At 43.2% G+C, this 57,671-nt stretch carries 33 protein-coding genes (2 of these 33 only partly in view); 11 read left to right on the forward strand and 22 right to left on the reverse strand.

From position 1 onward, the window contains the following. The 7 genes from J2X77_RS06035 to J2X77_RS06065 all read right to left on the reverse strand — a co-directional run. Nucleotides 1-1,504: the 5' portion of a glycoside hydrolase 43 family protein gene (locus J2X77_RS06035; RefSeq protein WP_310079647.1), read on the reverse strand. It extends 56 nt beyond the left edge of the window; only the first 1,504 of its 1,560 coding nucleotides appear in the window; the start codon lies at nt 1,502-1,504; its stop codon lies beyond the left edge, outside the window. A gap of 28 nt (nt 1,505-1,532) precedes the next feature. Next, nucleotides 1,533-3,989, reverse strand: coding sequence for a glycoside hydrolase family 95 protein (locus J2X77_RS06040; protein WP_293937805.1), 2,457 nt, complete (start codon nt 3,987-3,989; stop codon nt 1,533-1,535). Nucleotides 3,990-4,096: 107 nt separating this feature from the next. Then, nucleotides 4,097-4,930 (reverse strand): esterase family protein, encoded by an 834-nt coding sequence (locus J2X77_RS06045; RefSeq protein ID WP_293937803.1) that lies wholly within the window; start codon nt 4,928-4,930, stop codon nt 4,097-4,099. 12 nt (nt 4,931-4,942) lie between these two features. Then, nucleotides 4,943-5,902 carry a transketolase family protein gene (locus J2X77_RS06050; protein WP_209574970.1) on the reverse strand — a complete coding sequence of 320 codons (960 nt, stop codon included), beginning with the start codon at nt 5,900-5,902 and terminating at the stop codon, nt 4,943-4,945. Nucleotides 5,903-5,930: 28 nt separating this feature from the next. Further along, nucleotides 5,931-6,788 (reverse strand): transketolase, encoded by an 858-nt coding sequence (locus J2X77_RS06055; protein WP_293937800.1) that lies wholly within the window; start codon nt 6,786-6,788, stop codon nt 5,931-5,933. A 7-nt stretch (nt 6,789-6,795) separates the two neighbouring features. Further along, nucleotides 6,796-7,464, reverse strand: coding sequence for a fructose-6-phosphate aldolase (gene fsa, locus J2X77_RS06060; protein WP_209574973.1), 669 nt, complete (start codon nt 7,462-7,464; stop codon nt 6,796-6,798). Between the two features lie 183 nt (nt 7,465-7,647). Continuing rightward, nucleotides 7,648-11,724, reverse strand: a complete 4,077-nt coding sequence (locus J2X77_RS06065) for a two-component regulator propeller domain-containing protein (RefSeq protein WP_293937798.1) — start codon at nt 11,722-11,724, stop codon at nt 7,648-7,650. Nucleotides 11,725-12,165: 441 nt separating this feature from the next. Here J2X77_RS06065 and J2X77_RS06070 point away from each other — a divergent pair, with 441 nt between their 5' ends. From J2X77_RS06070 to J2X77_RS06105, 8 genes are all read left to right on the forward strand, one after another. Beyond that, nucleotides 12,166-15,348 (forward strand): SusC/RagA family TonB-linked outer membrane protein, encoded by a 3,183-nt coding sequence (locus tag J2X77_RS06070; RefSeq protein ID WP_293937796.1) that lies wholly within the window; start codon nt 12,166-12,168, stop codon nt 15,346-15,348. A gap of 13 nt (nt 15,349-15,361) precedes the next feature. Then, nucleotides 15,362-17,260: a RagB/SusD family nutrient uptake outer membrane protein gene (locus tag J2X77_RS06075; RefSeq protein ID WP_310079651.1), complete on the forward strand. Its 1,899-nt coding sequence runs from the start codon at nt 15,362-15,364 to the stop codon at nt 17,258-17,260. Between the two features lie 26 nt (nt 17,261-17,286). Beyond that, nucleotides 17,287-20,166 (forward strand): SusC/RagA family TonB-linked outer membrane protein, encoded by a 2,880-nt coding sequence (locus J2X77_RS06080; protein WP_310079653.1) that lies wholly within the window; start codon nt 17,287-17,289, stop codon nt 20,164-20,166. A gap of 24 nt (nt 20,167-20,190) precedes the next feature. Then, nucleotides 20,191-21,951 (forward strand): RagB/SusD family nutrient uptake outer membrane protein, encoded by a 1,761-nt coding sequence (locus tag J2X77_RS06085; protein WP_209574982.1) that lies wholly within the window; start codon nt 20,191-20,193, stop codon nt 21,949-21,951. Nucleotides 21,952-21,967: 16 nt separating this feature from the next. After that, complete coding sequence (locus tag J2X77_RS06090) at nt 21,968-22,993, forward strand: DUF5627 domain-containing protein (RefSeq protein ID WP_209574985.1); 1,026 nt, start codon at nt 21,968-21,970, stop codon at nt 22,991-22,993. A 23-nt stretch (nt 22,994-23,016) separates the two neighbouring features. After that, on the forward strand, nt 23,017-24,702 hold the full coding sequence (locus J2X77_RS06095; RefSeq protein WP_209574987.1) for an endo-1,4-beta-xylanase: 1,686 nt from the start codon (nt 23,017-23,019) through the stop codon (nt 24,700-24,702). A gap of 30 nt (nt 24,703-24,732) precedes the next feature. Then, nucleotides 24,733-26,463: an RICIN domain-containing protein gene (locus tag J2X77_RS06100; protein ID WP_310079655.1), complete on the forward strand. Its 1,731-nt coding sequence runs from the start codon at nt 24,733-24,735 to the stop codon at nt 26,461-26,463. A 71-nt stretch (nt 26,464-26,534) separates the two neighbouring features. Beyond that, a complete protein-coding gene (locus J2X77_RS06105; protein WP_209574991.1) occupies nt 26,535-27,386 on the forward strand; it encodes a sialate O-acetylesterase in 852 nt (283 codons plus the stop codon). Between the two features lie 131 nt (nt 27,387-27,517). Here the strand turns inward: J2X77_RS06105 and J2X77_RS06110 are convergent, their stop codons facing one another. From J2X77_RS06110 to J2X77_RS06140, 7 genes are all read right to left on the reverse strand, one after another. Then, entirely contained in the window at nt 27,518-28,660 is a 1,143-nt protein-coding gene (locus J2X77_RS06110; RefSeq protein WP_310079657.1) for a TlpA disulfide reductase family protein, read from the reverse strand. A gap of 42 nt (nt 28,661-28,702) precedes the next feature. Further along, nucleotides 28,703-30,151: a PKD-like family lipoprotein gene (locus J2X77_RS06115; RefSeq protein ID WP_310079659.1), complete on the reverse strand. Its 1,449-nt coding sequence runs from the start codon at nt 30,149-30,151 to the stop codon at nt 28,703-28,705. Between the two features lies 1 nt (nt 30,152). Continuing rightward, nucleotides 30,153-30,959: a DUF4843 domain-containing protein gene (locus J2X77_RS06120; RefSeq protein ID WP_310079661.1), complete on the reverse strand. Its 807-nt coding sequence runs from the start codon at nt 30,957-30,959 to the stop codon at nt 30,153-30,155. An 11-nt stretch (nt 30,960-30,970) separates the two neighbouring features. Next, nucleotides 30,971-32,464: a RagB/SusD family nutrient uptake outer membrane protein gene (locus J2X77_RS06125; protein ID WP_209574999.1), complete on the reverse strand. Its 1,494-nt coding sequence runs from the start codon at nt 32,462-32,464 to the stop codon at nt 30,971-30,973. Between the two features lie 23 nt (nt 32,465-32,487). After that, nucleotides 32,488-35,859: a SusC/RagA family TonB-linked outer membrane protein gene (locus J2X77_RS06130; RefSeq protein WP_310079663.1), complete on the reverse strand. Its 3,372-nt coding sequence runs from the start codon at nt 35,857-35,859 to the stop codon at nt 32,488-32,490. A gap of 112 nt (nt 35,860-35,971) precedes the next feature. Further along, nucleotides 35,972-37,168, reverse strand: a complete 1,197-nt coding sequence (locus J2X77_RS06135; protein WP_310079665.1) for a FecR domain-containing protein — start codon at nt 37,166-37,168, stop codon at nt 35,972-35,974. Nucleotides 37,169-37,234: 66 nt separating this feature from the next. Then, nucleotides 37,235-37,822 (reverse strand): sigma-70 family RNA polymerase sigma factor, encoded by a 588-nt coding sequence (locus J2X77_RS06140; RefSeq protein WP_310079667.1) that lies wholly within the window; start codon nt 37,820-37,822, stop codon nt 37,235-37,237. A 234-nt stretch (nt 37,823-38,056) separates the two neighbouring features. Between J2X77_RS06140 and J2X77_RS06145 the strand changes: the two genes are divergently transcribed. Further along, nucleotides 38,057-39,748, forward strand: a complete 1,692-nt coding sequence (locus J2X77_RS06145; protein WP_310079669.1) for a trypsin-like peptidase domain-containing protein — start codon at nt 38,057-38,059, stop codon at nt 39,746-39,748. A 20-nt stretch (nt 39,749-39,768) separates the two neighbouring features. Here the strand turns inward: J2X77_RS06145 and J2X77_RS06150 are convergent, their stop codons facing one another. The 3 genes from J2X77_RS06150 to J2X77_RS06160 all read right to left on the reverse strand — a co-directional run bounded on the left by J2X77_RS06150 (nt 39,769) and on the right by J2X77_RS06160 (nt 46,381). Further along, entirely contained in the window at nt 39,769-41,403 is a 1,635-nt protein-coding gene (locus J2X77_RS06150; protein ID WP_310079671.1) for an alpha-L-fucosidase, read from the reverse strand. 249 nt (nt 41,404-41,652) lie between these two features. After that, nucleotides 41,653-43,266: a RagB/SusD family nutrient uptake outer membrane protein gene (locus J2X77_RS06155; protein ID WP_293884960.1), complete on the reverse strand. Its 1,614-nt coding sequence runs from the start codon at nt 43,264-43,266 to the stop codon at nt 41,653-41,655. A gap of 7 nt (nt 43,267-43,273) precedes the next feature. Continuing rightward, nucleotides 43,274-46,381, reverse strand: coding sequence for a TonB-dependent receptor (locus J2X77_RS06160; protein WP_310079677.1), 3,108 nt, complete (start codon nt 46,379-46,381; stop codon nt 43,274-43,276). Nucleotides 46,382-46,964: 583 nt separating this feature from the next. Here J2X77_RS06160 and J2X77_RS06165 point away from each other — a divergent pair. Further along, nucleotides 46,965-47,180, forward strand: coding sequence for a hypothetical protein (locus J2X77_RS06165; RefSeq protein ID WP_209575016.1), 216 nt, complete (start codon nt 46,965-46,967; stop codon nt 47,178-47,180). Between the two features lie 79 nt (nt 47,181-47,259). On the opposite strand, the gene J2X77_RS06170 is transcribed toward J2X77_RS06165, so the two are convergent. Continuing rightward, a complete protein-coding gene (locus J2X77_RS06170) occupies nt 47,260-50,667 on the reverse strand; it encodes a family 43 glycosylhydrolase (RefSeq protein WP_310079680.1) in 3,408 nt (1,135 codons plus the stop codon). Between the two features lie 248 nt (nt 50,668-50,915). Between J2X77_RS06170 and J2X77_RS06175 the strand changes: the two genes are divergently transcribed. Next, nucleotides 50,916-53,645, forward strand: coding sequence for a DUF5695 domain-containing protein (locus J2X77_RS06175; protein ID WP_209575020.1), 2,730 nt, complete (start codon nt 50,916-50,918; stop codon nt 53,643-53,645). Nucleotides 53,646-53,787: 142 nt separating this feature from the next. Here the strand turns inward: J2X77_RS06175 and J2X77_RS06180 are convergent, their stop codons facing one another. From J2X77_RS06180 to J2X77_RS06195, 4 genes are all read right to left on the reverse strand, one after another. Continuing rightward, the gene (locus J2X77_RS06180) at nt 53,788-54,444 is read right to left on the reverse strand and encodes a response regulator transcription factor (protein ID WP_209575022.1); all 657 of its coding nucleotides are present in this window, start codon (nt 54,442-54,444) and stop codon (nt 53,788-53,790) included. An 83-nt stretch (nt 54,445-54,527) separates the two neighbouring features. Then, on the reverse strand, nt 54,528-55,355 hold the full coding sequence (locus tag J2X77_RS06185; protein ID WP_209575024.1) for a protein-glutamate O-methyltransferase CheR: 828 nt from the start codon (nt 55,353-55,355) through the stop codon (nt 54,528-54,530). After that, a complete protein-coding gene (locus J2X77_RS06190) occupies nt 55,352-55,726 on the reverse strand; it encodes a response regulator (RefSeq protein WP_209575026.1) in 375 nt (124 codons plus the stop codon). The genes J2X77_RS06185 and J2X77_RS06190 overlap by 4 nt, the downstream gene beginning before the upstream one ends. Nucleotides 55,727-55,763: 37 nt before the next feature. Beyond that, nucleotides 55,764-57,671 carry the 3' portion of a response regulator gene (locus J2X77_RS06195; protein ID WP_310079682.1) on the reverse strand. It continues 1,713 nt past the right edge of the window, so only the last 1,908 of its 3,621 coding nucleotides appear in the window; the start codon falls outside the window, past its right edge; its stop codon occupies nt 55,764-55,766.

The following is a 57,671-nucleotide window of genomic DNA, read 5'->3' on the forward strand; positions in this document are numbered from 1 at the left end:
TTGCATAATTGAAAAGTCCGAATCGATAGCCCATAAAATGAGGAATGGTATAACTCATTTTTAAATCATTACCTATCCTGCTCCAATTGCGCCCATCTGTACTATAAAAAAATTGAGCGAGATCTCTTTTGTTTGTAAAGTCACAGCTTGCTTTAAGATATATACGCTGCTGTTTGAGGCCGATCTTGGCCAACTCTTGTGGTACGCCTGTCGTCGCATTGATCATCACCAATGATTTCGTATTTCCTTCCATACGCACACCAACTAAACCATAATTTTTTTGCAATAGCGATAGGCCCGCAAAATCACCATCTTTCATGTTAGAAACCTCGATAGCAATAGCTGCACTGCAAGTCGGCCCGATGGTACGCTGGGTGAGGGTGTTTTTGGCCGAAAGAAAATCATCGGTGCGATCGCCTGTATGCATTCTCAAAAAGCCCGTTCGCGCTGTTACAGACCATAGATTATTGTCTGGATTATGGTTCCACTGCCACACCAGTGGAAGAGCCGCATCTCCAGGTTTCCGGTCAAAATCATCGGAGTTAACGATTCCGGGAATTAAACTTTTATTTGCAGGAAGATTTAAGGTAGACGGCACTTTTCCGCCGATACCGAGCACTGGCCATCCATCTTCCCATATGACAGGGACCAAAAATGGAATACGTCCTACAGCACCATAATCCTGAAAAAGATACGCATACCATTTTCCGTCGGGCATATCAATCAGCCCCCCTTGGGCCACACCTTGATCCTGCAAAACCACTTTCCCTTCATACGGACCTTCCAGTTGACTTGCCCGATGGACAATCACCGTGCGCATTCCTCCAGCTGGCCATGAAATATTAAAAAGGTAATAAAAGCCATTGATCTTAAACATTTGGGACCCCTCAGCCGGCAACCCCACTTTACCTTCTTTAGGCTTAGCAGGTAAAGAAGCATCATCTAATAACACGCGTTCTGTCCCAGCTTTAATACCTGAAAAGTCGGGCGACAATTCGGCAATATGGATCTGTCCGCTACCCCAGATCATATAAATTTTTCCTTGGTCAAAGAATAAACTATGATCGTGCATCATCGGTCTAAACTCGGTAGAAACCCAAGGTCCCCCTTCAATATCTGCCGTGCGATAGACATGTGTTTTACCTGTATTGGAAGAAAATGTACTTACATAGTACTGTCCATCATGAAAGCGTAAACTGCTTGCCCAGGAACCGTGCCCATAGGCATTCTTCTGATTCGACAAATTGAGCTCATCCTGATCTCCAAGACGATCATACACATAATTAACCAAGGTCCAATTGACTAGATCTTTGGATTTCATTATCGGAACCCCGGGGTTCATGTGCATGGTGGTGCTACTCATGTAATAGGTATCACCAACGCGTATCATGGACATATCGGGTACATCGGCAAAGATGATTGGATTACGGGCTTGCTGCGCTAATGAATCCAAAAACAGGATCATAAAGCAGAAGACAAAAGCACTAATTTTCATTCTTAACATAGTAAAATGATTAAATGGCCACATTAATTCAGTCAGCCGTTAAAGTGTAGTATTTTCCTGGCATGGTCAGCACATCGTATTCGTAATAGTGAGGTAATTTAATTCCTTTCAGATGTGATTCTGCTGACTGGATAGGTTTTGGTATTCGCATTGGAGCGAGAAGCGCATTGCGCTGATGACCTTTTGCGATCTGAATTCCACGCCCTTCCAACGCCGAAGCTGCACGAAGCCGCAAATTGCCCCCTAAGGTAGAAAATACCCTCACTTCCTTTATCTTTCCTTCTTTCCACTGCATTTCAATTTCAAATCCGCCACGCGCCTTTATGCCTTTTACCCATCCCTCGCCCCACCGATCGGGAATTGCTGGCAGGAGATGCACAGCACCATCGTGACTTTGGACCAGCATTTCTGCCACACCTGCTGTTAGCCCAAAATTACCATCTATCTGAAATGGAGGATGTGCTGTAAAAAGATTAGGATAGGTACGTCCCTCTGGATGCTTTTCATCAGAAAGGGTTAGCATATTTTTTATAATTTCGTACGCATGGTTTCCATCCAAAAGGCGGGCCCATAAGTTTATTTTCCAGCCAATCGACCATCCTGTTGCGAAATCCCCGCGATAAATCAATGAATTACGGGCTGCTTCAAACAATTCAGGTGTGCCAAAAGGTGAAATTTGGCTCCCTGGAAATAATCCATATAGGTGTGATATATGCCGATGTTGATTTTGCGGATCATCCACATCTTCCATCCATTCTTGTAACTGGTTATATCGACCGATATGCATCGGTGGAATACGGCGAGCCGTAGTTAGCAATGTATCCCTGTAGCTAGAATCGATACCCAAAACTTCTGCAGCCAAAGCGGTACGAGTGAGCATGTCATAACAGAGCTGGTTATCCATCGTCACTCCGGCAGCGAGTGGACCTTGTTCGGGCGAAATTGAAGGACTCAAAACAAGCCACTGCTGATCTGGATATCCACGATGTACTACAAGTGTAGACAAAAGAAAATCACAAGCGCCCTTCATAGCGGGGTAATATTGCTTTAAAAAAAAACGATCTCCCGTAAAAAGGTAATGCTCCCATACATGTTGCGACAACCACAGCCCCCCACTGGGCCACATTCCAGCTGCCGCAAAATCAATAGGACTCGTCACACGCCAAATATCTGTATTATGATGAGCTACCCAACCGGATGCATTATACAATGTTTTTGCCGTTTCTTTTCCACTTTCACTGAGTTCTTTAATCATGGAAAATAATGGCTGAAGGGTTCCTGACAGGTTAGTTACATTCGCAGGCCAATAGTTCATTTCCGTATTGATATTGATCGTATATTTACTGTCCCAAGCGGGCTGCATGGAGCGGTTCCAGATGCCTTGTAGGTTAGCAGGTTGGCCACCTGGCTGCGAAGAACAGATAAGCAAATATCGGCCGAATTGAGCCAATAGGGTAACTAGCGCTGGATCCTGCGTATGGGCGAAATTTGCAATTCGTGTTGAAATAGGCTGTTGCTGTTCATTGTTGACGCTGCCCAAATGCAATTGAAAACGGTTGAACTGCTTATTGTAAGCGGTTTTATGCTGCTGAAAAGCAAGCTCATAATCCTTACGCATTGCTTTTTGCAACCTTTCCGTGGCCTCCTTGGAGGGATCCGATCCCAACTGTTTATAATTTTTGAAATTACTCGCAATTGAAATATAAAGACGAATGGAAGTGGCATCCTTTATATTAATCGATTCGTCATCCACAACTAGCTCTCCATCCGTAAGGTTTACTCCGGTATGAATCTGATAAACAACCTCCCCTTTAACACCTTCATGATCAGTACCTCGCCCTTCTAAAACAAGTTGATCACCGCTCTTAAAAATAGTATGCTTCGACTCATTCTCATACGCCAAGGTGCAGTTGAGCTTCCCTTTCTTGCTCGATCGGATCTGCATTACGATCACATCATCAGCAAAGGAAGTGAAAACCTCCCTAGTAAATGTTACCCCATCTACTGCATAATGAGAACGCGCTACAGCGTGCTCGATATCCAATTCACGATGATAGTCCTGATAGTTATCATGCCCCGGAAATCGCAGCAGAATATTGCCGGCAGTTTGATAAGGCATACCATGGGTCTTTGTAAAGAAAGTTTCATTTGCAAGCTTTTCAGCTTCAGCTGATTTCCCATCAAATATATAATCCTGAATAGTTTTTAATGCCCCACTGCCTTTCGGGTTATCGTTCCGATAAGGGCCACCCGCCCAAATAGTTTCCTCATTGAGCTGCAGGCGTTCACACGATGGAATTCCATAAAACATAGTACCCAACCGACCATTTCCTAACGGTAAGGCTTGCTCCCATATCTTTTCGTCTGCCGGCCGATCATACCATAGGGTTAAAGCCGACTGCTTTTGCGCAAACAAAAGTGTAGTATGCAATGTTACGATTCCAATGAATGTGATGATATGTTTCCAAATAAGGTTTTCAATCATTTCTCTTAATCCTAATTTTTACCGTTTCGGACCTAAACCTCAGTCTTATCCACGTTAACCCCAGACAGGCAAAATGCGTACTAGTTTATTCCTACTTAAAAGGGGATTTATTTTTTATTTTTAAATAGCAATTGCGAAACATTATAAAGGTCATTTTTCCACACATTGAAATCATGTCCTCCAGGCTCCAAATAATAAATATGAGGCACCCCATTTTGCGAAAGGTATTCGTGCGTACGTTTACTAATATGAAGCAAGCCATCCTGATCACCACAGGATATCCACAGTAGTTTTAGTTTGTCTTTAGCTTCTTGTGGATTAGGGAGTAAATCTTGTGGCATCTTCGTATTGGGTGCAGAAGAAAAGCCTCCTACCCAAGCGAACGTGTCCATATGAGCCAGTCCAAAATTCAGCGACTGGCCGCCCCCCATCGATAATCCAAAAATCGCTCGGTGTTCGCGATCTTTGATAACGGGAAACTGATGTTCAACATAGGGAATAAGGTCATTGAGAAGATCTTGTTCAAAAGTCGAAAACGCTGCAACCCGATCAGGTGCCATCACATTACCACCAGCTCGATCATCCTGCATAGCGCGGCCATTCGGCATAATCACCAGCATGGGTTCCATTTTTCCCTCGGCATATAGATTATCGAAAATAACCTGCGGGGTTCCATGTCTGAACCATTCCCTTTCATCCCCACCTATTCCATGCAGCAAGTACATTACAGGATATTTTTTTGCAGCATTATATCCAGGCGGCGTATAGATTAAGGCTTTTCTCATTACTCCAACAGTTTTTGAAGGATAAACTATGGAATCTATTTTTCCAGTTGAGCCCAATGCTCGCTCAAGATCAAATCCTTGTGGAGCAGCCTGCTGCGCTTGAGCGATTAAGCTGACGGAGAAAACACACAATAGTGTGCAAATTATCTTTTTCATATTATAATTGATTTACATCTCTTTCCTTTTAAGTACCCGCAGCGCAGCTGCTACGATTGCGTCTGCATTCAAGCCATATTTATCCATCAATGCACTCGGTGGCCCCGATTCACCGAAGCTATCATCCACAGCCACATATTCCTGGGGCCTCGGCATTTTCTTTGTCAGCAATTGTGCGACACTATCGCCAAGTCCACCGATACGGTTATGTTCTTCAGCGGTAACGACACATCCGGTTTTAGCAATAGAATTCAGTATCGCATGTTCATCCAAAGGTTTGATGGTATGGATATTAATGATCTCGGCGTCAATACCCAAAGTTTCCAACTCTTCGCCCGCACGGATGGCTTCCCACACAAGATGCCCTGTCGCCAATATAGTCACTGCAGTGCCTGGATTCAGCATCACGGCTTCACCAATCACAAATTCCTGATCTTCGGGCGTAAAAACCGGCACCACGGGACGACCAAATCGCAGGTAAACTGGCCCCTTATGTTTAGCAGCAGCTAGTGTCGCGGCCTTCGTCTGGTTATAATCGCAAGGATTGATAACAGTCATTCCAGGAAGCATTTTCATCAATCCGATATCTTCCAATATCTGATGGGTTGCTCCATCTTCACCCAACGTCAGACCAGCATGCGAAGCTGCTATTTTTACATTTTTATCCGAATAAGCAATTGATTGCCGAATTTGGTCGTATACTCGCCCAGTTGAAAAATTAGCAAACGTTCCTGTGAAAGGTATTTTTCCACCGATGGTAAGTCCAGCCGCGATTCCCATCATATTTGCCTCTGCAATCCCTATCTGAAAAAAGCGTTCAGGAAAGGCTTTGATAAAATCGTTCATTTTTAGCGAACCGATCAGGTCGGCACATAGTGCGACCACATTTTCGTCCTGCTTTCCTGCTTCAAGCAAACCGGCTCCAAATCCCGAACGCGTGTCTTTTGACTCTGTATATGTATATTTTTTCATGTTAATCTATTTCAAAATCCTTTGCGTATTAGGCGATATAATCCCCCAATGTTTCTGCATTCTGATTTAATGCCAAGCTTAGTTGCTCATCGCTGGGAGCAATGCCATGCCATTTATGTGAACCCATCATAAAGTCGACGCCATTCCCCATTTCCGTATGTAACAACACCATTACTGGCATGCCTACGCCAGTTGAAGCTTGAGCTTTTCGAAGTCCCGAAATCACCGATTCAATATCATTTCCTCGCATAATTTCAATAACGGTCCAGCCAAATGCCATCCATTTTCGCGGTAGATCGCCCAGCGAAAGCACATCATTGGTAGCGCCATCAATCTGAGCGCCATTGTAATCTACAATGGCAATCAAATTGTCCATTTTGTTATGCGCGGCATACATAGCCGCTTCCCATACTTGGCCTTCCTGTAATTCGCCATCCCCCATCAATGCATAAACTAAATGATTGTCATGGTTTAGCTTTTTAGCCTGTGCAGCACCAATAGCGACAGAAAGCCCCTGTCCTAAAGACCCTGAAGCAACACGAATACCAGGAAGTCCTTCATGCGTCGTGGGGTGTCCCTGAAGGCGTGAATTGAGTTTTCTGAAGGTGGAAAGTTCATCGACCGGAAAATAATCTGCCCGTGCAAGAACACTGTAAAAAACGGGAGATATATGTCCATTGGAAAGGAAAAATAGATCCTCTCCTATGCCGTCCAAGTCAAAATGGTCGTTTCTCTGCATCAACTCAAAGTATAAGCACACCAACAATTCGGTACAACCCAACGATCCTCCGGGATGTCCTGACTGGCATCCATGCACCATTCGGATTATATCTCTCCGTACCTGCTTAACAATAGCTTCTAAATTATGTATACTATGTTTTGTCATGACCATCTCAATTGTTACTTTGCGCAGCAACGCGTTTATGATCAGCTAAAAATTGCGCTAGTCCACTATCCGTTAACGGGTGTTTTAATAGTGAAAAGATCGCCTGCAAGGGCCCTGTCATCACATCTGCGCCTATTTTGGCACAACCCAGAATATGTGCACTGTGGCGTACCGAAGCCGCAAGAATCTGGGTTGGGAAAGCGTAATTATCAAATATCGTCCGTATTTCGCGGATCAGTGCCAGCCCATCGACAGATATATCATCCAGCCTGCCCACAAAAGGTGACACATAGGTTGCTCCGGCTTTAGCGGCTAAGAGCGCCTGACCAGCTGAAAATACTAAGGTACAGTTGGTCTTAATTCCCTTAGTACTAAAATATTTGATCGCTTTAATACCATCTTCGGTCATCGGGACCTTAACCACAATCTTATTGTCTAAAGCCGCCAAGAGCTTACCCTCTTCAATCATTGAACTGTAATCAGTTGAGATCACTTCAGCACTTACATCACCGTCTACAATATCACAGATAGCTTTGTAATGTGCGTGAACATGAACCGTTCCTGCAATTCCCTCTTTTGCCATCAGCGAAGGGTTGGTCGTTACACCATCTAGGACACCTAAATTCTGAGCCAAGCGAATCTCACTAAGACTTGCTGTATCGATAAAAAATTTCATTTTTTTTAGTTGATTAGTTTTGTATTCGCTAGCTCCCTAGCGATTGGTTATAAGACAAAACTATTGTTTTCAGGTAGATAGGATTGCAACAAATAAAAAAAAGAAGGGTAAAAATGTTTAAAACAGCATACCCTTCTCAAAAAATAATCTAAAACAACCTTTTAAACAACTATTATATACCGCTCACACAGACGCGCTTTTCTGCGATTGAATATATTCACTCGGCGTCATCTGATACTTCGCTTTGAAGACTTTTGTAAAATAGTTTGGATTGGCAAATCCCGTTTCATAGGCAATTTCAGAAATAGACTTATCACTTTTTTCTAACAGGCTCGCAGCCTTTTCTAATTTTACTGAACGGATAAAATCTACGGGTGACATACCCGTAAGTTCCAATAATTTGTTATACAGGGAGGCTCTGCTCATCAACGTATGAGCACTTAACGCTTCCACCGATAATTGTGGATTGTCAACATTATCGTGGACATACTTGAGTACCTTTTGTAAAAATTTATCCTTTTCGGATTCTATAGTGACTTCGGGAGCCAAAATAGATACCTGTTTACTATAGACTTCCTTGAACGCCTGATTTAGCTGCAACAAGCTGTTAACCTTAGCGACTAATACATCCATATCAAAGGGCTTAGTCAGGTAACCGACTGCTCCCGACTCAAGGCCACAGACAAGTCCATTATCGACATGTGAAGCAGTCAGTAAAACGACCGGGATATGTTTTGTCCGTTTATCCTGGGCAAGCTTCTGAGAAAATTCCATACCATTCATATAAGGCATCTGAACATCGCTCACCACGAGATCGGGATGATGAAAAAGCGCCTTTTGCCAGCCGTCCTTCCCGTTAGTAGCTTCAATAATTTGATAATGTTCTTTTAAGGACTCGTAGAGATAATACCTAAAATCTTCATCGTCTTCAATAATCAGTACTAGTGGACTCTGCCTAAGTTCAGCTGGCTGTACCGCCGTTATCGCTTCACAATCGGGCACCTCTTCATATTGCGGTTCAGCCTGATCCAACCACAGATCAAATTTAAAGACACTGCCGCTGCCCGGTTGGCTGTCTACAGAAATCTCACCACGGTACATCTGAACAAATGATTGGGCAATTGATAGCCCAATTCCAGAACCTTGACTTGCCACTTTACCCTCATTATCGTATTGGAAAAAGCTTTCAAATATGGACTTTTGAAGCTCCTCCGGAACACCGATACCTGTGTCACGAACTTCAAGATTGACATGAAGCTTTTTGTCGACCATATTTGCCATTGTTATACTTACGGCGATATCCCCGCCCTTTTTTGTAAATTTAAAGGCATTATAGATTAAATTAAATAAAATACGTTCAATCTTATTGCGGTCAAAACGGCAATACAATTTTTCCTGACAGGGAATAAAGGAATAATCTATACCTTTTTGTAAAGCCATGTCCTGAAAGGAGCGGTATACTTCCTGTACAAACGACACCAATTCACCATCCTCGTCCTGCAATTTTAGCTCATGGTATTCCATTTTACGAAAATCGAGTAACTGATTGACCAAATTCAATAGCCGGCGGGCGTTGCGGCTGATCAAATTAAGCTGATCGCCCAGTTTGTTATCTTTACTTTTGGCCAATAACGCATCGATGGGTCCCATGATTAAAGAGATTGGTGTGCGAAATTCATGACTCAAATTGGTTAAAAACCTGATCTTCATCGCATCCAACTGATGTTTGGTCTCAGCATCTCTTTTTTGCTGTTCAATAAGCTGCCTCGCCTGAATACGTTCCTGCTCCAGCGCAAATTTTTGCTTTAACTTTTGAATTCCTCGATGCCTGATAGACAAAAGTACCCCAGCAAAGGCAAACACATAAAATAAATAAGCATAAATTGTACGCCAAAATGGTGGTGCAACGTGAATAGCTATCGATTTAATTTCCCTGTTCCAAATGCCATCATTGTTACTTGCACGTACCTCAAAGACATAATCTCCAGGATCTAAATTAGTGTAATAGGCGCTGTTTTCCTTTCCGTTTCGAATCCAGTTTTTGTCAAAACCGACAAGGCGGTACTCATATTGGTTATCTTCGGGCACGGTGAGGTTAAGTGCAGCAAAAGAAATGGAAAAATTCTGCTTATACTTCAGGTTGATACGATCCGCAGTCAAGAGCGATTGTTGTATTGGACCTTTGTTTGAAGGTTGAATAACCACATTGTCAATTTTTAGATCCGTTAGTGCGACCCTGGCAGGATTACTATTCGTTTTTAAATGAGCAGGATAAAAATGGTTAAAACCCTTCTGACCGCCAAAGTAAATTTCACCATCATCTGTTTTCAACGATGCTCCAAGCATAAAAGCCCCTTCTTGTAATCCTACGGCATTTGAATAGTTTTTAAACTTATTATTTGTCGGAGAGTAACAACTCAATCCTTTATTCGTCGAAAACCAAATCCGCCCCATATCGTCTTCAATAATACTCTGGATCGCGCCATTCACTAAACCATCTTTCTCGGAAAGAGTTTCAAACAATGTCTTCCCTTTTCGTAGCAAACCCACCCCATTTCCATTTGTTCCGACCCACAAATTCCCCTTTTTATCGGTATGTACAGCTAATATATAATTGCTTGGAAGCTTACTTTTTGCTTTATCATAAGTTATAGTATGTCGTTTAATAGGGTCGTACATCACTAGACCCGATCCATAGGTACCTATCCACATGTTATGTTCTTCATCTTCCGCCAGCGCACGTATAAAATTCCCAGGCAACTCGATCCCATCATCTGACGGCTCCGCTCGCTTGTATTTTTTGACAATCCCGCTTCCCTTTTGGATGATGTTTATACCACCTCCATTTGTCCCAACCCAGGTGTCTCCCCGGAAGTCAACTTTTAAACAAAAGATGTCGTTATTATTTAAGTTGTCTGTCCTATTGCCAACGGTGTATCGTTTGACATTTCCAGAATTGAAATCATAACAAACCACCCCTTGCTGATAAGTACCGATCCAAAGTTGATCGAGCTTTCTTTCCAAGGCTAGTACCGTAAGATCTTTAGGCAGGCTAGCAGAAAGTGTAAAAGGTGACAATCGATCAGCTGTTCGATCATATTTCCAAATACCACCACCATCAACTCCCAAAAAGATCTTATTTTGATAAGCAGCAAACGAGGTTACGATGGCCGGATCGCCATTCCTTCCTTCCAAAAAGTCAAGACTTTTTAAGCTGAACTGGCTTAAATTGGTATCAAACTTATTTAAGCCACCCTGAAAAGTACCAATCCAATAGATCCCGCTGCTATCCATACAAATCGACCGTATCGATTTATGAGAAAGGCTATGGACATTACTTGGGTCCGGCTTGAAGGTCCGAACGGTAAAATTATTGGTATTCAATACATCGAGACCATTATCCGTTCCGATCCATAATTCCTGCTTTTGATTATAGCACAAGGTATAAACCCGGGGGCTGCTCAACGCTCCTTTTCCGACCTCCGATTTAAATTTCTTGAATTCGGTATCTCCAGGCGTCAAATATTTAAGTCCTAGCATAGATCCCATCCAAATCCTGCCTTTATCATCTTCCACAATGGAAGTAATATCAATACCATTTCCATAACCATCCTGTTCCGAAAGAACCTCAAAACGCTTTATGGTCTTTAAGTTTGCTGATATACGGAATATTGCGTTCTCCGACGATACCCACATATTGTTATTTCTATCCCGGAATACGCAACCCGTTACTTTACCAGCAAACGTTTCCAAAATGTATCTATAGGTGGGATCCATCTTCTTTTGTAGATTATCTACATCCAAAACATATAAAGCACCGTAAGAAGCAATCCAAATATTTCCATTCGCATCCTGGTCAATCGAATTGATTGCAGTACTCACCCATTTACCATCAGGCGTAAGATTATAGGAGCGAATTCGGTCGGCTTCCCGATCATAATAACTCAATCCACCACCGTTCGTACCAATCCATATCCTCCCCTTTCTGTCTTCCTTTAACGCAGAAATATGGTTAGCCATTAAACTATTCTCCTTATTGGCGTCATACCGGTATACATTGTAATGACGTCCGTCGAAGCGATTAAGTCCATCCTCTGTTCCCAACCAAAGAAAACCATAACTGTCACGACAGATGCTATAGATAGTATTGGAAGAAAGGCCGTCCTTCGAATAATAGCGTTGAAAGGTTACGGGTTGGTTTTGCCCATAAGAAAAAAACGTCAACAACAGCCAAGTAAATAACAGTAATGTCCGTATCATATATTTAGGTGTGTAATCTGCAGCACAGAAAATCGATGCTGAACTGTCAACTAAATTATCAAATTAATACCTACTAAACTAGTCGAAACGATTATTTATGCTGTATGGATGGCAATTTTTGACATTATTTTCCTTCATTTAAACATTCTTGCTATCCAAAAAATTTAACATTGGCTAGCTTTGATTTACAATTATAAACTGATTTGAAAGGCATCTCCTAGTGTTGGAAATTGCATCTCAACCATGCAACCGGTTGCGAAACAGTTATAATAGAGAATTTAACCAATTATAATATACAATTTATGACAGTATCTGATGATCCTTGACTGTCCCCTCATATCTATCAATATGAGCTAAGGGGATAGGGATACAAAAGTATCACGCCAATTAAAGAACATTTAACCAATAATTCTTCAACCTATTTATCAATCCAAAAATGCGATGATGATTACATATAAAATCACACGAGTAAGGCGTTGGAAAAAGCTATGGGGTATAGCTAAACCATTCACTTTACTGCTTTTCCTACTTTACGTGGGGCAAGCAACACTCTTTGCACAGGCCAAAAGACAGATAAAGGGCATTGTCGTCGATAGTAACCATAAAAAAGTGAGCGGTGCATCCATTCGGGTAAAAGGCACATCGCTGGCCACGGCTACTGATGATAATGGAGCTTTTACAATCCAGGTCCCGGCAGATAATACTTTGTTGACTGTTTCTAAGCTAGGATATGGCAAAATAGAAGTCGATATCCACAATAAAAACACCATTGAAGTACAGTTAACCGATCAGTCAATCGAAATCGAAGAAACGGTAGTTGTCGGGTACGGTCGTCAGAAAAAGGAAACCGTTGTAGGAGCTATTACGCAGACTTCCGGTAAAATTCTTGAGCGCGCAGGAGGTGTTTCCAGCGTAGGTGCCGCACTGACAGGCAATCTACCGGGCGTAATTACCACTGCAAGTACAGGTATGCCTGGTGAAGAGGATCCTCGTATCGTGATCCGCGGCCGAAGCACGTGGAATAATACCGACCCTTTAGTGATGGTCGATGGTGTGGAAAGGCCGTTATCCGCGGTAGATATCAGTTCTATTGAAACAATCTCTGTACTAAAAGATGCCTCGGCAACTGCTGTCTATGGTGTTAGAGGGGCAAACGGCGTTATTTTAATTACCACTAAGCGGGGTAAAGAAGGACAAATGATGATAAGGGGTACCGTCAACAACATTGTAAAGACCGTTTCCCAGCTTCCAGGCAAAATGGATTCTTATGATGCATTGATGCTACGCAATAAGGTGATTGAGTATGAATTGGGCATCAACCCTACAAGTTGGGCCGATTATTCACCGCAGGATATTATCAATAAATATCGTTTTCCGGTAGATCAAACCGAAAGAGAACGCTATGTAAATACCGATTGGGCGAAGGAACTCTTTAGAAGTCAAGCGTTTTCACAAAACAGCAGTATTAATATTGCCGGTGGCACCCCATTTGTCAAATACTTTGCTAACGCGGATTACCTCTATGAAGGCGATATGTTCCGCCAATTTGAAAACGCCAGGGGTTATAAAGCAGGCTATGGCTTCAACCGCCTTAATGTGCGCTCGAATCTGGATTTCCAGCTTACGCCAACGACCAAATTTTCAACAAATCTAGCGGGCTCCCGTGGTGTCCGAAAAAGTCCATTTGGCGGCGGCAACAATTATTCCTATTGGATTGCAGCCTACACCGTAGCTCCCGATGTAATATATCCACGATATTCGGATGGTACCTGGGGATTCAATGCGCCAAATCCGAATGCGGGAATAAACTCCGCACGTGTACTGGCCATCAGTGGAACAGAGTATACAACCACAAGCCGAATCACAACAGATTTTACACTAGAACAGGACCTCAAATTTTTGGCAAAAGGACTTAATGTGCGTGGAACGCTGTCACTGGACAACACCTTTGTGGAAGCCAACCGCGGTATCAACGACGCGAATAATAACACACAGAGCAAGTGGATAGATCCCAAAACTGGACTTCCGACTTACCAGATCCCTTTCGATGGCACCAATAGATTTGATTTTGTGGAAGGGATTGACTGGACAACAGGAGCAGGATTTGTTGACGACAGACTCACTTATAGAAGATTATTTTATCAGTTGCAATTAAACTATGCAACTACCATTGCTCAAAACCACAATATTTCGGCTATGGGATTAGTCAACCGTAATCAATACGGAAGAGGCAGTACTATTCCCTCCTATCGGGAAGACTGGGTATTCCGCACAACCTACAACTATAAAAACAAATATATGCTCGAATATAACGGTGCTTATACCGGTTCAGAAAAATTCGCACCTGAAAATAGATTTGCTTTTTTTAACTCAGGAGGTATTGGTTGGTTAGTTTCAGAAGAAGAGTTTTTAAAACCATTATCCTTTTTGAGTATGTTAAAGCTGCGTGGTTCTTATGGTGATATTGGTGACGACAGTGGTGGTGGGCAATTTCTCTATCTTACGCAATGGGCTTATGGCGGTACTTCAGGAATGGGTGTCGACGGTCGGTTCTCCTACTCCGATGGAAATACCAGTCCGTACATCTGGTATAAAGAAAATATACTGGGAAATCCAAATATCCGCTGGGAAAAAGTCAAGAAGCTAAACTTCGGTGTAGATTTTGGACTTTTCAATGGACAAATCTCCGGAAAGGTAGATTTCTTCAAAGATCATAGGACGAATGTACTTATTACCGGTAGCGGACGGTCGATTCCATCCTATTTTGGTGTTGAGGCCCCAACGGCCAACCTTGGAGAGATAGAAAATAAAGGTTATGAAGTCGAACTTAAATTTAATAAGCAACTCAATACCGCATGGAGAATATGGGCTGATATTAATTTTACCCATGCTAAGGATAAAGTCATCAATGCTGATGCAGCTGAATTGCTACCAGAATATCAGAAACCGGATAACAAACAGGTAAATCAAACCTATTCCTACGTGAGCTCGGGATATTACAATACTTGGGACGAACTTTATGGCAGCACCATTCACGAAAGCAATGACCTTGCAAAGCTTCCCGGTAATTATCACATCTTGGATTATAACGGTGATGGTATTATTGATGCCAAGGATAATATACCTTATGCCTTTCCTTCGGTTCCCCAAAACACATACAACTGTACAATTGGCTTCGACTGGAAAAATTTCAGTGTCATGACGCAATGGTATGCTGTCAATAATGTCACCCGGCAGGTTGTCTTCAATAGTTTCTCGGGACAGCTTAATCTGGCCTACGATGAAGGCTCCTATTGGTCAAAGGATAATATCAATGCCGATGTGCCACTCCCACGCTGGCTATCGCAACCGAGCAGTTATAACGCCGGCAACAGGTATATGTTTGATGGCTCATACATTCGATTAAAGACCGCTGAAATAGCCTACAATTTTAATCGTGAATCGAGCGTAATCAAGCGCATGGGGCTACAGAATCTGCGCCTATTCCTAAACGGCAACAACTTGGTATTCTGGTCGAAAATGCCCGATGACCGAGAATCCAATTATGCCGGTACAGGCTGGGCCTCCCAAGGAGCATATCCTACTGTAAAACGGTTTAATCTAGGTGCAAACATTACTTTTTAAAGCAATTAGACAGATGAAAAAATATTTCAAGGTAATCTTTATAACTGGTGTGCTGTGGTCATCCACATCATTACTCTCCTGCAATAAATATCTAGATAAAGAAGAGCAGTCCAACGTATCATCCAAAGAAGCATTTAAAAATTTTATAAACTTCCAGGGGTACACCGAAGAGCTGTATAACTGTGTAGTCAATTTCAGCAACAACTACTGGACCAACTCCTGGAACTGGGGCGAAGATGAAATAACTTCCACAGCAAACAATTTTCATTTCGTCAACAAAATAGACGAAGGTAATTTTTGGGGTTGGCAAAGAGACTTTGATGGTTGGGGTGCCGGTTGGATGGATCAGGGTGATTTCACCACCAAAAACGACGATGTATTCGCCAACCGTGCCTTCCGCGACCTATGGAGCGCCTCATGGTTTGGGCTTCGCAAAATAAGCTTAGGCTTAGAAAACATCGATAAACTGACCGAAGCAACACAAGAAGAAAAGGATCTGATCAAGGGGCAATTGTTATTTTTCCGAGGTTGGTTTCACCACCGGCTGATGGAATATTTTGGCGGTATGCCCTACATTAATTATGTACTTCCGAGCGACGAAAAGCTCCGGTTACCACGACTGAGCTATCAGGCCTGTGCAGATCTTGCCGCAGCCGATTTTAGGGAAGCGGCAAACCTTTTACCCATCGACTGGGACAATACTACTGCCGGAAAACGTACGCTGGGTAAAAACCAGTTGCGCATCAATAAGATCATGGCACTGGCCTACCTTGGCAAAAACTACCTTTGGGCAGGTAGTCCGTTGATGAACTTTCAGTCTACAGGAAGTAAAACCTATCACGCCGATTATTGTAAAAAAGCCGCCCAAGCCTTTGGCGAATTGCTTTCTCTGGTCGAAAGCGGCCAGACAAATTATGCGCTGGTACCGCTAGCGAATATCCATTTAAACTTTTATACTACCGGACAAAACTGGGCCATGCCCGGCAGCACAGAAGCTATTTTTAGAGGGCCTTACATTGATGCATGGGCATCTAACTGGGGGACGAGCAAACAATATATCCCATTGGAGGTCGGAGATGGCGACCTTAAGTTCAATCCAACCGCAAATTATGTTGACTACTATGGCATGAAAAGCGGTTTACCGATAAAGGACATTACTAAGTCCGACTCGGAGTCGGGATATAATGCCGAATATCCTTGGAAAGATCGGGATCCACGTTTTTATAAGGATATCATCTTTGACGGCACAAAAGTAGTTCAGGGCAACATGTCCGCATCAGAAGAAAAAAACCGCAATGCCAACCTATATACAGGCGGAAGCTATCGAGATACCCGTACCGGTAGTCAGACAGGCTACGTCTTACGTAAATTTATCCCTTTGACAGCCAATAAATATGACCAAGCTTATAGTTACGGAACCACGCTCCATATTTACGTCCCTTACATGCGCCTTGCCGATGTTTATCTGATGTATGCAGAAGCTGCCATGATGGCTTCCAATTCGGCTACGGGCAAAGCAGATAATTATGGTAAAACTGCGGTCGACGCAATCAATATCGTACGCGACCGGGCTGGCGTGGGACATGTGGACAGTAAGTTTCTCGGTTCTGCCGAATCCCTGCTTCCCGAGTTACGCCGCGAACGTGCTGTCGAACTTTCTTTCGAAGGGCACCGCTTTAATGATCTGCGCCGCTGGTTGTTATTGACCGAAGCGCCTTACACCTTAAAAAAAGCGGTTTCCTTTGATCGAGCAGACGTATTTAACAACCAAGATCCGTCTCAAAATCGCGTCGTCAATATTCAAGAGAATATCATTTTGGAGCGCAAATTCACGAGCAAACACTACTGGTTGCCACTAAAAGTCAGAGATGTCAGTATGTATCCCGAGTTCTATCAGAACCCAGGCTGGTAACAAGTTTTCATTTAATCATTCAAAAAATGAAGTACAAAAAATTAACGATAGCACTATGTCTTGGATTAAGCTCGATCGCCACCACTGAAGGAATGGCCAAAGCATCACATGATCCAAACGCTATAACAGATAAAAATATATTCCGGAAATTTTTGACAGTCGCAAGTCCAGACAGTAGCGGCACAGATAGTACATCAATTGTACAAGTCGCATTCCGCAAAGTTCATAAAAATGATCTCATGGGCAATGTGCAGACCATCAATATTCCTCAATTGCTCGATAAGAGCTATAATACCTACAGTCTAGAAAATCTCGACGCATTTATTCCAGGTTATAATGGAAATATTTGGGGAATGAGCGGTTATCTGGTCTTAGTGGATGGATTTCCGCGCGATGCCAACAATGTGATGCCCACAGAGATCGAGCAGATCAGTGTGCTAAAAGGAGTCAATGCCATTGCACTTTATGGGAGCCGGGCGGCCAAAGGCGTCATCAGCATTAACACAAAACGTGGAACGGCCGGGGGGCAGAAGATCAAAATCAGGGCGAATGCTGGTATCAACGCTGCGATAAGCTATCCGCAATACTTAGGCTCAGCAGAATATATGACATTGTATAACGAAGCCCGACAAAATGATGGGTTAACACCGCTTTATAGTGCTGAAACGATCTATCAGCATGCAGCTGGAACAACCCCCTTTCGCTACCCTAACGTCGATTATTATTCATCGGACTATATTAAAGATCATTACAACCGCTACGATGCGACTGCCGAAATATCGGGGGGCAACCAGCGGGCGCAATACTATACCAACTTTGGATTCTGGTCAGAAGGTTCTATGCTCAATTTTGGACAAGCGAAAAAAAATGGTGGTGCCAATAGATTTAATATGCGCGGTAATATAGATGTCAAAGTCAGCGACCTCATCTCATTAAATGTAGATGCAGCAGCCAGTTTCTATGTTTTAAAAGGAGTAAATGCAAACTATTGGGATGCAGCGGCCACGATACGGCCACATCGCTTCTCCCCACTCATCCCGATTGATATGATTGAAGAAGGAGACATCAACTCGATGGTCTATGTCAACAACAGTAATTTTCTTATCGATGGCAAATATCTCCTGGGGGGAAGTCAGCTTGACCAAACCAATGCTTTTGCAAATATTTATGCCGGTGGCACAAATCGTTATCTCAACCGGCAGTTTCAATTTAATACGGGTTTGAATTTTGACTTGAAAAATATACTGCAAGGCCTTGTTTTTAAAACTAACCTCGCCGTGGACTATCAGTCAAATTACAACCAGTCTTACAACAACAATTATGCGGTGTATCAGGCTTCATGGAATAACTACGATGGAAAAGATCGAATCAGTAGCCTCACAAAGTATGGCGATGACCGCATTTCAGGTATCCAGAATATCAGCGGCAGTACCTATCGGCAGACCATCGGACTCAATGGCTCCCTAAACTTTAACCGCACCTACAATAACAACCACCATGTTTCGGCAATCCTTTTGGCCAATGCATTTCAGATCGCTGCCTCCGGCAGCTATCATAAAGTCAGCAATGCTAACCTAGGACTACAATTAGGCTACAACTATTCAAGCAAATATTATGTTGACTTTAGTAGCGCTTACAGCCACTCTGCAAAATTACCACAGGGAAACAGGCAAGCCCTATCCCCAACACTGGCACTTGCCTGGCGTTTGTCAAAAGAAAACTTCCTCGCCAACAGTAGTATCGTCAACGAGTTAAGATTGTCCGCTTCAGCAGGTATTCTAAACACCGATCTGGACATTAGCGATTATTTCCTTTATCAAGGCTATTACACCTACAACGACGGAGCTTGGTATAGCTGGGCAGATGGTGCATTGGTGCACTCTTTTGACAGACGAAGAGGGGACAATCCAAGCATGAAGTTTCCAAAACGCAAGGAATTTAACGTCGCCCTGGAAGGAGGACTTTACGATAACCTGATCACCTTCACTACCGCTTACTTTTTTAATCGTATGAGCGGCGGTTTGGTACAGGCCACAACCCAATATCCCATGTATTTCATGACAGGTTGGCCTGTTTACTCGGATCTTCCCTATATCAATTATAACATTGACGAACGCCGGGGAATTGACTTCGGCATCAATCTGAACAAACAGATCAACCAAACTTTTGTATCGCTGGGTTTCAATGGCATGTATTATACGACAAAAGCAGTCAAGAGGGACGAACTCTATCAGTTTAGCTATCAAAATAGAGCCGGAAAACCGCTTGATGCATTATGGGGTTTACAGCACGACGGTTTCTATATGAGCCAGTCCGATATCGACAATTCGGCCTTCTCCTCATTTGGGGAAGTAAAGCCAGGGGATATTAAGTATAAAGATCAAAATGGAGACGGCACCATCGATACACGAGACGAAGTATATTTGGGCAAAGGCGGATGGGCGGGGTCGCCACTTACACTAGGACTGAACCTAACAGTGAAATGGAACAACTTTACCCTATTTGCAGCTGCTACAGGCCAATTCGGTGCCAAGGCCATGAAAAACAGTTCATATTTTTGGGTAGATGCAGAGGATAAATATTCGGTGGCCGTGCGTGACCGTTGGACCGAGTCGACCAAGGAGACCGCAACTTACCCACGCCTAACCACTTTCAACAGCGATAATAACTTTCGAAGCTCAGACTTTTGGCTTTATAAGAACGATCGTATCAATCTGTCCAAAGTGCAGCTTTCCTACGATTTTCCCAAACGTATACTCAGCTCCAAATTTATCCATGAACTGGGAATTTATGCTAATGGATCCAACCTGTTGATGATTGCAAAAGAGAAAGAAACCATGCAATTGAATATTGGACAAGCGCCCCAAACCCGATTTTTCAACGTCGGTCTAAAGGCTTTATTTTAATCATGAATAGTTAAAAAGAGAATGATGAAAAAAATACTAACGATAGCTATCCTGAGCAGCCTGTTATTTTCTTCCTGCGAAGATATGTTTGAGCCGGCTCTAGAGAACAATCTCGAAATTGAAACAGCCAATAGCCGTCCTTTGTATGCCCAGGGACTGCTCCTAAATGGATATAACCGGATTCCGAGCAACAGTTACAGCTTTGACGATGTAGCAACCGACAATGCCGTGAGCAACGACAAGAACAATACTTTTCTAAAAACGGCAACCGGACAGTGGACAAGCATAAACAACCCTTTCGATCAATGGCGAAACAGCTACGCAGCCATACAATATTTAAACAATTTTCTGTCCTTAACCGATCAGGTAGAATGGGCAATGGAACCAAAAGTCAGCGCCCTATTCAACGACCGGATGAAAGGCGAAGCCTACGGTCTTCGTGCGCTATTTATGTTCCATCTCCTACAAGCACATGCCGGCAAGTCAAGTACAGGGGAAATACTGGGCGTACCTATTCATTTAACTCCCGAGACCGTCAATTCGGATTTCAATCAACCTCGAGCTTCATTTGAAGCCTGTATGCAACAGTTGTACGATGATATAAAAAATGCAGAAGACCTACTACCAATGGATTACGAAAATATAACTAGCGATGGTCAGGTTCCAGCCAAATATGCAGGATCTATAAACGCCAATGATTACAATCGTGTATTTGGCGCTACATTTAAACTACGGATGACCAAACGCATCGCACAAGCTATTCGAGCCAGAGCAGCGCTGCTGGCTGCAAGTCCAGCATACAGTGAAGGGAGCAAAACCACTTGGGAACAAGCCGCAAACTATGCAGGACAGGTCATTCAAGCCAAAGGTGGAGCCAGTGGCATCGATCCTAAAGGATTTACCTGGTACAATAAAGATGTGGTCGATGGCCTGACCTCCGGATCCAATCCGGCCGAAATTCTTTGGCGCACCGACAAAGGAAATAGCAATAGTATGGAGCAAGACCATTTTCCGCCCACATTATTTGGCAGAGGGCGACTCAACCCGACACAGAACCTGGTCGATGCCTTCCCCATGGAGAATGGATATCCCATTGGCGATGCCAATTCGGCCTATAATACGGCCAATCCTTACGACAAAAGGGATCCCCGATTGAAAACCTATATCATTGTCAATGGAGCAACAGCGGGGGTCAGCAATACAGCGATCAATACAACAGCCAATAGTCCAACAAATGACGGCTTAAACAAAGTGGAAACCTCCACACGGACGGGGTATTACCTGAAAAAGCTCCTACGTCAGGATGTCAATCTCAATCCATCATCTTCAACCCAGCAAATGCATTTCAACGCACGTATACGCATGACAGAAATGTATCTAGCCTATGCCGAGGCTGCTAATGAAGCTTGGGGACCTACCGGCATGGGAACCTTTACGTTCTCTGCATACGATATCATCAAAGCTATCCGCAGGCGTGCAGGTGTAGGCACCAACAATGGTGATCCATACCTCGAGCAAGTAAAAAACAATAAAGATCAAATGCGGCAGCTGATCCGAAACGAACGCCGACTGGAGCTCTGCTTTGAAGGGTTTCGCTTTTGGGATCTCCGCCGTTGGAAAATGGACATCAATGTCGCCGCCAAGGGAATAAGCATCACTAATAATAACTATACCGAAATACCTGTAGAAAATAGAGTCTATGAAAACTATATGAATTATGGCCCAATCCCCTACAGTGAGGTACTTAAATACAGTAATCTTATACAAAATATAGGTTGGAATTAAACTTAACAAGCACACGATGAAAAAGATCAATATCCTCTACGCGATGGCCTTAGTTAGCTTGGCGTCTTGCAAAAATAATGACTGGGAGTTCCCAGACTTTGAATTTCAATCGGTATACTTCGCCTATCAGACACCCGTCAGAACGGTAACGCTGGGCGAAGACATCTTTGACAACACCCTCGACAATCAACATAAGGTTCAAGTCATGGCCACTACGGGCGGCGTGTATAACAACAAGAAAGATATTCGTATTGACTTCGTTGTCGACAACAGCCTCACAAATGGACTCAGCTACCCGAATGGGCAGTCGATCACACCTTTGCCGACCAGTTACTACCAACTTGCCAGCAACCAGATCAGCATACCAAATGGTAGCCTCACGGGCGGTGTAGAGGTACAGCTGACAGACGCATTTTTTGCCGACCCTAAATCTTTGGAGACCTATTACGTCCTCCCATTAAGGATGACAAAAGTTGCCAATGCTGATTCTATCTTATCCGGTAAAACTTCTTTACAGGCAGCCAATAGGGCTATCGCATCCGATTGGGATGTCGCGCCAAAAGATTTTATCTTTTATGCACTCAAATATATCAATCCTTGGCACGGCAATTATCTCCGCCGGGGCACCGACCAGATCGTGGGCAAAGGTGCTAACAGCAACTTGACTAAAAATGTTGTCAGGCACCAGGCTTATGTCGAAAAAGATGAAGTCAAAAGCGTCAGCACAGCAGCACTTAAAAAGTCGATTTTGCCGCTATCTTTTAAGGGAACTGATAATGTTAATATCAATGTCAATCTGAACTTAACTTTTGATGATGATAACAATTGCAGCGTTAGCTCGGGCAGCGCGGGTGTATCCGCGTCAGGGACCGGAAAGTTTGTCAAACGGGGCGAAAAAAATAGCTGGGGCAATGCAGACAGAGATGCACTTTATCTATCCTATACGATCGATATGGCACAAATGAGTGTCACAAGCAAGGATACCCTCGTGATGCGGGACAGATCTGTCAAAATGGAAACTTTTACACCCACTAAAAAGTAGTATCAAATCAATTATGAACCGCGATGAAAAAAATCAATAAAACTATCGTCATCCTACTTTCGCTCGGCGCCGTATGGAGTTCATGTTCCAAATATCATGCCCTGGAATACGCCGTCGACAAACCGGAGAAAGTACTTGCACAAGAAGATATAAATGCCTACAACCCATTAAAAAGTTATTTGGATAAGCAAGCCAACCCCGGATTTAAGCTGGGTGTGGCGCTCAATATAAACGACTATTTAAATAAAGGGGTGCTTTACCGCTTAGCCAACCGAAATTTTGAAGAAATGGTCATGGGCTATGAAATGAAGCATGGTTCCATTGTGCAGGCAGACGGTAGCCTCAACCTATCCCGTGTGGAGCAGCTTATCACGGCCGCACAGGAAAACAATATGGCTTTATATGGGCATACGCTGTGCTGGCACTCGGGACAGAATGCGGCCTATCTCAATAAATTAATAGCACCTGTGGAAATACCAGGTTCCGACGGGCCAGCCCTAGCTGGTCATGCTTTAAAAATGAGTAATCCTTCCGTTGTCAACCCTTGGGAAGCACAGACAGCCTATGCCATTAATTCCATCGAGGTGGGGAAAGAGTATGTCTTAAAGATCGTCGCCCGGGGCAACAAAATAGGCAATATTAGCATTGATCTGCAGAGCACCCCCGAATATACCGCAGACAATATGGGGTCATTGGCATTGACCACAAGTTATAAAGCCTACGAGCTTAAAGTAACAGCGACTGCTGCTCGAAATAATTTTATTATCAATTTCGGCCAATACGACGGTACTATATTCATCGACAAAGTTGTGCTCACAAAGACCGGTAGTTCAGCTAATCTGATTGCTAACGGGGATTTTGAAAGCAATATCGATGGCTGGGGCGGCTGGGGAAACAACTCCACTAGGGCACAGTCAGCAGATGGTGAGGGCTATGGCAGTCCTGGAGGCTACATTATTGAAAAAACACCGGCAGAGAAAGAAGCCATACTGACCAAAGCGCTGGAGACATTTATTGCTGGTATGCTGGAAAAAACCAAAGGTTACGTCAAAGCTTGGGATGTCGTCAACGAACCGATGTCCGACTGGCCAGACCAATATGCTTTAAAGACCGGAATCGGAAAGACCGATCTGGCGGATGACGAATTCTACTGGCAGGATTACTTAGGGAAAGATTATGCCGTAAAAGCCTTCCAGCTTGCCCGCAAATATGGCAATACCAACGATCTCCTATTCATCAATGATTATGGCTTAGAAGGCAGTGGCAACAAATGTAAGGGGCTAATCGCGTATGTCAGCTACATCGAAAGCAAAGGTGTTAAAGTAGATGGGATCGGCACCCAGATGCACATCGATATCAATACCAGCAAAGACAATATCGTCAGTATGTTCAATCTATTGGCCTCCACAGGTAAGATGATCAAAGTATCCGAGCTGGACATTGGCTTAGGAAATGGCATCAAGACTAGCAATGCCACGGCTGAAATGTATCAGAAACAAGCTGACCTGTACAGATATGTCGTTGAGAAATATCTCGAAATCATTCCAAAGGATAAGCAGTACGGTATTACCATATGGAGCCCATTGGATAGCCCCGATCAGGAGAGTTCATTCTGGCGTCGCGGAGAGCCGATTGGTTTATGGACCGAAGGATTTGTCCGAAAGCCAGCCTATCAGGCAGTGGCCGAGGCATTGGTAGCTAAAAAATAAGATCATTAATCACCCTTAAATATTTAAATTATGAGAACAAACAACATGTGGTTACTGGTGGTCTTTTTAATGACCTTCCTTTTCAGCTGTTCGCGGCTGGAAGAAAAAACGCTAACCAGCGAATCCGAAAGAAGTCTTAAATCCAATGTTTCTGCGCAAGCCGTTACAAACTGGCCTCGCCCAACTCCAACATTACATGTAGGAGGAAAGTACCTCAAAGATCCATGCGATAACAACATCGTCCTTCATGGGGTCGCCATTACTCCAAGCCCATGGTTCAACGGCTGTCAGTACGGTGCCAACTCAGGGTACTGTACCTGGGATAACTACAATGTACAAGGTGCCCTCAACTACAACAAAGCCGTCATTGACAAACTCACCAGTGCAACCGATGGTTGGTACCTGAATTACATTCGTCTCCACATCGACCCTTATTGGACCAACGATCCAGGAGCGCCCATTCCTGAAAACGACATCTCCAGGTTTAACTATAATCGCTTGGTTACCTACACCAACCAGGTTATTATTCCTTTGATCAATCACGCCCGTAGCCGAGGTATGTATGTTATCTTACGTCCGCCGGGGGTATGCCCGCACCGTATTGCAGTGAACGATGCGTATCATACTTATCTTAAGACGGTATGGACTTTTCTTTCGCAGCACGCTTCACTGAAGAATGCAGACAATGTGATGTTTGAGTTGGCCAACGAGCCCGTTGAAATATTGGGAACAAATGGTACCTGGGGGATGACTGGCAACGAGCATTTCGCTGCACTGAAAAATTTCTTCCAGCCATTGGTGAATATTATCCGTAACAACGGTGCCAATAACGTATGCTGGATACCCGGTACCGGTTGGCAGTCCCATTACCAAGGCTATGTCAATAACCAGATTACTGGTGGTAACATCGGCTATGCGGTACATATATATCCAGGGTACTGGGGTGGTGTCAATACTTATCAAGCCTTTCAAAGTGCCTGGAATACAAACGTGAAACCTATTGCTGACATTGCGCCGATCGCGATTACAGAGACAGACTGGGCTCCACAAGGGTATGGTACCTTCGGTACAGGTTCCACAGGTACCGCTGGTGGCAATGGCTTTGGAGCAAATTTAAAGTATATCGTGGATCAATCCGGCAATGTGAGCTGGAATCTTCTTGCTCCGGACAATCTGCTCCACAAAGGAGATCCCAATGGTGGCACAGCCTACAACAACGATTGGGAAGCATGTGCAGCACCAAGCAAACAATGGTTTCAGCAATATGCTGCCTCCAATTATCCGATGTCTAACTGCAATGTCACTAGTCTGGTCAATAATGGGATTTACGAGATTGAATTCCAAACCGACGCCAACAAAGTCCTTGATTTAAAATCAGGTCAGGATGCGGATGGTGCTGTACTCAGACCCTGGACTAGAAATGGTGCAAATGCACAGCGATGGGTAGCGATCGATGCCGGTAACGGATATTGGCGCTTTGTATCCAAAGCGAGTGCCAGCAATCGTTGCATTGATCTAGCCAGTAACAGCAATGCACTGGGAACCTCCATCCGCCTCTGGCAGAATTACAGCAATGATGCTCAGACATGGAAGGTAACGGCTGTAGCAAATGGATATTACAAAATCGTATCAAAAGTCGATGCTACACGCGGATGGGATATCCCCAGCTGTACAATGGATGGGAACTCCAACCTGCAGCTTTGGGACTACTACGGTACATCCTGTCAATTGTTCAAATTCAAATTTATAGCGATGAACTAAATAATATCTTTTCGCGGTAAGCTGTGCTTACCGCGAAATATGTTAATTTTAGAAATATAAAAAACTCCACGATGCGACAAATACCATTTAAAATCTTACTGTTCATCTTCCTGCTGGGGAACGTTTTAAGAACAGCAGCTTTCGCCCAAGACAAAAACTTTCATATATACCTTTGTTTTGGACAATCCAATATGGAGGGGCATGGCCAATTCGAACCACAGGATACCATCACCAATAGTCGGTTCCATGTACTTGCGGCAGTAGACTGTCCCGAGTTGGGAAGGCAGTATGGCAAGTGGTCTCCCGCCCGTGCACCGCTCACGCGCTGCCACACGGGACTTACACCTGCAGATTATTTTGGCAGAACGCTTACAGAAAATCTTCCTCAAAATATCGAGATCGGTGTCATCAACGTTTCGGTAGGTGGTTGTCATATACAGTTATTTGATCAAGACAGCACGGCCAGCTATGTGGCAAAAGCACCGGAGTGGATGAAATCCATGCTTGCAGCTTATGACAATAATCCGTATCAAAGACTTGTAGCATTAGCCAAGATAGCACAACAGAAAGGTGTAATCAAAGGCATCTTACTTCATCAGGGCGAATCCAACACTGGCGATCGCCAATGGCCTAATAAAGTGAAAAAAGTGTATGAAAATCTATTGCGCGATTTGCACTTGAGAGCAGATGAAGTGCCCCTACTTGCAGGCGAACTCCTATCGGCCGAAGCCGGTGGCAAATGCGCAAGTATGAACAGCATCATCCAAACTTTGCCCGCCACTGTACCGACAGCCCATATTGTATCCTCCGCAGGCTGCGAAGGGATAAGCGATGGATTGCATTTCAGCCCCGCTGGATACCGAAAGCTGGGTAAAAACTATGCGGCAAGCATGCTTGAATTGTTAACAGAAACAACGAAATAAAAAAGCTAGGGAATCCAATCCCTAGCCTTAAAACATAATCAGCGATACAGATGCTCGTCGATATTGCCATTTCTTCCAAAAATATTATCCTTTTAGAATTAAAGGGAATAACAATACGGCGTCTCTGACCATTAATTATCAAAAATTTTGGCCAACTCCTGGTGTAACAGTTCACCTTTGATATTGATAGCAACAATATTTCCTTGAGGATCTACCAAATAATTTTGCGGTACAGCACGCACACCATACAATACCGCTGCCTCATTGCTCCAGCCCTTTAGATCTGCGACATGTACCCAGGGCAAACCATCATCTTTGATCGCTTTTAACCAGGCATTTTTCCCCTTTGTATCATCCAAAGAGACTGCAAGTACTTCTAGCCCCTTACCTTTATATTTGTTGTAGGCCTTCAATAAGTTAGGGTTTTCGGCACGGCAGGGGCTACACCAGCTCGCCCAAAAGTCGATCAGCACATATTGGCCTTTAAAGTCGGATACCTTGACCATTTTCCCCTGGGTGTCGGGCTGTGAAAAATCAGGTGCTTTATGACCAATTTTCACACTTCTTTCCGCCAAGAAACGAGCCTCCAGCTGTCTCCCATTCGTGGTTTGACGCACCTCTTTGGACAGCGTTAAAAATAGCGGTTCGATCTCACTGAGCTTACGTTTATTGGCCGCATCAATAAGTGCATCCACCGCAAAGATCGAATTGGGGTTTTTGGCCGCAAAAGCCAACTCTTTAACCCGTCGTGCTTCAAACCGCGCTTCAAACTGCTCATGGATGGCCTTATACTGCTCATTAGCATCAGGAGCATCTTGTTTCACAGCCCCAAAGGCTTTATTCCCCGCATCAATGATATCCATGAAACCACCGCCAATTTCCTTTAAATAAGAAACGTAAGCATCGTGCAGCGGCGATCCTTTTATGGCAGCAGAACGCAGCGAATCTTTGATAGCTATGTTGTAAGTTTCATTGCCTAAATAAAAGTATAACCGATCCCCGATATTTTGTGCGATCAATTTACCTTTACCGTCCTGATCAAACACCATTCTGGAGTAAGCAGGCTCCTCAACAGCTCCTTTGAAACTAAACTTTCCATCCACAATAGCCGATGAATCCGAGACTGGAAATCCGTCTTTTGTATAATCTAGATACACTTTTTTACCATTAAAAGCTTTTGGTGAAGTTCCTTTTATGTAAAAGCCGCCTTGTTGTGCATACAGCCCAAAAGGGCTAACAGCGAACAGGAATAGCACAATTTTTAAAATTTTCATCTTTTTTTGAGTTATTTGAGTTATTTAAATATTTTGTTAATGTTACTTTCTCCAAGTTATATCCACCAAATCGCCTGGAATCCCATCAATTTTCTTGACAAGCTCGCCATTTTTTCCAACCTGTACAGCTAAGTAGTAAAGCGATCCTCCGGCGCCAACAATCAGCGTATCCTCACTTTCATCCAATTTTAGTAATGTAACTGTTGATTTGAAAGCCATTTGCAATTCTTGCACTTGTTCATTCAATGGGTTATATCTAAATACTTTATCTTGATAAGCAATATAAATATAGCCTACACGGCTCGCAACCATTTTTGTATCTGCATGTATCCACTCGGAATGAGAAAACAGCTTTTTCTGTAATGCCTCAAACTTAAATTCCCGCATAAAATCGGTCTTAAATTTAAGTTCATATATTTTCCCTGCATCATCCTTCATATACGCATAAATATCCGTACTATTAATCTGTACCATTTGCATAAGATCCATTTTCACATTAGTCGGATCAAATACTTCTCTGCCAACCGTACTGTATTGCGTACCAAAATACATCGCGCCCCCATACAGATTAACCCGTACAAACTGTCTCTTGTTACTTTCATAGGCTGTAATGAAATGGTCATTTTGTACCTTCGTAATAATAAATTGTGGCGCCAACACATAATTTCCATCTGCAGGTGTGCCAAACATGCCGTAAGTATTACTTTGATTCCAGGTGGTTGTAGCCCCACCATAAAATTTACCATTGATAACCCCAAGCAGCACCCCTTGCTCATACATTTGCAAATCCCCAACATCGATATTTTCTGGTGGTAAGAAAAAGTTTTCTTTCAACGTACCGGGTTTAACCTTTTCTTTTTTGAGCTCTTCCAAAGTCATGCGAACCCCTCCATGCTTTCCTATATACCAATACGCTAATGGAGTATTGGCAATGGAGTGATTGGCATAAATAATGTGAAGCGGTTCTGATGGCAACACCTCATTGTTAATAATTTCATAAATGTTTGGCAAAATCGAGTTATCAGGTTTTATGAAAGTAAGTTTGCTTACGCCCTTGTCGTTAGACAGCACAAGTGAACCTTTGGAAAATTCAGTAATTCCTTGAATATAGAAATCATGGAAATATTTCATATCATTGCTAAGATCTGAAATGGTAAACCTCACCTTATATTGATTTGCTCCTAGCCCAAACGCCAAGCGTAAAGTCGCCCCGCTGTAATGATTTGCCTCTGGATCAATGGCCTCTGGCGCACTAATTTGCCAATCGTACGATAGATTACTTAGCTCTACACCCGTTATTTTCGGTTTAATGATCAAACTATCCCCGACACGTACTTCATAGACTGTATCCAATCCCTGAACAATAGGTTCATTGGGAATATGTATCGAATAGTTCCCCTTATCCTTGTAACAACCGTAAAAAAAGGCGCAAATTAAAAGGATTAAACTATATTTAATTATTGCAGTTAGCTTAAGTTTGTTGAATTTCATGTTATCTCACCTCCTTTCCATTTTCATCAATAAAGAAATACTTACCAGTGGCATTATTTCTCTTAATTAATATTTTCCTACCGGGATTATTAATAGGATAAAAATCATATGTTTCGCCATTATCTTTTGTAGTTAGTGCATAACCTTTTTCCGGATGATCGTTGACCCATTTAAATGGATCGTTCAACATAGCTAGTAAAAGGTTGACGAAATATAGATTTTTAGGGGCATCTAAGCCATTTGTGGTTAGCGACTTCTGCTCAGTTACAATGTAAAATAACTGATGTTTCACTTGAGAATAATTATTCAACCAATTGTCCCACCAACTTGGGCGCTCCAATTTTGCGGATAAAACCAATTTGACACGAATAAGATCTGGATTTCGGATACCGAAATCTGAATTTTCTTTTAATTTGATGATCAATGATACAGCACGATCCTCCAGATCCTTTACATTATGTACAATAATGGGCAAGTAAGCTCGGCCTTCTTCTGCCTTTAGGGTATATGCCGTGTCCAGTTTGTCATAATGTATTCCTGTTTTAGCCGTAGATGAATCAGCTACAACATAGGCCTCATATTTTCGAGGTTTAGCATCGCGATACCCCATAACCTTTATGGGAACGTAAACTGTATCACTCGATTTTCCCAAATCATAAGCAAAGGTGTAAATGATACTATCCCGATCGACATCATTCAGGTCAAAATAGACGTTTGCTGGTTGGTCGTAGGTTATCAAGCTTGCTTTTTTACAAGAAAACAGCAAGAGGACGCCTAATAACATAAATAAAATAGGGTTAAATTTCATGTAATTATCTTTTAACGTTGTCCATAAATAATCTCATCATCAGGAAGCGGCCAGACAAAAATTTCCTGTTTAGCCGGAATAACCTCACCATGTTGGCCGTTGATTGGTAAATTCAACCGCTTATAGAGATAAAACAATTGCCCTTCAGCATACATTTCTTTTCGGTATTCTTTGACTAGTTCGCTGATAAATTGATTCTTTGTACTTACTTGCAATTTTTTCCCGATCTCGCGGTGTTCCCTCACCTCATCCACTAATGCTAGCGCTTTAGTAGGATTACTGTCATAAGTACATTCAGCGGCGATATAATACATTTCACTTAATTTGATCGCCGGAGCGACCAAATAATGTAGATTAGCGCTAAAACTGTCACTAAATGAATTTCTCCTAAACTTCAGAAGTGTAGATGCACGTTGCGTGCCCAAACTCCTGCTTTCAAACCACTGGGTGAATCGTATATCCGTGCCCCCATCGCCAGCAACATTATAGATGGTTCGCGTTTCATCTTCGTCCAAATACATCCCAACCGTTCCGTCCACAAACCAGTCATTATTATAAGTTCCGCTCATGGCAGGTATATACCAAGCAAAAAGCAATTCCTTATAAAAAATGCGATCTTTCTTATCAGGTTCTAAAGCCAAAAAATCTGTTTTATTGGTCCACGGAAATTTGTTCGCATTGATAACCTCGTTGGCATTAGCTAAGGCTTTCACTTGATCGCCCTGATACAAATAAATCCTAGCCAGCAAACCACAAACAGCGAAATAATTCAATCGGTGTCTTCTATTTTGTAAAAACAGCTCACTGCTATTTAACTCTGAATTTTTTAAAGTATCCGTTATAATTGGGTAGCCTATTAGATAAGAAGGCTGCCTAATTGGGTCCACTTTTAGGAGATTTTTAGCTATTTCCAGATCTCGAATTGCTGAGTCTAGCACTTGCGCCACCGTAGAAAGCTTGGTTGATTTATTCGAATAGCTTGTTACATAAGGAATGGCATCGGACTTGCTATTTAGCATTGGAGAAGGAGCAAAGAGTCGAAGCGCATCAAAATGAAGATAAGCCCGCAATGCCAAAGCTTCTCCTTTAATTAATGCGTAGTTATTGCCTACAAATAGTTTCTGCTTCTTATCGATCTCTTCTAAAATTAAATTCGAATTTACAATCCCATTGTACAGACCCTTCCAAATGTTATCCTTCCTAGTAATAAAATTAGCGTCTTGATATTTAAATTTTTTAGTCTCCTCGTACCTTAATTTATCACCACTGGACATGACATAATTTTGAGCCAAAACTTCTGGCGTTCCTATGGTCAATTCCAATCCGTACAAGTCACTTTTTGACGCACGAGTATATACCCCTAACAATGCCTCTTTAAACCCATCCTCAGTAGAAAAAAGCACATTTTTGTCTACATCACTTTCTGGTTGTATATCCAACCATTTAGCGCAGGAAAATAAGCTCAATGTGGATATCAGTATTAAAATTTTATGAATATTTTTCATATTGTCTACTCTTATATTTTCGATTATAAACCTGCCTGAAGGGTAAACGTGACACTTCGTGCAAAAGGATAAGTAATCCCTCGTTCCACCTTAATGGAAGACCAACGGAACAAATCATTAGCTATGACACCTATACGTAGGCTAGATAAGGCCAATTTTTTAGCAAACTCTTTACGGGCATCGTATGACAAATTAAACGATTGAAGGGCCAACAATTTATCGGGCATAATAAAGCGAGAAGAAACACGGGTCTGGCCAAGATCTTGAATGCTTTTGTAGAAAGTTACATCTCCAGGATTTTTCCATTTTTCCGCTAACACGCGACTATCCACATTATAGCGTGGATCGGCATTTTCGACGCGGTCAACCAGCGTCTGATTATAGGTTTTTCCACCAAACCTAGCTTGAAAATAGGCCACTACCATAAATTGTTTATACCGCAAAGTTCCACCAAAAAATCCTTCCAGTTTTGGCGTTGCCACAGCAACAACATCAATATCACGTGAATCCCAATCATACGTTAATTGACCATTCTTTTTCAGAAATACCTCTTTTCCACTCTCTGGATCAATACCTAATGACGGAACAGCATAAATTGCATCCAAAGATTGTCCCTCATTATAGCGCAATAACGGTACAGCTTTTAAATCGTCTCCCTCTTGAGCCTCATCGACCCGCTGGTTATAGCTTTTTAGGGCATTTGATATCCGGACAATCTTATTTCTATTTCGGACCAAGTTGGCCATCAAACTTAGGGTCCACTGCTCATTTCGAATCGGAATCCAATTTGCATTAATTTCAAAACCTTTGTTTTCCAGATCACCTAAATTCTCCTTGTATGAACTAAAACCCGTCGAAGGAGCTAGATTAATATCAGCTAAAATATCCCTTGTAATTTTATAATAATAACGTGGCGATATCGTCAAACGATCCTTCCAAAGCCCCAGGTCGATCCCAAGATCCGTGTTTTGTGTTTTTTGCCAAGTCAGGTTTTCATTTCCGTAATTCCTAACTGAACTCCCCAAGCCCGATGAATACCAATTGCTTTTATCATAACTATAGGTGGTACGGGCCATATATGGATCAAATTGTACCGATCCTGTAAGACCCACCGTTGCCCTTAATCTTAATTGACTGATGACGTCATTGCTGAACCACGATTCTTTATGCATATTCCATCCAATACCAGTCGACCAAAATGGGGCCGTCCGTCTATTCGCTCCGAATTTTGATGAACCATCCATACGAAATGTGGCGTCAAACAAAAAACGGTTGTCATAGGAATAATTTGAACTTAAAAACACACCAAATAATCGTGAAGCACTGATGCTACTTGCCGGACTTCCCCCCTCTTCATAACCTTTAGCAAATCCTATACTAGTAAATCGGTCATTTGGAAATCCTATCGCCTTGAATGAACGCTCGTCGAAGTTTTCTGTGCGGATATTAGTACCTCCAACAATATTAAAACTATGTTTATCAAGGGTACGCATCCAGTTTAAGCGTAGATTGGCATCCCAATACAATTCGTTATTTGAATAACTTTCATAGCTGCCTTTTTCGTCTGTACGAGAAGTAGCATAGGTATAAAAATCATTTGCCGACGGTGAGCGGAAATTGTCATTTGCGTTGAGGCGTTTTAATAAACTTACCTGACCACCTAAGCGCAAACCATTACCCAAATCAAAATCCCCCGAGAAGTTGTTCAGCAATTCGGTATAGCTGAGTTTATTAAAACTATTTAATGTTGCATTATAAAGTGGATTTAATACAACTTCTCGATTAAAATTACCCTCGTTTGTACGCCGGTTCCATGTATCCACTTCTTGTAATATATTGCCGTTGTCGTCAGTCATTCGATAATATGGGTTCATATTCACGTATTCAGAAAATGAGCCATAAGGGGATTCCGTACCTCGCACTATCGTTACCGCAAGTTCATTCTGAAATCGGAGCTTATTTTTCACATTGTACGTAAAATTTAAGCCTCCTGAATACTGATCTCGTCCTGAACCCTTCATTACCCCAGGTCGAGTTTGATAACGTAAATCTACACCATAGCGGAAAGTTTCAGCTCCACCTTGAACGTAAAGGCCATGTTTTTGTCCAATCGCAGTGCGAACGGGTTGGGACAACCAATACGTATCTACCCCACCCAATACATTCGCTAATTTGTTATAGTACTTTTCATCCAGCTCTTCTTTTGATCGCTGCTGTATGACCGGATCATATAGTCCTGCTAATTTCTCATAAGCTAATTTATCGCTTGCATGTAATAAACTGTATCCTGTGAGATCAGGTGTATTTACATTGCTTTCATGCGTATAAGTCAATTGCAATTTACCTTCCTTAGGCATCTTGGTTGTGATGACCATAACGCCATTGGCCGCTCGAGAGCCATAGATCGCTGTCGCCGCCGCATCTTTCAAAATTGTAACACTCTCTATTCGGGTCATATCAAGGTCGAGCACTTTTTGAACACTGACTTCGAAACCATCTAAAATAAACGCCGGCATATTGATGGCCGTCGTAATATTATCTCTTCGTAATACCTCACCGCTACCAGTAGGCAGTGACGACGATCCACGCACATTGATATTTGGCAAGGCATTCGGATTGGAGCCCGCAAGATTATTGTCGAGTAATTTAAACGATGGATCGAATACCTGCATCGCTTGTAGCACGTTTTGCGGATTTACCTGCCGCAGTTCATCACCGCTTTTGGTAATCGCGGTTCCCGTATAGGAATCTTTTTTTAGCACTTGATAACCCGTAACAACCACTTGCTCCAGTGCATTTGCCTCTTCTTCCATCACAATGCTATAATCGTCTTTAGTTTCAATCAAAGCGAGGGTGAAGTTTTTATAACCAACCCGACTTAATGTAAGCGGTTGCGTTGTGCCAACAAAGGAGAAACGCCCCTCTTGATCGGCTACTGCAATGGTATTACCCATTTGTGAAATATTCACTCCGGAAAGAGGCACCCGGTCTTTTCCCAGGATTTGGCCCCGGATCTGCTTTTGCAATGGTTTTCCCCCTTGTGGAAGGCCTCTGGGTTCAGCTTTCGGTGGACTAGCTTTCCTTTCCAGGAAAATTGTCTTCGATTCAATTGTATAGCCGATATCCTGCGGACTTAATATTTTATCAAGAAATAATTTAAGGGGCATTTTGTCCGCTTTGATAGAAATTGGCTTTGCCGATTCCAACATTTTTTTGGTTCCGAGCACCTCATAATTCGTCTGAATCTTGATAGCCTGCAGCACATCCATTAGCGGAACATTGCGCCCGGAATAGGTTACTGTTTGCGCATTTACCTTCTGGCCCAGCTGGAGTAAGACAGCAAAAACTAGCCATAAAAGGGTTCTGGTCGCTTGTGAAAAACAACTTAATTTCATTAATTCTAGTTAGTTTAGTTAGGTTAGATTGCAGAATCCACTGATTAGCTAAGTGGATTAACTGTCCAATTTGTTAATTTATGTTGTGTGGTCAAGTATAATTTTCTGTTCTCTACTGGCCTCCTTTCTGTGCTTTAGAATCATTATGTTCAATGATGAGTTTCCCATCGTCCGTCAGATGATACGACAGATCCTGGTCTTTTAATATATTGAGGATGGTTGATAACTTGCTCGTTCTGAATGTTCCTCCAAAGAAGGAAACATCAGGTACATCGCCCTTATAAACCACATCAACCGCATACCATTGGGACAGTTCATCCATGACCTGCCGAAGTGACTTTCCATCAAAATTAAATTTGCCGTATACCCAGGCGATTTCCTGCTGTACGTTTACGGATTGTTTGATCAGCTGCGTTCCAGTGTTGACCGACTGATTTCCAGGTAGCAAGTTTACTTTTTGGCCTTTGATCAGTTCCTTTACCTGTACGCTACCCTCTAGCAAAGTTGTTTTAATTTGGGTTGATGTCGGATACGCATTAATATTAAACTGCGTTCCAAACACTTGTACCTGCTGATTTTTGGTATGGACTATAAAAGGCTGATCTTTTCTTTTGGCAACTTCAAAAAATGCCTCTCCTTGGAGACTGACCTCGCGTTTGTCCTTTGCAAACTCCGTTGGATAAGAAAGTATCGTTCCGGCATTCAGCTTAACCCGCGTGCCGTCGGGCAAAGTGACATCATAGGTACCACCACGAGGGGTTTCTATTTTGGCAGACACCGCCGCATCGATCGAGGCTACTTCATGACCGTCGTCATAGCGTATATTACCCCCATTGATAACCACTTGTTTTTCATCTTTATTCAATGCATACCGTCTACCGTCCGAAAGTGTAATGATAGCCTGATGTGAGGCTGGAAGCCGGTCAATTGCAACTGTCCGCTGCGTTTCAACCGGGTGACCGTTGTCCTGAAACCAATACCAGACGACAGACAGTGCCAAAAGCACGCTCGCGGCAGCGACGTAAGGCCATAGACGCTTCACAAGTCCAACTCTTTCCTTTGAAGAATGGAACGAAATTTTAGTTTTTAGCGACTCGAAATTATGTTGCTTATCAAAATACGCCAGACGGGCATACCCCTCACGTTGTTGTGCTTCATCCAGGCAACGTTGATAGACCTGTTGGTTCCATATCGATTCTTGCAGCCAGCTCTCCAAAAAAAGACGGTCTTCGCCGCTGAGCGTTCCCCGCATTTCACGAAGTACAAGCGAACTGATAAGGATAAGTTTTTCTTCTTCTTTAGGATCCATTTTGAGCTATTTCATCTATAGATACCACACCGATTTAAAAAAGTACCAAAGACAACTGAAAAAAAATTAAATTTTTCCAAAAAGAACGATCAATGAGAGTAGATAATTAAAAGAATCGCGCTTCAAATGTTGGCGTAAAAGGCCTAGGGCGCGTAATTTTTGATTTTTTACCGTTTGGATACTTAACTGCAGTAGATCCGCAATTTGCTGGTTGCTGTTGCCTTCGAGATAGCTCAACTGTATAATTTCGCGAGCTTTGGGTGGAAGCTTCTGAATAGCTTCATATAGTTCGGCCATCGCTTCAGTATAAACTATTTCATGCAGATAGGATTTTTGATGCTGTTCCTGCTGCGCCATATAACTATCCACCCGATTCAATCTTCTGCTCCGGGCGGTCTGGTGATTGATCCCAATGTGCCGGGTAGCCTGATAGAGTGCTGCCTTCAGATGTGACAAGCTCTCATAGCGTCGTCCACTTTCCCACAAGCGAATAAAGCCCTCTTCGGCAATATCTTGAGCTTCTTTGCTTTCATCCACAAAGCTTGATGCATATAAACAGATACGGCTGAAATAACGATTATAAACATGCGCACAAGCCTGCTCCTCTCCCTTTAGGAAAGCTTCAAGGAGTTCTTTTTCGCTCGTATAATTCATGGGTAGATTCGTTTAGCTAGCGGTACATCTTTTCGTGGATAAAGATAATTGAGTTTTTCATAATTTTAGTAATTCAGCCATAAATTTTTCAGCAAACTGCATTGAAAATCAGTTAAAGTCAGTAATTTATTCAGAACTGTATCCTTACTCTTGTTTTTTGGCTCACAAATCCGCTACCTTTGAGCTATGCTTTTCAAAGCCAAACCTAAACCGTTAAATCAGCTTCTTTGTAGTATGACACGTTCCGCCAGACAATTTCCTGAAAACAGCATGCTCCGATATTTTATGATCTGGAAAATCCTGTGTCTCACCACATTTTCCACCTACTGCCCAGCACAGGAGAGGCATACCGCCGACCGCGAAATACCGAGGCCTATTATTGAACGTGCCCTAGCGGCTTCCATAAAACTATTTGGTATCTACAGTGTAAGCCGCCAACAAAATAGTGCGCCTTTCAGTGGTGTCATTGTACGCTCAGATGGCTTTATCCTCACTGTGGCACATGCCACAAAGCCCGGCAATTATTATCAAGTTATTTTTTCCGATGGCAGCCAAGGTATTGCTAAAGCGCTTGGAAGATTGGTCGTCGACCAACAGCATAACTTGCCCGATATTGCCATGATGAAAATGCAGGGCGAAGGCCCCTGGCCTTTTGCAGAAATGGGCTGGTCCTCATCCATCATTGAAAACCAACGCTGCTTTGGACTATCGTATCCGGAAACACTACCCTTCAATATTCCCTTTCTCCGTGCTGGACGCATTCTAAAAAAAATGGATGAATATGGTTTTATTCAAAGCAGTAGTATTATGGAACCAGGCGATTCTGGCGGTCCCTTATTTGATGCGCTAGGGCGAGTAATTGGTCTTCATAGCCGTATTGATGCTCCTGAAGGCACCAATTTCGAAGTTCCCGTAAACAGCTACCGCAGATACTGGCGATCATTGACCCAGCCAGCAGCGATCCATAGTTACCCCGCGGCGAACGATTCAATGGACAGTGATCCTTTAGCGGTGAAACTCATGGCATTAGGATTAGAAAAAACAGTAAAACCTCCAAAAACAAAATTTCAGTCCATTTCGATCAGTAGTACATTAGGTGGAGATAGCCTGCATATTTTAGGCACTGCTTTTAACCTGACAAACAATAAACAGGTAATTTTATCCAAAAGCAGTCAGGTCGGCGAAGCGCCAATTATCAAATTTGGAGACAAAGCCTATGCCTTGAAGATCCTGCTTAGAGATGACAAAAACGACCTTATAGCGCTGGTCAGTGACCATAAATTTCCCGCTTTCACAATAACCAAGACTACCGCACAAGACATTCCTGATTCCTTACTCGGAATAAAGTTGTGGTCGCTACTTTCGGCCAGTCAGCGTAAAACCGGCGTCCTCGGCATGTTGCCCCAAAGATTTCCAAGAATTTCCATTCCCGGAACTTTCGATGCACAGATGCAAGAAATTCAAGGCCTTCCAACCTTAACACAAGTAGATAGCATGGGTGCTGCAGACCGAGCTGGACTTCATCCTGGCGATGGAATAATCGCATTAAGCGGACATGATGTGGCGAGTGCCGCTAAAATCAACGCGGCGATGCAACAATTTTATGCAGGTGATACACTCGAAGTTCGCTTCCGACGTGGCGTGAACGAGCTGCAAACGAAACTTATTCTTTCCAAATGGAACCTTCGGGAAAACCCGCATCCCGCAAACAACATTCCTCAAGGGAAGTCATTGCGAAGGGATAATTTTCCGCGAGTATTTATCCACGATTCTCGTATCCATTCCGACGAATGCGGGAGTCCGATTATCGATAGCAGCGGTAACTTCATAGGCTTCAACATTGCGCGCTTTAGTCATACCGCCTGCCTTGCTATCCCGCGAGATACAATTATAGCGTTTTTATCCAGCATCCAACACATGCTGTAGCAACAGAAAAAATCAAAACTTTACGTTATTTTTAATACCATCGCAATGTTGTTTTGAGCGAAGCTCTCCGGTAAGGAGACCTGAAGAACATTATCGAGTTGCTGATAGGAAATACGATCATCACTCCCGAGCAGCTGTATCCGCCTTACTTTTCTCGAATTCGGGGCCGAACGGCCTAAAGACTTAATTTTGATTTGCTTTTCGGTCGGCATCCCCATAATAAAGGCATACAAGACATTCCCCTTCGTGGTAAAACGGACGTCATCGCTGGTAAAAGCTTTTCCTTTCCCTTCATTGAAACCCTGAACACTCAATGACGGAGCCTCCTCCTGTGCAGGTCCCTCCCCAAAGATAAGCCATGGTCTCGTTCCAATGATGGCTTCCTGATGAACAGCCATCCAGTTTCCTATTCCTTGTACCACCGCCTTGGCTTTCTCGTCAATGGAACCATCTCCCCGCAAAGGTACACTTAATAATAAATTACCATTTTTACTGACCACATCAATCAACATGTGGACCACAGTTTTAGCAGATTTATAGTGATTATTATCATAAATACGACGGTCGTAATGCCAAGAGCCTATACAAGTACAGGTCTGCCATGGCTGCGGTTCAATGGTATTGCTTTGCCCGCGTTCGATATCCCATACCAAGCATTTACGTTGCTGTTCATTCAGGATCTTCCCATTAATGACTACATCAACTTTACCATTATTTTCCTGCATGCTCTTATTATAAAAATCGGCGGCAATCTCCAGTCCAACATTACTTATTGGATAAAGCGGTAGCACTGTATCGTCAAAATAAACGATATCAGGATTGTAATTATGGATCAATTCCATCGTCCGCGCTTTAAAATTTTCACAGTATGCTTTATTAGGCACACTCACGCCAGAGTCGACATCCCAATGCCATTGCCGATGGACGGTATGATCGTCTTTGCTATCCAAACTAAGTTCATGCTCCTGTGCGTAAAGCTCCTGAGGGTCGTAGTCTGCCCACCATGTCCCTACACCATCTTTTTTTGTCAATTTACCATCATAAGGAACTCCGGCAAACTTTCCTTCTTTGTCACTTCGCTGAGCCGTTTCATACCAGGTCCAAGCATGTGCTGCGTGAACGCTCACGCCAAATTTAAGCCCTCTTTTTTTTGCTGCACTTTCCCAACCGCCCACAATATCTTTTTTAGGGCCAACATTGACGCTGTTCCATTTATGGTGGCTGCTGCGGTAAAGGTCCAAATTATCATGATGATTTGCTAGGGCCATAAAATATTGGGCTCCCGCATTTTTGTACAATTCCATCAATTCTTCAGGATTCCAATTTTCAGCTTTCCACTGATGAATAACATCCTTAAACCCAAAAATGGAAGGATGCCCATATTTTTGAACATGGTATGTATATTGATCCGACCCTTCCTGATACATGCCTCGCGCATACCAATCCCCCCTTTCCGGCTCACACTGTGGCCCCCAATGTGCCCATATACCAAATTTAGCATCCCTAAACCAATTAGGAACCTGATAGCTTTCTAGCGAACGCCAGTCGGGGTGAAAAGGAGCTTTTCCGAGGTACGCATGTGCCGCGCTGAATTTACCAAGGAAAAGGGTCGGAATAGTTGCACCGAGAAACTTAATTGCTGTTCTTCTGTCCATGATATGATGATCTGCGAAATGCCTCACCTAAAGATGTTCGACAAAGGCATTTGGTTTATAATCTGTTATCTTCTTGAATATCAAAAATACCTGAATTGAACCAACAAAGAAACTACATAATCGATGAATACTAATACAATATCGACACAGACACCTTTTTTTGTGCCGTTAGGCAATAAAAAAGGTGCCCTAAAAAGGGCACCCCCACCTAACACTAACTATGAATAAATAACCAATAACTTTCTCAGATCAATTGTTCATCTCATTACCTTTTAAATTTTTATTATTATCCAGTTCAGCTTGAGGGAAAGGATAATACATGGCTTTTGGCGACCAGCCCCCTTTCTTCAACGGCTCCAACCAGACAGGATCAGCCATTCCCCACCGCAACAAGTCAAAATACCGTTGATATTCACCGAGGAATTCGACAAATCGCTCATGAACGATAATATTTTTGACGGTATTCAATGAAACACCGTTTTTTACTAAACCCTGCGCAAGCAATCCGTCTACGTCAGGAATTGTTCCATTCGATTTTTGATACCAAAGATGCGGCTGTTCATCGGGAACGATATTATTGGCACGCTTCCTAACCAGGTTGATGTATTGCTTGGCTCCGGTGACATCCCCCCGCTCGTTGAGGCACTCCGCATAAAGAAGCAGCACATCACTATACCGAAAAATGCGGTCGTTGTTACCATTATCATAATCCGCTATTTGAACATCAGGACAATATTTTCTTGTGCCATATAAATCCTTATTAGTCGCTAAATTTTTCATCCAGTCCGTATAAGTGGTGACCTTACCATCCAATTGCGTAAAATTCGCACCATTCTCACACCATAAAGTCATGAACTTTCTAGGATCGCCGTCCTCAAATTGATCATGCGCCATTTTATTGGGAGCGAGATTCCACCAAGCGCCACCAGTACCGTCAAACATGCCGATTTCCTGCCATCGCCACGAACTCGATATATCGTCACCTAGCCAACCCGGGCCATTATAAAGCTGCACTTCAAAAACAGACTCCTGATTATTCTCTTTTGTCTCCAAGAAATTGTCCCTGTAAGAGGACATCAACTGGTACTCCTTACTATCAATAACACTTTTTAATTGAATCTCAGCATTTGCAAAATCCGCCGCCTGTCCTTTGGCCAAAATGGGTTTATAAAGGTAAGTTTTGGCGAGATAAGCTTGTGCAGCACCCTTTGTCGCTCTACCGATCATTTTACTGTCGGCATAAAGTGCTGCCCGTGTTGGCAACAATCCCGATGCCTTCTTGAAATCATCCACGATCTGCGCATAAACGGCTCCCGCCGGTGCATTGCCTGGATAATAATCTTCATTTGTTTCAACAGGTTTACTCATTAGCGGAATGGTTTCTCCAAACAACATTCCCAGATGCAGATAATTCAAACCTCGCAGAAAATACGCTTCCCCCAGCAGTCTATTTTTTCTATTCTGGTCTATTTCGCCCTCAAATTTCTGAATACGGTCGATAGCTAAATTAGCCGCAAATACCCCGTTCCAAAAATCTCTCCAGGTCTGAGCTGTCATCCCATCGCTCGCAGGCGTATTGTAGCTATCCTGATACATAGGCTCCCACTTAAACGTGTGGTTGTAATCATCTCCAGGAGCCAAAAGCTCAAAATACAAACTACGTGCATATCCACCCTGCGTACGCCCGATCAGCGCCTGGTATGCAGGTATAACCGAATTCTCCAATTGATCTGCTGTCTTATAATAGGTGTCTGTCGACAATTCCTGCGGATTGGAGAGATCCAAATTTGGTTTACAACTCGAAAACTGTAACAGCAGAGCAGCAGCAGCAAGTTTTATATAGTGTCTATTTATGATGTCCATATCGTGGTTAGAATGTAAATTGAATACCCATAAAATACTCTCTAGAATTTGGGAAGCTTAGTCCCCATGGCGTTTGCCCATCAATTCCACGGCTCAAATTCGAGCGTGTATCGCCCGACCCCACTTCAGGATCATACCCCGAATATTTGGTAAAGGTCAGCAGGTTTTTTGCGCCGACATAAAACCGTAATCGGTCGATCTTCCAGCGTTCAAGCGTTGGGCTAGAAAAACTGTAACCAATATTGACGACTTTGAGCCGCAGATAAGAACCATCCTCAACAAACCTGTTCGAAGCCCTTAAATTCTGATTAGGATCACCAAGCACAGCACGTGGAATATCGGTATCTGTATTTTTGGGATACACTGTCGTTTCACCGGATACTGGATTTTTGAAGATAAGTTCCTCCGCACGGTAGCGATCCAGCGTAGAAGCAAAATTGTTATAGTAATGGTACATTCCCTCGCCCCAATAGCGGCTATTGTTGTAGATATCGTTCCCTTGACTTCCCTGCCACATCATCGACAAATCAAAAATCCCGATAGCACTGCTATAACTTACGTCAGCATTGAACCCATAGCTAAAATCGGGTATTGGGCTTCCCAAAAAGTCCTTATCCTGATCATTTAAGACCTTGTCGCCATTTCGGTCGTTGAACCGCACATCCCCAAGTGCTGCATTGGGCGCAAAAGATTTATCTTCATCCAATTGCGCTTGGTTTGTATATAAACCGTTGGTTGTGTAGCCCCAAAATTCCCCCACTGAACGGCCAACGGCTGTCCTCGTTACATTTTCTCCCCCAGGTGAGATATTTCCCCACAAAATTTCATTATTATTGCCCAAGCTGAGAACACGGTTTTTCACAAAAGATATATTGGCTCCGATTTGATAGCTAAAATTGCCTGCTCGATCTTTATACGATGCCAAGACATCCCAGCCCCTGTTCCGTATGCTACCGGCATTCAGCACCGGAAAGTTGTTGCCATACCCAGCAGTGAACGAAATAGGCACATTGATCAGCATGTCTTCAGTCCTTTTATTGTAATAGTCGACGGTCAAAGCCAATTTATGATCAAAAAGTTCCAAATCGACACCAATATCAGTAGAGTACTGGCTTTCCCACTTTACATTCGGATTAGAAGGAGTCTGTGGTAAAGCACCTGTCACCATCACATTGTTGAGATAATACCACACATGATCAAAACTAACCGTCCGTTGATATTGATATTGTGCAATATCCGAATTACCCAGAAGTCCATAACTACCGCGGAGCTTCAATTCGCTGATTGCAGGAAATGCTTTCATAAATGATTCCTGACTGATGCGCCATCCCGCAGATACCGAAGGAAAGTTTCCATAACGATATTGGTTGCTAAAGTTGGCCGATCCATCCCGTCGCATATTAAATGTCAGGAGATATCGATTGTCGTAATTATAGTTGACACGTCCAAGCATAGAATACATGGCCGACTGCCCCACGCCTGACCCAACCAGGCGGGAACTCGCCAAGGAGGCCGAATTGAGAATCAAAACATCTGGACTTGGCAACCCCCGGGCCCCGGCATTCACCGCATTATAACGGGATTCTTCCGACGTGATACCTGCCAAAGCCGAAATGGCATGTTTGCCAAAATTATTTTCATAAGTCAGCGTATTTTCAAATAACCATCGGTTATTCTGACTACTGGATATATTGAGTTCATCAGGACTATGGTTTTGATATTGACCGACCGAGTAGTTGCCAATGTAACCCTCATTCCGCACCCGGCTAAGGTCTATTCCCATATTAAATTTATAGACCAGTCCTTTTATAATTTCATAGGTAGCCCAGGCATTCCCATTTACCGAAAAGTTATCATTGACGTTTTTATTGAGGTATGCATTTGCCAATGCACTCTGCACGTCGGTTCCGTTGCCAGCTCCTGCAAATCCGGTACTGCTATTCGCATCATATAGCGGCAATGTCGAAGACCACTTCTGCGCATCGATGATATTTTTATCACTCCAGTTCCGGCGGGTATACCCCAAGGAAAGTGTTTCCCCTATCTTAAGTTTACCTTTGGTAAAATCAGAGATGAATTGGGCGCCATAATACTTGTTTTTATCTTGAATAATAATGGATTTATCTGTAGCATAAATACCACTTAACCGAAAATTGGCATTTTGAGAACCACCCGAAAGGGAAAGATTATGCCGTTGGTAATTGCCAGTCTGCAACAGTTCATCCATCATGTTATATCCTTCCCCAATGGCCGTCGGTTTAGCGAGCGCAGCCAGGTAGTCTTGACGTGAAGGATCTTTATTATACATTTCCTCATTAATCAATTCCGCCAGCTGCTGTCCGTTTAATAGCGGTACATTATGGGAGATATTTTTGATGCCAGCAAAAGCATTGTAATCAATCTTCACATCTCCGGCTTTACCCCGTTTTGTGGTGACCAAAATAACGCCATTGGCACCCCTGGCACCATAAATGGCACTAGATGCAGCATCCTTCAACACCTGAATGCTGGCAATATTATTCTCGTCGGGCATTGCCCCGCCGATCATGCCGTCTACCACATAGAGGGGATCGGTTCCGTTAATGGATCCTACACCACGGATGCGGATAGCTCCATTGGTTACCTGCACACCGGGCACAGCACTCTGAAGCGTGGCTATCGTTCCTCCAGGTACTTTTACAAGATCTTTAGTATCGACAACCGCAATGGAAGATGTTAGATCCACCTTCTTCTGCTTACCATATCCAACCACCACAACCTCATCCACCGCAATGGTTGTGGCAACAAGTGGAATGCTCACCTCTGAAGAGTTACCGATGACATATTCGACGAGTTTATAACCTACATTGGACACAATAATGGTCTCGCCCGGATTGAGCTTGAGCACAAATTCACCTTTCTCATTTGTGGATGTACTGAGTGTTTTATCTTTCACTCTGATCGATGCCCCGATAATGGGTTTTCCCTGATCACTTATGATCTTCCCATGGATCACTTTTTCTTGAGCAGACAGTCGTCCAATGGACATTAACATGGAAGCTATTAACAACCACTTCACTTTCCTATTCCTCTCTTTGGAAAAACAAAAGAAAGATGACACATAATTTCTGTTCATAATCTTACTTGATATAAATTTCTTGCTGCCTACTAAGGCAGGTACTTGGTTATTTATTGATATGAATTGGTTATTACTTACATTCAAATTGTATATACTCACCCAATATGTGGAATATCGCCACATAATACAAGCTTTCTTCAATAAGGTGTATGCTTAAAAAATCATCATTCCCTTTATCAGCTCATTCCTTGTAAAATGAGTTAGCCGTTTGCTAGTTGGTTATAAAGCAAAACTATTGTTTTCATTAAGATTCCTTTGCAACAAATATTTAAAAGAAGGGTAAAAATGTTTAAAACACAGGATCGAAGCGGCCAATGAAGATGTTGAATATCGCGCCAAAAACCACAAAATCACACTCTTTTAGAAACGGTTGCTAAGATTTTGTATCAAAATACGGTAATTCAATCGCTCAACGAAAACAATTTTATATCAAAAAACCAGCACAATAATTTCTAATCATTTAAAGAAATATTAAATATTTTTTTGCATCTTTGATATGATTTAAGCAATCGATTGAATTAACCATTTAATGATGTTTTGGATATTTTATCCAACCTACTAAAAAAAAGAGCCAGACGTTATGGAATATTTTTCACCATTGAAACACCGTTCCGATGAAATCAAAAAATTCATTGCTAATTGTGGTATATTTTCCTTACTCCTGAAAAATGGTCAAGTCATCCAGTTTATACCAGAAAATCCCGATCATTTTACCGAATGGCTAAACAGCAAGGGGGTTAAAAATATTAGAGGAAAACAGACCAATCCATGCCAATCTATCTTTGAGGAAAAATAGACATTATTTTTAGCTATTGGACTAAGGTCATTATGCGCATAAAAACCATATTATGCGCATAAGAAAATGAGAAATAGGTTTATTTCCATATCCTGAATGCATCAAATACGACATAGCCCAACGCATTGTTACCTGCAATTTGATACAGTCCAACGCGCAGCTTTTTACCATTCAGATCATTTCGTACAAATGGTGTGCCCGGTAGATCCTTCCAATCCAGACCATCTTTTGAGAAACGTAAAAAGAAATAATCACCCACCTTTTGAACCTGAAGATAAGGCGAAAAATCGATTCCCGTGCCCGTATTGTCTTCCTGAAAAATTTGCGGTCCAATGCTTCGTGAAAGATTGCCGAGGTTCCATCCCGTTAAAATACAATGATTGATGTAAGCATCCTTTCTGTCCACCGGTTGAATCATAATACCGGCTTCGTTTGATGTGCGTATCCGACGAGCCAATCCCGCTACATCGCTTACCTTGACTTCCACAGTAAAATCACCTTCCACCTCCTTATAAAGAAAAGGGCCGGGATGTAATTTGTCGCCCCACTTGGTGTCTCTGGACTGTATTCTCCAGCTGCTTTTCTGCCAAGAAACCTCAGTCTGTGTACTATCATTCCAACCAATAGCTTCATATCCATCCCAAAAAGGGATCTTCTTACTTTTGGTTGTATCCCCCTGTAGTTGTGAGAACTGGAGCAAGTTAGGCTTTAGCTCCCGAACAGACAGTCGGGTGGGCTTGCTCACATGTCCAAAGACATCTTTGGCAAACACTTCGATGGCGTTCTCAATTTTGGATGATTTAAAAAGATGGTAGGGCTCTTGTTTCCAGCCCGATAGTTCACCTTCTCCCCGAAACAGATACCAAAGCCCTTGCTGTTTTTCCACCTGCACAAAGACCTGATTGCCATTGATAAAGTGCGGTGGCGAAAGTACCTTTGGAACATACCCTTCCAAACCATTAGCCAACCCTTCTTTCCACTGACTGAACCTTTTATTTACTACATCCGATGTTAAGCGATGTGGATAAGCACGAAAGAAATGAAAGGGATAAGTCAATTGGATACCGTTGTTCATGATCCGCAGCAGTTTGTCTGAATGACCCAGCTGTTCAAATTTACCATTACGATAGAATTTCTTCTTCCCATTATCAGCTGTAATCACAGCATGTTGCCACGCAGTACCATCGTACCAGTCGAAGTCCAAAGCATAGTTTTTTTCCTGCAATATCGCTGTCAAAGCCTTACTTTCAACGGTGTGTCCTTTTATTGACAGTCTGTTCCCCTTCACAACGACTTCCGCATTCTGGAGCGTTACCAACGTGTCTGCTGCTGTTCCCTGGTTTCGTAAGGTAGTGAGCTTACCCAAGTTCAAATCATCACTTTGCAGCGCAAAAAATTGCCATTTCGGGTCAACATTTGCCAACTTGACTACTGCTTGCTCATCCAAGGCGGTATTATACAGTTTCAAACCCGCTACATAACCCGAAAAGTTTTGATTGAGTATGTCTGAAGCCCCAAGAACAAAAGACCTTCCCGGATTAACGAATAGCATTCTGTTTTCCGTACGCTGCAGCTTTCCATCCACATAAATAGACTCTTGATAGCCATCAAAAGAGAATACAATGTGATGCCAGGCATTTGCCTCTGGAACAGACGAATACCCCATATCAGGCCACGATCCATGAATGATGGCACCCTGTTTTGGATCGCTGCCATAACCAAATAGCGCCTTACTGAGGTCCTGCGATCCCGCCGACCAGGCGAGCAGCTGTTCAAATCTTTCGACCGTAGGATTATTTACCCACAGCGCAAGGCTAAACGAGCTGTTCCCTTCCAGCGACTGCGGTACGGCAAAACTCGATCGCAGCGCGGTGGTTCCATTGAAGAAAAAGGCTCGCTTTCCCTGATAATTTTTAACGGCCAATGCCTGTTCAGAACTAAACACTCCCCCTATCAAACCCTTATTTTTAATACTTTTCACATGTTGCCCCTCCTCGCAATCCGCTGCATCAATATGGATCAGATCACCTCGCGTTACTTCTTTAGCAGCCATGTGTTGTGGTGGCGACCACAATGTCTCCTGAGCGAGCTGCTGTGTGTAAACCTTCATATTCCACAGACCACGAGGAAGGCCATTCAATTGCGTATTGAGTATATGCAGTCTAACGTATCGCCCCAAAGCTTTACCATGTTCAACGATAGGACTTGCCCAACGGCTGTTATCCGAACGATCCACATAACTTGTCCAGGTTATTCCGTCGACAGAAGTCTCCAATCGGTACTGATAGGCATAAGTCGGGTACTCAAATTGAATGGCTATTGTCTGTATATCCACCACCTTACCCAAGTCTACTTCTACCCAGGCCGGTCCTTCGTTGTTCTTGGCCCGCCATAATGTTCCATTATTATTATCTACCACGAAAGAGGGTCTAAAATCCATAGTGTAAAAAGAAGATGCCCTCACTGCTTTCCCAAAAGCCAAATCGACCGGCTCTGCCTGATAAGGTAGTACATCCTGCACGCCAGTATGTGTAGGCCGCACCGGAACGATATCACCCTCTGGCGTAAAGAAAATTTCGTCCATCGCCACCTGACGATGGAAACCACCTCCTGAATGCGGATTATTGTGTCTGTGATAAACAATAAAATAACGGTTGTCTAGCTCCAGCACACTATGATGTCCTGGGCCATGAATGCTACCATCCTCATTGGTGATCAAAATGGGATTGGTAGAGGGATATTCAAAAGGTCCCATGGGGCCTATTTTACTTTTAACGTATTGTACGCGGTAGCTATCATCTTCACAATGACCGGAAGAGTACATCAGATAATAGATGCCCTTACGTTTAAACATATAAGGAGCCTCAAAAAAGTCCTTCGCCACCGTATTGGGGATCAACGCTGTCTTTTCGAAAGTTTTCATATCGTTGTTGAGTATCCCTACAGCGCATCCATGATCGGGATAGATACCCCAGGTTCCCCAATACATATAGATACGACCATCGTCATCTCGAAAGGTTTGCCCGTCTAGGGTAATCACGCCCGGAATCATATAATTTGGGATCATCGATTTGCCGTCAGGCACTAAAGGTTTCCAGGGACCCGTTGGGCTGTCGCCCACCGCCCCAAAAATTTCAACAGGCTGACTATAATAGAGGTAATAACGGCCATCGTATCCCTGTGTCATATCCGGCGCCCAGTACCAATGTGTATTGGGCCAGTTCATCGGTTGAATCTTCCAGTTTCTTAAATCCTGCGATGTCCATACTTGTGACGGGCCCGCACCCCAGCCATTCCCATCAGTCGTCGCAAAAATATAATAGGTATCAGCAATTTTTTTAATCGTCGGATCAGCAAAATATCCAGGCAGCAGCGGATTCAGCACATTCGGTTGCTGCCAAGGTTGTAACGACTGCGCGAACGTCTTGTTGCCCAACGACCAGTACATTATAGCCAGCACCGTAAAATAGAAAGAATTCATCCTCATAACGCAAAGTTTATTGGTTCAAAAATTGACAGCTCAACCAATCGATTTTAACACGAATAAAACACACGATAAATGTCAATTTTACATTAAATTTATAAATCAGCAGCGGTATTCCAAATTTTGAAGTCAAATCGGTTAAGAATGGGCTATTTAAGGTTAAAATTCACCCATAAATACAGGGTACAATCATCCATCTTTGTAAGAGCAATGACCTTCGCTGTCTTAAAATGGTTACTAAAATGTCTAAAATGAATCTAAAAAAAAGCTATTGGATCCTATTTGCGCTCTTCTGCACACAGTTGTCAAATAGCGTGTATAGCCAGCAGGATGAACATCCGGTATGGAAAGCAGTAAAAGCACAGCAAGCCACTTTGGGCTTGGAAGAGGGTGCAAAGAGCTTCACCCTGAAAAACCTCAACGTAGCTATACTCAACGCATCGCAAACACTATCTTCCTTTCGACCCAATAGCGGCGAAAAGGGTTTTGACTATACACCAGTTGAACTTCTAAACAAAAGAGATCGCAATCAGTTTTTTCATATCGGCGATATCAATATCCGTTTGCGTCGTCAGGGAGACAGCTCATGGACGGCCTATTCATCAGCTGCAGAACGTAAGCATGTCATCGCAATACCTCCTGCGAAAAACAACCTTGCTAGTGCAGATATCACTCCCACGCTTAACCATATCCCTTTGAAAGTGATCCGTCACTGGCAAGATGACCATGGTGATCTGATCTTGAGTTTTGAACTCACAAACCCCAACGATTATGCGATCGAGATTGGATCAATGGGTATCCCTCTCCCATTCAATAATAACATGGACTGGAAGAATCTCGATCAAGCACACGCCCAGAATGTCTTTTTCGATCCCTATATCGGTAAAGATGCCGGATATCTGCAAGTCAACCGCCTGCACGGCAACGGTCCAAGTTTGCTGGTATTGCCCTATAAAAATGCAGGATTTGAAGCCTACAATCCGCTCAATACAGACCCTACTCCCCGAAGTATTACTTTTGAGGGGTTTCATGAATGGCTGATCCACAGTAAGGCTCATGCCGAGACTGAATGGAAAGGCGTAGAACAATGGAATACACCGACTTCTACGTTCTTGAAACCACATGAATCAAAGACCTTTGCCTTAAAATTTGTCCTTGCCCCAAGTATCCGGGAAATAGAGTCGGAGTTAGTGAAGAACAACAGGCCTGTAGCTATTGGCGTACCTGGCTATCTTGTTCCGATGGACAATCCGGCCAAACTTTTTATCAAGCACAACAAAGCCATTAAAAGTATCAGTGTTTATCCCGAAGGAGCATTAACCTTGACAAAAAAAGGAAACACACCGCAGCAATGGACAGAATATGAAGTGAAAGGCAACCGTTGGGGACGTGCAAGACTAACAATCAACTATCGGGACGGTATTACGCAGACAGTCCAATACAAAATAATCAAGTCCGAAAAAGAAGTGGTTCAGGATCTCGGCCATTTCCTTACCACAAAACAATGGTATGAGAATGACAAAGATCTCTTCGGCCGCTCCCCGGCTGTCATATCATACGACTATGAGGAACAGCAGCCCATCACCCAAAATAGAAGTGCCTGGTTTGCTGGTCTCAGTGACGAAGCTGGAGCGGCAAGCTGGCTTGCCGCACTGATGAAACAAGTATTGCAGCCCGATCAACAGGAAATAGCCAAATTGAAACGATTTGTCAATGAGACCTTATATGGCCATATCCAGCACAAAGAAGGAGACAAGAAATATGGGGTTGTCAAAAGCCTATTTTATTATGAACCCGACTCCATGCCAGCTGGCACCTATCGTACGGACATTAACTGGAAGACTTGGTCTGCCTGGCCGAAAAAAGAAGCCGACGATATTGGTCGTTCCTACAATTATCCTCATGTGGCGGCCGCGCACTGGGTGATGTACAGACTCGCCCGCAACTATACGAATTTAGTGAATGAGGAAAGCTGGCAAACTTTCCTTGAACGGGCTTACCAAACGAGTATCGCCATGGTAGAAAAGGCACCTTACTACGCCCAGTTCGGCCAAATGGAAGGCAGTATCTTCCTTATCGTCTTACAAGATCTTCGCCGAGAAGGATTGACTACGATGGCCATTAACCTTGAAGCTGCTATGCGCAAGCGGGCAGAGCATTGGAAAACCCTTAATTATCCGTTCGGAAGTGAAATGCCTTGGGATTCCACGGGTCAAGAAGAAGTATTTCTTTGGTCGCGCTTTTTTGGATTTGATGAGAAAGCACAGGTGACGTTGAATGCCATTATCGCCTATATGCCTACCGTTCCACACTGGGGTTACAACGGCAGTGCGCGGCGTTACTGGGATTTTGTTTATGGTGGGAAGCTTTCGCGAATCGAGCGTCAGCTACATCACTACGGTTCCGCGCTTAATTCCATACCTGTTCTGACAGCCTATCGGGACCATCCCGATGATTTCTACTTGCTACGTATCGGACATGCCGGCATGATGGGAGCGCTGGCCAATGTCACAGCCGACGGCTTCGGTCCCGGAGCATTCCACTCCTACCCATCCACCTTGGCCAATGACGGCATCTCCGGAGATTACGGAACCGGTTTTTATGGCTATGCAGTCAATTCGGGAACCTATATAGTGGAGCACCCTGAATTTGGGTGGCTGGCATTCAGCGGTAATCTAAAAACCGAAAAACAGCTGGTCAAAGTTGCACTAACGACAGCATCCAAAGGCCGCGTGTTCCTTGCCAAGGAGAATCTTTGGCTCACAACAGATGCCGGCGAGATTGCCGAACTGCACTACGATCAAAAAGACCGCAGCATCACGCTGGTCTTCAATAGCGCTAATCAGCAACCGATTACGAATATTTTGCTTAATGTTAATACCGAAAGCAACTACGTAGTAGAAGGTTTCAGTAAGGATTCATTTAACCGTTATACAATACCTGCGTCAACCAAAATGATAAAATTGAAAAAGTTGAAATAAAAGTGCTACACTCGAGCACGCATAAGACAATAGTAAAGGTGGCTTCCATGAGCTGGAAGCCACCTTTACTTTCAATTGACACCCATCATAAGGCTTATCCATAAGCCATAGGCCATCCTTTTCATCCAAAAAAAAGCCTCTCCTAACTCAGTAACTTTTGCTGAAATGCAAAACGGATCAGGTCGGCTGTATTTTTACTTTTGGTCTTATCCATGAGATTTTGACGGTGCCCTTCAACAGTCCGTTTGCTCAAAAAGATCTTATCTGCAATTTCCACAGCAGTAAAGCCTTGAGCAATGAGTTCAAGTACAGCAAACTCCCGCTCCGTGATTTCATATTGCGAAAGACGTGAAGCCACATCGACACTGGTACTACTCTCCACGTCAAAATTTTCCATAAACCGTAGACCGAAATTGGTCATCAGATATTTATGCCCTTGGGACAAACGTAATAATCCAAATAAGATTTCATCATAATCGCCACCCTTCGACAGATAACCGTCTGCACCACTACGAAAAGCTTCGGCCACTTCATTCGGTTCTTCCACCATCGACAACAGCGCAAATCTGACGTCTGGATAGATCTTCTTGGCCATTCGGATGAAAGTTATTCCATCCATACCCTGCATATTCAGGTCAGTTAAAACTAAATCCGGCAAGATATTGTTTTCAAGGTACATTAATGCATCCTCTGCACTATCTACTTCCGCTACCACAGAAAGCTTGTCGTGGGTATCAATGATCAATCGTATCCCGTTTCTTACAAGCCGATGGTCATCAACTAAAAGAATTTTAGTCATTTTTCCTCCAATCCCACTAAGATACTTTATTTTTTTTAATAAGTTAATTTTTTAAAAATAGTTCAATGAAATATGAACCCATTTTATTTAACCTTACGCCATATTTTTTCGTTACCCACTTGCTGATAATCTGGTGCCAGTACCGAGAAGCGTAGCGTTTCCTGACTGCCCAACGCTAGGTATCCGAGGGTTTCCAAACTCTCATCAAATAAAGATAAGACTTTAGCCTGCAGTTGCGTATCAAAATAGATGAGTACATTGCGACACAGAATCAGCTGAAAGGCATTGAAAGATGCATCACTTACCAGATTGTGTGAAGCAAAGACAATCCTTTCCTGCAAGCTGGATGTTAGCTTCACCCACTTATAATTGGCTGTATAATAACTGGAAAAGTCCGCTTTTCCGCCCGAAAGCTGGTAATTTTCTACATAAGATTTTAGATTTGCCATGGGTATAACGGCCCGCTTAGCCTGCTCTAGAACAGAAGGATTAATATCTGTGGCATAAATCAGTGATTTGTGCAGTAGTTTGGCTTCCTGCAACAAAATGGCCAACGAATATGCTTCCTCCCCTGTCGCACAGCCCGCTATCCAAATTCGAATAAAGGGTGAAGTGCCTAATTTGGGTAAGATTTCCTGCCGCAAACGCAAAAAAAAGCTTGGATCGCGAAACATTTCTGTAACGTTAACCGTCATCTTTTCGACGAATCGTTGCATGTATTCAGCTTCATGTAACACACGGTACCGCAATTCGGCAAAACTTGCAAAATTATCCAGTAGGCACAGCTGGTTGATCCGCCGCGATAAAGACGCTGTGGTATAATGGGTAAAATCGTAACCATAGCGACGCTCCACATCTTCCATCAATATCATCACCTGCTCTTGGCTAACAATTTTTTTGCCATTGATCATTTTGCAATTTCCCCCATTAACCGCACCAAAAGTTCGATGTCGATCGGTTTTGAAATATAGCCATTGGCTCCCGCTGCCAGACACTTTTCACGGTCTCCAGTCATCGCCTGCGCCGTGACTGCGATGACCGGCATTTCTTGGGCATCCCAAGTTTTGCGGATCAGCTGGGTAGCTTCATATCCGTCTATCTCGGGCATCATCATATCCATCAGCACCAGACCGACGCCAGCACGATCCCGCAGCTGAGCAAGCCCCTCTTCCGCAGACAGGCAACCAAAGGCTTGAAAGCCTCTCGATTTTAGGGCCAATTTCAATGCAAATATATTGTTTTGATCATCATCGATGATTAATACGGTTTTGTTCTTGTCCATGCTCTTTTATCTATTGCCTTTTATTTTACTACAACAACTATTCATACATCCATACCCGTAGCAGGGACAAGAGTTGATCGATATCCACCGGTTTGGATATATAATCTGACGCTCCTGCAGCGATACATTTTTCCCTATCTCCCATCATTGATTTGGCAGTAACAGCGATAATCGGCATGTCCTTATAACGGAGATTACTTCGAATCGACGCAATCGTTTCGTACCCATCCATTTCGGGCATCATCATATCCATCAGGATCACAGCCACATCTTCATTTTCTTCTAGCTGTTTCAGTGCATCCTTTCCATCCGTTGCTGGTACAACCGTCATCTGATATTTCTCAAGCGCTTTGGTGAGCGAGAAAATGTTACGGATGTCGTCATCCGCTACAAGCACCTTCTTGCCCTTCAACACATCTTCCAAAAAGCCAAGCCTAGCGGGAGCTTTCGCCGAAGTACCTTTGTTTTCTTCTACAAGATGTAAAAATAAGCCTACCTCATCCAATATGCGCTGATAGGAATTGGCGGTTTTAACGACGATTGTATCCGCATAACGTTTTAATTTCATTTCCTCCACCTGCGATAGATTCTTACCGGTAAACACGATAATCGGTAATTTTTCTAGACCCTGGTTGCGTTTAACAGCCTCCAATGTCTCGTAACCGACCCGGTCCGGAACGCCCATATCGAGTATCACGCAGTCTGCAGTATCAGAGCTTAGCGCCGCAATGCTGTCTTCCACGTTGCTTTTGATTTCAGAGACAATGTCAAAACTCCCGAGAAAAAGAGATAGCGCTGCTGCATGCTTAGGGTTTTCTTCGACGATAAGTACCTTTTTAGGATGTCTGGTGAGTGCATCCTCTATTCTACGAAACATATCACCCATTTGTTCCAACGCCATAGGTTTATTGATAAAATCGATAGCACCCTGAAGCAGACTCTCTCTTTTAACCTGCAGAGAAGACATGATATGCACCGGAATATGTCGTGTTTTGGGATTTTCCTTGATCTCAGCCATTACTTGCCATCCATCTTTAAGTGGGAGCTGAATATCCAGCAAAACCGCGAGCGGCATATATTGCGCTACCACTTCCGCAGCAATGTCGCCACGCACCACCACGATCCCCTTATAGTTTTGCTGGCGCGTATATTTGAGTAGAATCTTTGCAAACTCAATATCATCCTCGACGATCAAAATAAAGCGGTCGCCAGGAACGATACTATCACGATCGTCTGGAATTTCGGCTGGGATAGGTATATGCAAAGTGTTTTCTGTGGGTAAAGCTGGCACCGTTGGAATTTGTTCCAAAGATGTAGTCTCCACAGGTAAAATTTCCGCGCCGTCGGTTGCTAACAACGTCTGCGCAGCGCCGAATAGGGATGTACTTTCGCCCGAAATGCGCTCGGGGATAATCAGTTGAAAGACACTACCTTCTCCTTCTTCACTATTCAATAAGATTTCACCGCCAAGTAAGCGTGCCAATTCCCGGCTTATGGAAAGCCCCAGCCCCGTACCACCAAATTTACGGCGTGTAGAGCCATCCGCTTGTTGAAAAGCCTCAAATATTAGATGCTGCTTATCCTTTGGTATTCCAATTCCGGTATCGCGCACTTCAAATACAATCCCGTTTCGGGGCGACTGCTCCCGATCGATATGTAGCGTTACCTTGCCCGATGCCGTAAATTTAATAGCATTAGAGAGTAGATTACGTAAAATCTGTTCTAGCCGCTGTTTATCTGTTTCGATCTGAGCGGGCAATTGCTCCGCTACGCTCATTTCTAATCCAAGTTTCTTGTCGGCAGCAATTGGTCCGAACATCGCCGACAGACCATGCATTACGTCCGCAAAAAATACGGGCTGTACATCCAAATCCATTTTGCCGGATTCTATTTTAGAAAGATCCAAAATCTCGTCTATCAGGGTCAGCAGACTCTTTCCCGAACT

It is taken from the genome of Sphingobacterium sp. 2149 (genome assembly GCF_031455655.1).
In the GTDB taxonomy this organism is placed as follows: Bacteria; Bacteroidota; Bacteroidia; order Sphingobacteriales; family Sphingobacteriaceae; genus Sphingobacterium.

Bases quoted from the DNA above. Each gene is read 5' to 3' on its own strand.
- J2X77_RS06040 (WP_293937805.1), bottom strand. From the start codon at position 3,989: ATGATTGAAAACCTTATTTGGAAACATATCATCACATTCATTGGAATC.
- J2X77_RS06045 (WP_293937803.1), bottom strand. From the start codon at position 4,930: ATGAAAAAGATAATTTGCACACTATTGTGTGTTTTCTCCGTCAGCTTA.
- J2X77_RS06050 (WP_209574970.1), bottom strand. From the start codon at position 5,902: ATGAAAAAATATACATATACAGAGTCAAAAGACACGCGTTCGGGATTT.
- J2X77_RS06055 (WP_293937800.1), bottom strand. From the start codon at position 6,788: ATGACAAAACATAGTATACATAATTTAGAAGCTATTGTTAAGCAGGTA.
- fsa (WP_209574973.1), bottom strand. From the start codon at position 7,464: ATGAAATTTTTTATCGATACAGCAAGTCTTAGTGAGATTCGCTTGGCT.
- J2X77_RS06065 (WP_293937798.1), bottom strand. From the start codon at position 11,724: ATGATACGGACATTACTGTTATTTACTTGGCTGTTGTTGACGTTTTTT.
- J2X77_RS06070 (WP_293937796.1), top strand. From the start codon at position 12,166: ATGATGATTACATATAAAATCACACGAGTAAGGCGTTGGAAAAAGCTA.
- J2X77_RS06075 (WP_310079651.1), top strand. From the start codon at position 15,362: ATGAAAAAATATTTCAAGGTAATCTTTATAACTGGTGTGCTGTGGTCA.
- J2X77_RS06080 (WP_310079653.1), top strand. From the start codon at position 17,287: ATGAAGTACAAAAAATTAACGATAGCACTATGTCTTGGATTAAGCTCG.
- J2X77_RS06085 (WP_209574982.1), top strand. From the start codon at position 20,191: ATGAAAAAAATACTAACGATAGCTATCCTGAGCAGCCTGTTATTTTCT.
- J2X77_RS06090 (WP_209574985.1), top strand. From the start codon at position 21,968: ATGAAAAAGATCAATATCCTCTACGCGATGGCCTTAGTTAGCTTGGCG.
- J2X77_RS06095 (WP_209574987.1), top strand. From the start codon at position 23,017: ATGAAAAAAATCAATAAAACTATCGTCATCCTACTTTCGCTCGGCGCC.
- J2X77_RS06100 (WP_310079655.1), top strand. From the start codon at position 24,733: ATGAGAACAAACAACATGTGGTTACTGGTGGTCTTTTTAATGACCTTC.
- J2X77_RS06105 (WP_209574991.1), top strand. From the start codon at position 26,535: ATGCGACAAATACCATTTAAAATCTTACTGTTCATCTTCCTGCTGGGG.
- J2X77_RS06110 (WP_310079657.1), bottom strand. From the start codon at position 28,660: ATGAAAATTTTAAAAATTGTGCTATTCCTGTTCGCTGTTAGCCCTTTT.
- J2X77_RS06115 (WP_310079659.1), bottom strand. From the start codon at position 30,151: ATGAAATTCAACAAACTTAAGCTAACTGCAATAATTAAATATAGTTTA.
- J2X77_RS06120 (WP_310079661.1), bottom strand. From the start codon at position 30,959: ATGAAATTTAACCCTATTTTATTTATGTTATTAGGCGTCCTCTTGCTG.
- J2X77_RS06125 (WP_209574999.1), bottom strand. From the start codon at position 32,464: ATGAAAAATATTCATAAAATTTTAATACTGATATCCACATTGAGCTTA.
- J2X77_RS06130 (WP_310079663.1), bottom strand. From the start codon at position 35,859: ATGAAATTAAGTTGTTTTTCACAAGCGACCAGAACCCTTTTATGGCTA.
- J2X77_RS06135 (WP_310079665.1), bottom strand. From the start codon at position 37,168: ATGGATCCTAAAGAAGAAGAAAAACTTATCCTTATCAGTTCGCTTGTA.
- J2X77_RS06140 (WP_310079667.1), bottom strand. From the start codon at position 37,822: ATGAATTATACGAGCGAAAAAGAACTCCTTGAAGCTTTCCTAAAGGGA.
- J2X77_RS06145 (WP_310079669.1), top strand. From the start codon at position 38,057: ATGACACGTTCCGCCAGACAATTTCCTGAAAACAGCATGCTCCGATAT.
- J2X77_RS06150 (WP_310079671.1), bottom strand. From the start codon at position 41,403: ATGGACAGAAGAACAGCAATTAAGTTTCTCGGTGCAACTATTCCGACC.
- J2X77_RS06155 (WP_293884960.1), bottom strand. From the start codon at position 43,266: ATGGACATCATAAATAGACACTATATAAAACTTGCTGCTGCTGCTCTG.
- J2X77_RS06160 (WP_310079677.1), bottom strand. From the start codon at position 46,381: ATGAACAGAAATTATGTGTCATCTTTCTTTTGTTTTTCCAAAGAGAGG.
- J2X77_RS06165 (WP_209575016.1), top strand. From the start codon at position 46,965: ATGGAATATTTTTCACCATTGAAACACCGTTCCGATGAAATCAAAAAA.
- J2X77_RS06170 (WP_310079680.1), bottom strand. From the start codon at position 50,667: ATGAGGATGAATTCTTTCTATTTTACGGTGCTGGCTATAATGTACTGG.
- J2X77_RS06175 (WP_209575020.1), top strand. From the start codon at position 50,916: ATGAATCTAAAAAAAAGCTATTGGATCCTATTTGCGCTCTTCTGCACA.
- J2X77_RS06180 (WP_209575022.1), bottom strand. From the start codon at position 54,444: ATGACTAAAATTCTTTTAGTTGATGACCATCGGCTTGTAAGAAACGGG.
- J2X77_RS06185 (WP_209575024.1), bottom strand. From the start codon at position 55,355: ATGATCAATGGCAAAAAAATTGTTAGCCAAGAGCAGGTGATGATATTG.
- J2X77_RS06190 (WP_209575026.1), bottom strand. From the start codon at position 55,726: ATGGACAAGAACAAAACCGTATTAATCATCGATGATGATCAAAACAAT.